This window comes from Halomonas citrativorans, from assembly GCF_900163645.1.
GTDB lineage: Bacteria > Pseudomonadota > Gammaproteobacteria > Pseudomonadales > Halomonadaceae > Vreelandella > Vreelandella citrativorans.
The window spans coordinates 229,803-287,473 of record NZ_FUKM01000048.1; the positions used below are offsets into that span (position 1 = coordinate 229,803).

Here is a 57,671-nt window from a genome sequence, read left to right on the forward strand (position 1 = left end):
GCGAGCAGCGGCGGTGTCCCCTTCATCAAGCAGGAACTCGGCGTAATAGTAGTTGACGTCGATACCTTCAGGACGAATCTCAACGGCACGCTGGAACATTTGCCGAGCTTTTTCACTGCTTCCAAAGCTAATTGGGCGCCCAGGCACGTTGTCGTAAAGTGCGCCCAGTGTGACGTAGGCAGAACCGTTTCCTCCTTGCGGATCAAGTGCAATGGCCTGCTCAAGCGCGTCACGCGCATCACCAGCGATACCCAGCGCGCCGAAACCGCCACGTTCACGCGCATAAGAAGCCAAAATTATGCCCTGCCAAACCAGCAGTTCAGGCTGATCCGAATTTTCGCTTACCAGCGTTGTCGCTTCGTCGGACAAAACCTTTAACGTGCCCTCACGCTGGTTAGCAGGTAAGCCACTCATCGTATGTTCCCAGCGGTTCTTCAAAGAAAACAACTCACTTTCATACGCCGTGGCCGTTAAGGGTAAGAGCGCTAGCATACTGCTGAGCCCGGCGGTTATTAATAAGCGAGAAAAAGGTAGTGCGTGCATTATAATCTCCTGCGTTATTTTTATATCGGCGTATAGGCTCGCATTACCAGGCGCGAAATAGCCCACCCCCACAATGTAACGAACGTTTGAATGATTCGCTAGTGAGCTCGGTAATTCAACGCGCTTTTACCTAAGATGCTTTTTTTCACGTAGAGTAAGTGTCTTAAAAGTGCCGCCCTTAACGAAATGAGAGCACGCGAATGAAAGGCCGTAATATGACCCGCTGGCGCGATCCGGCAAAAGATCCACGCCAGGCACCCAAAAGCAATTTGATTACCGCCGAGGGCGCCGCGCGTTTACGCGGCATTCTGGATCACTTATCCAGAGTCAAACGCCCCGAACTCTCAACAAAAGTAGGCGAAGCCGCTGCGCTTGGCGACCGTAGTGAAAACGCTGATTACACTTACAACAAGAAAGAGCTAAACCGTGTGATTGCGCGGATTCGTTATTTGACCCTACGCCTGGATGAGCTGCAGGTGGTCGACCGGCTACCAGCGAATCTCGATAAAATCTTCTTCGGCGCCTTTGTCGATTTGGAAGATGAAGAGGGAGAAGCGCTTCAACTACGCATTGTAGGTCACGACGAAATCAATACACAAAAGCGCTGGATCAGTATCGACGCGCCAATGGCCAAGGCACTTCTCAGCAAAGGGGTCGATGACGATATAGAAGTGCTTACCCCGAATGGGAAGGTGTTCTACACCGTTACTGCGATCCGCTATGCCTCGCTTTAGTGCATGACGCTTCCTAGTCTTTTAAGGCATAGTCGATGGTCGTAACCACCCGGACACGCTTGATGTGCGGGGTATAGCTGTCCAAATCATCAATCGAGAAATAGCCTTGGGTTGCCTGGCGGATCTGCCCTACCTGACTCCCGGAGTCTTCTGCAAACTGCTGGGCGGCATTACGCGCGTCAGCCGTCGCCTCGGCAATCATCTCAGGCTTGATCGCCTCCAAGCCGGTAAATAGAAACTCGGTTTGGTACTCGTAACTTGGCGAGAGCAAAATCCCCTGACGTACCAGCGATGAAGTACCTGGGATCGCCTGCATCACACCCTCTACATCCGGCGAACGCAGCAGTAACGTGGCCTCAGCGCGGTAACGCTCATCAGGACGCTGCCCGCCATAGAGGTTGCTGAACTGATCGGTAATCCTGGGGGGCGTGGTGCTGATATGCTCGGATTCAAATCCCTGAGTCTCCAGAAAACGACGAATCGCCTGATCATTATTGGAAAGCTGCTGCTCCAGGTCGCTTAAGCTATTAGCGCTCACGCTGTAGTTAAACGGCCATAAGACCAGGTCGGCCGCCACCTCTCGCTCAGCCAAACCGCGCACTGTGACATTGCGTGAAGACTGCTGCCACACTTCAGCCGCCTGTTTGATGTAACTGCCACCCCCGACCAACCCCAGCGCCAGCAATCCACCCAACACAACCGCACTGCTTAACATCACGATATTTCTGCTGTTTCTAACCATCATTGCCACCCCGTGCAACTTACATTCAATTGGCCACTGCTTATCAGCATAATAGCCGTGAAACGAGGATGCGTCGGTAGTTGAATATGGCAAATGTGAGGAAATAGTGTCAGCTACGCTGGCTACGGTAGACCCGAAACCGCCGATTATCAGCAAGCGTTTCAAAGCTGCCAAAAGCCTCGGTGAGAAGGTCCGGATAAGGCAAGAACACATTGGCGACCATGATGAGACGCCCACGGTTAGCAAGATGCTTGGGCGCTTGGCGAATCAAGCGTTGGCTGGGCCCATAGCTAATGTCACGCTCTTGATGAAACGGCGGGTTACTAATAATAAAATCGTAGGTTTCGCTTTCCAATGCGCTATACACATCGCTTTGCAAAGCGTGCCCATTAACCTGATTAGCCTCTAGCGTGCGGCGCGTTGCCTCTACGGCAAAAGCGCTGACATCCACGGCGGTTACCGCATGGCCCCGTTTGGCAAGCCAGGCACTAATAATGCCATCGCCACAGCCCATATCGAGAATACGTTGAGGCGCTTTAGGCAGCTCTTTTTCCAGGCTGTCCAATAGTAGCAGCGTGCCTTCATCTACCTTGCCATGACCAAAAACGCCGGGATGGCTAACCAGCGTCAAGCCCAAAGCATCAAAGCGCTGCCAAACGTCTTCCAGAGTGTTCTCAAGCGCGATGGTGCGTGTGGCAAAGAGTGAACAGCGCCGCGCGTTATCGCGCTTGTCACAAATCATCCCCCGATCTGAGAGTACGTTAGGCACGCGTTTCACGCCGCCACTGTGCTCACCAATAATTTCAATGGCCGTGCCCGTGGGTAGCACGCTGCATAGCCACTCAAGCCACCAAATGCCTAGCTGATGCGCTTTAGGCCAGAACAACACTATCTCGCCGTGGGTAACGGCATTTTCAGGCAACGCGAAGGGGCTATAGACCTGTTTGCCTACCGCTTGCCACTCGTTTAGCACACCAAGATCACCGCTGATAACGCCTGCGGATTGCGCAATTAACCAGGCATCAACCGGTGGCGCTACGACCATAAGTGCCGTGTAGTTATCCTGCTGGCGTTCCAGCAGTTGGCAGGCAGGTGATTGGGCACTCATTGGGAAGTCTCCGGTTTAATCAACGTGTAGAGTAAATAACGACCCAGCCGCCAGTGCGGGTCTTGTTGGCAGTACTTCTTTTCGAGCGCCAGCAGCGCCCCACGCTCTTCATCGCTGCTGGGTGGCTGGCGCAGGTAGTCCTGAAATACGCGGATACCCGCAACGCTTGCCACTTCAAGACTGTTTTCCGCCCCCCATGCCACCATCTCAGCGTGGGTGACCGGCGAAATAGGCGTTAAGCGCTGCCGCTTGCCCTTGCCTTCCAAACGATCACTTAGCGCCTTTTCCAAATTGCCTTTCACCGCATTGGAAAAACGCAGCGCATCGCGGTTAAACACCATCAGGCTCAACTGCCCGCCGGGCGCGAGTAGGCTTGCCAGGCTGGCCATCGCTGAGCGCGGGTCGCCCAACCACTCAAGCACCGCATGGCAGGTAATCAGTGGCCAAGGGCCCGGTGCTTGCTGGCGTAAATCCTGAAGCGGGGCATGCACGTAGGTCATCGCCTCGCCAGGCAGCCGTTTGGCTTCAAGGTGCCAATGTTTGGCATACGTAAGCATGTCCAGAGAGGGCTCAGCCATGGTGACCGGGTGCTGGCGTTCGGCAAACCACGCCGCCTGCTGGCCTAACCCGCCGCCGACATCCAACACGGGCTGCTGGGTTAGTTCAAGCATTTGCGGCAGCAAGTAATCCAGCATCGCCAAGCGCAGCTCGCCGCGAGGCGCCTGGTAAAGCGAGCGTGAAAACTTGTCGACCAGACCGTCGAAGTAGCGGTCTCCAGCGTCGGTTAATTCATAGGTTGGATACATGCATAAGGCCAAGCGGCATAGTAAAGCCGCGTAGTTTACCCTGCCTAAGAGCGGAACGCTTGCAGCGGCAAGCGGTGCTGCCAGGCATCGTGCCGTTCAAATGCCGCAGCTAGCTGTAAGAGCTGTTTATCTTCACCAAACCGCCCGACTATTTGCACACCCACCGGCAGGCCGTTGGCGGCAACATGCAAAGGCACTGACATGGCAGGCTGGCCGGTCAGATTGGCTAATTGGGTGAACGGCGTGCGGCCAAGGGCATCCACCGCCAGCCTCTTTAATAAGCCAGCCTTTAGCGCCAGCGATGATGCCCCGGGAATGGCCAACACAGACATTAAGCGTTCGCGTGCCGCTGTTGGATAGAGCTCGCCAATTTCAGGCGCGGTATCTGCGCTTACCGGCATCACCAACGCATCAAAGCGTTGATGAAAACGGCTCATTTGTTCAGCGACCACGTGCCAATGGCGTTTCGCCAGCTCGTAATCCTGCGCTAATAGTTTGCTTCCTAATCGGCCGATGGCACGTGTAGAGGGCTCAATCGCCAAGCGATGAGTGGGCACGCCGGTTTGCTGGCTAATCCAGCGAAGGTCCGCTGCCAAGTGGCCAAGATAAAGCGTCAGGTAGCTATCTGCCAGGGCTTCACCATCCACCGGCGGATCGCACCACTCCACCTCATGGCCCATTTCCGTTAGCGCAACGGCGGCTTTATTAACCGCTGTTTTTACTTCCGAGTTTAACTGCGTGCCCAAGCCACGGCTTAAAGGCTCGCCCAGCGATATAGCAATGCGTAATCGCTTAGGCGAGGACGCTAATGCCGTTACGAAGCCCGTTTCAGCGCGTACCGGGTACGGGCCGGAAGGCGCCATACCGTTTACCTGTTCCAACAGCGCCGCACTATCTCGCACACTGCGCGTCAACGCGTGCTCAATGACCGCCCCCTGCCACACTTCCCCATGGCTTGAGTCAAGCGGCATCCGCCCACGCGTAGGTTTAAAGCCAAAAAGCCCACAGTAGCTGGCAGGAATACGGATGGAGCCACCACCGTCCCCGGCCAACGCCAACGGCACAATTCCGCTAGCTACTGCCACGGCCGCACCGCCGCTGGAACCACCAGGTGAATACCCTTCCCGCCATGGGTTAACAGGATGCGGAAAGGCTTTAGGCTCGGTAATCCCCATCAACCCCAACTCAGGCGTGGCCGTTTGCCCAATAATGACCAAGCCCGCGGCTTTCGAGCGCTGGATAATCGGCGAATCCTCTTTAGGGCGCCACTGAGTTAACGCAGCACATCCCGAGGCCAAGGGTTCACCGGCCAACCCCATCAACAGATCTTTACTCAAGGTGGGCACTCCACCAAAGAGCGCGCCATCGGCGATCTCCTCGCTCTCATGCCGGGCTTTCTCAAACCGCGTTCTGACGATCGCATGCAGGGCAGGATTTATCGCTTCAATCGCCTTGAAAGCAGTTTCCAGAACGTCTGCGCGACTCACCTCACGGCGGCAGATCAGTTCGGCAAGGCCGGTGGCATCATATTGCTGGTACTCATGGGGCTGCATTGCGTTCGCCTATAATGCTTTTCTCTACAGCCTAGCAGAGGCCGTCAGCTTAATTTTTCTTAACCATGTCTTTTCGCCTACCCTTCCACTGGGCCTTAAGGCGTATTGCCTTTAAACCCAAAATTCACTATGTTGGAGCCTATTGGGAACGTTCCCATTTTACTGTTTAATGGATAGCCAACATGCCCCCTGCCTCTGTGCGCGCCACACTTATTGAAGTCGCTAAACTGGCGGGCACGTCTAAAACCAGCGTATCGCGCTTTTTCGGCCCAGAGCGCGAACGGCTAACGCCCAGCCTTCAAGCGCGCATTGCCAACGCCGCCACGACGCTGGGCTACCAGCCTAATTTAATGGCACGCGGTCTCAAGGGAGGCGGCTCGCGCCTACTGGGCGTACTGGTGGCCGATATCCGCAATCCGTTCTCAGTGGCGGTTGTCCACGGCATAGAGCAAGCGGCTCGGGCTCACGGTTATTCATTAATCGTCTGTAATACCGATAACGATCCTGAACGAGAACAACAGCACCTGAGCCTGCTGAAGTCTTATCAGGTAGAAGGCTTGATTATTAATGCTGCCGGGCAGCCTGAAGCGCAGTTACAGGCACTCATGCATAGCGGCGTCCCCCTCGTGCTACTTGACCGCGAGGTTCACCAACTTGACGTTGATGTGATCGGGCTTGATAACGCGCTAGCGATTGATATGGCACTGGATCATCTCGTGCAACAGGGGTATCGCTCCCTTCTCTATGTCAGTGAGTCGCCTGCACATGCCAGTACCCGCCAGGAACGGCTACAGCGCTTTAATCAGCAAGCAGAGAGCTTAGGCATAAAAAGTCAGACGCTGATACTGGGCAATTCAGCGCCTCACTTTGAAGCGTTAACTGTCTTTACCCAGCACTCTGCATCATCTCCAGGCGCTGTTTTATGCGCTAACGGCAACGTCACGCTCGCCATGACACGCAGCTTTCAACAGCTGGGCATCCCTTTGGGCCCTACCGGTTTAATGGGAATTGACGAACTGGATTGGTGTGAGCTGATAACGCCAGGCATCACCACCCTGGCCCAGCCTACCGATGATATCGGTCACGCTGCCGTCAGTTGCCTGCTCAACCAGCTTAACGGCTCAGCGCCAACATCGCCCGTGCGCTACCGCCACGCCCCGCGCTTACAAGTGCGCGGCAGTACAACGCTTAAGCCAAATCTTTAACACACTTAAAAAGAGAATATCCTGATGGCAAATACAACGTCCTCCTCCCCTCGGATACTGACTTTTGGCGAAGCCATGGCCATGCTGGTGGCTAATACACCGGGTGATCTAGCAGAAGTCGAAAGCTTTCATCGTCGTTTAGCAGGCGCCGACAATAATGTCGCCATCGGCCTCTCGCGCCTGGGTTTTCACGTTGGCTGGTTGAGCCGAGTGGGCACCGACAGCCAGGGCCGGTTTATTCAGCAGTCTTTAAAAGCTGAAGGGGTTGACGACCGATATATTCAGCTTGATGCGCAACACCCCACCGGGCTGATGTTCAAAGAGCGCGCAGAAAACGGTGCCGACCCACGGGTTGAGTACTTCAGGCGCGGCAGTGCCGCCAGCCACTTAAGCATTGAAGATGCCGCTTCCATCGATTTTCAGTCGCTCACTCATCTGCATGCTACCGGCATTACCCCCGCGCTTTCTAAAAGCGCCCTGGAATTAACCCGCCACTTGATGCAGCAGGCACGCCAAAGCGGCGCCAGCATTTCCTTCGACCCCAATTTACGCCCATCACTTTGGCCCAGCGAAGCTGTCATGCGTGATACCTTAAATGAGCTGGCTAGTCTTGCTGACTGGGTGCTACCGGGACTTTCCGAAGGGCGGCTTTTGACCGGCTGCGAATCGCCCGAAGCGATTGCCGACTTCTACCTTGAGCGCGGTGCCAAGGCCGTTATCATCAAGCTAGGCCCTGAAGGCAGCTTTTATCGCGGCACGCTGGGAGGCTCTTTGGAAAGCATCAACGTACCCGGCCAGCCGGTCGCCAACGTTGTTGATACCGTGGGGGCTGGCGATGGCTTCGCAGTCGGTGCGATCAGCGCACTACTAGATGGCCTACCTGCTCGTGATGCGCTTAAACGTGGCAATCTGGTAGGCGCCCAGGCCGTACAAGTCGTCGGTGATATGGAAGGTTTGCCCACCAGGGACAAGCTGGAACAACTTGAGCACTAAGGTCACATGTAACGATCACAACACGAGGAGCTAGCATGAAAAAAAGTATCATTGTGACAGGACGACTTGGCGATCCACTAAAAGAAATGCTAGCGCAACACTTTGAGCTTATTGAGCACTCAGGGCCACTAGATCCCACTCAGCAAGACGTGCTCGACATGCTATCGAAGGCGCACGGCATTATCGGCTCAGGGCTGCCCATCACGCCTGAGTTACTTGATGCGGCGCCTGCGCTTGAAGTTATTTCGACAATCTCGGTGGGTTACGACAGCATCCCCGTGGATGAGCTAACCAAGCGTGGCATTATGCTGTGCAATACACCTGATGTGCTCACTGAAACGACCGCTGATACCGGTTTTGCGCTGGTGATGGCCTCAGCACGCCGGGTAACAGAGCTTGCCGAATGGGTGAAGGCGGGCAACTGGAAAGCCAGCCTTGGCCCTGATCACTTTGGTAACGACGTACACGGAAAAACGCTGGGCATGATAGGTTTTGGACGCATCGGCCAAGCGGTTTCCCGGCGCGGTGCGCTCGGTTTTGGTATGTCGATACTCTACTCCAATGCATCTCCCAAACCTGAACGCGAAGCAGAGCTAGGTGCCAAGCGCTGTGAGCTTAACGAACTTCTGGCCGAGGCAGATTTTGTCTGTGTGACCGTGCCTCTAACCGCAGAGACCGAACATCTAATCGGTGCCGACGAGTTTGCACGAATGAAGCCCTCAGGCATTTTCATCAACATTGCCCGCGGTAAAGTCGTCGATGAATCAGCGCTAATTGACGCACTTGAGAAAGGCACCATTAAAGCAGCGGGTTTGGATGTCTTCGAGCAGGAACCGCTGCCAGCCACCTCCCCTCTACTTAACATGACCAACGTCGTTGCCCTGCCCCATATTGGGTCCGCAACACATGAGACTCGCCAGGCAATGGCTCAGCGCGCCGTGGATAATATTCGCTTGGCCCTACAGGGCAAGCCTCCCATTAACCTGGTTAACGAGGACGTACACCAATGAGTCCTGCTATGCCCAGCGCAACGACCGCCGCTTACTGCCTACTGTTTGACTGTGATGGCACGCTGGTAGACAGCGAAGTACTCCTTGCAGAGGTAATGGGCGACATTCTTCCGGAGTTCGGCCTACCGTTCTCTGCGCGTCAGTATATGGAAGAGTTTCGCGGGGTACGCTTTCAAACGATAGTCAATACGTTAGAAGCGCGTTTTCAGCCCCTCACAGAAGACCAAGCGGCGACGCTTGAAGCCGGTATGCGAACACGCATGGAAGCCCGCATGCGCGCAGAGCTTGAACCCATCGCTGGCATTCCAGATGCGCTTGAACAATTAAGCAGCTACGCCAAAGCCGTGGTATCTAACGGCCCCGAGCGAAAAATCCGCTGTGCCATGGAAAGCACCGGTTTAGGCCACCATTTTAAAGGGAATTTATTCAGTGCTTATACCCTGAATATCTGGAAACCCGACCCCGAGCTTTACCGCAAGGCGGCGGCGGCAATGGGCTACGCGCCCGAGCAATGTATTGTGATCGACGATGCGGCCGTAGGTGTAGAAGCCGGGTTGGCTGCAGGTATGCACGTTATCCATATTAACCACTTTCCTGATGAAGAGAGCACGCCCGAAGGCGCCGTTGGCATTCAGCATGCCAATGAGCTACCAGCAGCTATCGCGCGCTTAAATCTTTAATGGAAGTAGCATAGCCCCCCCCCCCTCCTTTCCCATCATTCATGCTACCGCTAGGCATATTTACTCCGCCTAGCGGCGCGATTATCTGTCTACTTACTTAACCTTCTTTTTTATATCAAGACCATGGTCGCATAGCTCAAACATTGACCTGTGCAGGAATGGCGCTAAGCTTGGTCATAACTCAAATATAAAAATACATTTTATACTTGAGTTATGACGACTATGGCATAAAAAAAACATCAAAATAAAACGGAGAGCCTTCCATGCGCCTAACCCACCTGATGATGGCCAGCCTTGCTATCGGCTTCACGACATCTCTGCAAGCTGCTGACTTCACATTCAAATACGCTCATTCTCAAACCGATGATGCCCCGCGATCTGAGTCCATGCGTTACTTCAAAGAAGCACTTGAAGAGCGCAGTGATGGGCGTATCGCGGTAGAACTCTATTTCAATGGCACGCTAGGGAAAGAGGAAGACGTACTTCAACAAGTCCAGATGGGGCTTATTCAAGGCTATCGCGGTGGCTTGTTTGCTCAAGCTAACCCCGCCTACCTGATCTATACCATGCCGTTTCTGTTCACCACGCCGGAACAGGCCATTGACGTTATGGAAGGCGAGCTGGGCCAAGCCATTAATGAAGGCGCACATGCAAATCAGCTGCATATACCGGTGACCGGAGTTGCAGGCGGCATGCGCCAGTTAACCAACAACGTTCGCGCCGTTAATCAAGTTGATGACCTCCGTGGTTTGAAAATTCGCACCCCGCCGCTGGCTCCCACGTTGCTGGCATTTGAAGCGTTAGGAGCTTCCCCACAGCAAGTGCCTTATACCGAAACCTATATGGCAATGCGCACAGGCGTAGTCGATGGTCAGGAAAATCCGCCCTCCAATATCGCTGATATGAAATTCCATGAAGCTCAGGAGTACATGTCATTACTGAACTGGCAAATCCATCCTGACCCCTTCTTTATCAGCGCTCAGTGGTACGACCAGTTACCTGAAGATCTGCAGTCAATCGTTGACGACGTGGCTCAGGAGACGATGACGCGCTCCAACGAAATTTGGCTAGCCTCCGAAGCCAACTACCTCGACACACTTGGCGAGCACATGAGCATTAATGATATCGCCGACGAACACCGCCAAGGTTTTGTGGATGCCGTCGTTCCTGTTTGGGAGCACTTTGTTGAACGTGGTGACTTTAGCCAGGAGCAGTTAGAGCAAGTACTCACGCTGACCGATCAAGCCGAGGTATTGGAGTAATGAACCCTCCTCCACTGGCGCAACCGATGGCGGAAGATACCGTTTTGATGCGGGTAATGCGCCGCTTCGCTAGCCTATTGGAAAATCTTATTGCCGCATTAATTGCGGCGGTTTTCCTGCTCTGCTTGACACTGGTGATATTACGCTACGTATTCAGCATTGGCTTTGCCGGTGCTGAAGAGGTGATGCGCTTTCTATTTGTGTATTCCACCGCAATGGGGGCATCGGTCGCCATTTTGCGCGGCGAGCATATCCGTATCAGCGTGCTTGTGGATGCGCTGCCTACGTCAATAGCCGTCTGGCTCAACCGCTTACGCCATATACTCGTGATGGTATTCAATGGCTATTTGGCATGGCTCAGCATTAGCTGGATTGGGCAAGTGGGTCGCTTCCGCTCCGCCGTACTGGATGTGCCCAATTGGGTAGTGCAAATCAGCGTCCCTATTGGCGCGCTACTGGTCATCCTATTTTCCTTGGCGGTGCTAATGGGTGGAGAACGGCCCTCCGTTCAACGAGAAGACGCGCAGGAGAGCCAAGCATGATCTTACTGCTAGTTAGCCTAATAGTGCTTCTACTGATAGGAGTGCCCATCGCCTATTCGCTGGGGCTTTCGGGGTTGGTCTATTTTTTGATCATGCAACCAGGCTTGATTGGCGTGCTGCCCCAGCGGGTGCTGTCCGGAATGGATTTGTACACCATGATTGCCCTGCCGTTGTTTATTTTGATGGGATTGGTAATGAACGCTTCAGGCATTACCTCTCGCTTAATCGACTTCTGTTTGATGTTGGTAGGTCGTTTCCCTGGTGGTTTGGGGCACGTCAATATCTCAACATCGATGATTTTTGGGGGCATATCAGGCTCTTCTGTGTCTGATACGGCCTCGGTGGGTTCCTCCATGATTCCGGAGATGGCACGTAAAGGATACAGCGTCGAAACCGCCAGCGGTATTACCGTGGCCTCCTCCACCATGGGAATGATCATTCCACCCAGTGTACCCATGGTAATTTTCGCCGTTACCGCTCAGCAGTCTATCGGCACCATGTTTATGGCGAGCCTTGTACCTGGTTTACTGATTGGCTTGCTGATGATGGGCATTATTGCGCTAATGGCCGGTCGCCAAGGCTACCCTCGTGCCCACGCAGGATTAACCTCTCAACAGCGCCGTCAGGTAATTCAACGTGCGGTACTCGCCCTATTAATTCCCCTGTTTGTCGTGGGTGCGGTGGTCGGTGGTGTCGCGACAGCCACTGAATCTGCCGCGTTAGGCGTGGGCTATGCGCTTTTTCTAGCATTGGTAGTCTTTAAAAGCCTCAAGCTGCGTGAACTACCTGCACTATTTCGCTCTGCCGTCATGACCAGCGCCACAGTGATGATCATTATCGCCATGAGCCAGCTATACGTGTGGATTCTCTCGATGGAGCAGATCCCCCAACTATTGGCAGGCTTTTTAGGCGGGCTGGATCTTACCCCGATGCTGCTCCTGCTGGTCATTGCTGCTGCCGTGCTACTGATCGGCACCTTTATTGATGTAACCCCCGCGATTTTGCTGATTACCCCAGTGGTGCTGCCGGTACTTGCCCTGGCCAATATTTCCCCCGTGCAGTTTGGCGTATTGCTGATTAGTGGCTTGGCTATTGGCTTGGTCACGCCACCGGTAGGCATGTGTCTGAACGTATGTTCATCCATTACCGGCCTCTCGATTGGACGTATTTTCCGTGGCGCTTTGCCGTTTCTCCTCGCAAACCTTCTGGTGATGCTGCTGGTAATAGCTTTTCCGCTCATCACCCTTTGGCCGCTCACGCTGTTCTCGTGAGCCCATTTACTTTCATCATTTAAGGAAACTCATATGGATATTCGCCAAGCGCTTCATAGCGATCATTTTAAAACCCTCGATACTCAGGGCTTGCGTGACAAAATGCTGGTTACCGAGATTATGGTACCTGGCCAAATGTCACTAACCTATAGCCATGTTGACCGCATTATTGTTGGTGGCGCAGTACCCACTGATTCGCCGCTTACCCTGAGCGGTGGCAAAGAACTTGGCGTTGACTATTTTCTAGAGCGGCGGGAAATGGGCGTTATTAACATTGGCGCGCCCGGACGCATTACTGTCGACGGTGAAACGGTCGAGCTCGGCCCCCACCACGGCCTGTATATTCCCAAAGAGAGCCGTGAAGTCAGCTTTGAGAGCCTTGATGCGAGCAAGCCTGCGCGCTTTTATATCAACTCAACGCCTGCCCATGTACGTTACCAGCTACGCCATATCCGCCCGGAAGATGCCTCACCCACCACCCTTGGTGACCCTGAAACCGGCAATGTGCGTACCATCAATAAGTACCTGCATACCGATGTACTGGATACCTGCCAGCTATCCATGGGGCTAACCCAGTTAGAGCCCGGCAGTATGTGGAACACCATGCCCTGCCATACTCACGAACGACGCATGGAAGTGTACTTCTACTTTGACTTGAGTGAAGACGATGTGGTGTTCCACCTATGTGGCGAACCTCAAGAAACTCGTCATATCGTAGTTGCCAACGAACAAGCCGTGATTCACCCAAGTTGGTCGATTCACTGCGGGTTCGGTACCCGCCGTTACACCTTTATTTGGGGTATGTGCGGTGAAAACCTGACCTACGATGATATGGATTTTATCGCTTCTAAAGAGCTGCGCTAAACCACTACTCAGGGAGAGTGACCAATGACGCTATTTTCACTGAATGGCCAAGTTGCAATGGTAACCGGGTGCAATAAGGGACTCGGACAAGGGATTGCCATTGCGCTGGCACAGGCGGGAGCCGATATAGTCGGAGTCAACCGAAGCCCTGCTGGCAATACCCGCCAGCAGGTAGAGGCATTAGGACGTCAGTTTTACGACATTACCGCTGAGCTGGGCAGTCAAGCACCTAGTGAGATCGTCTCACAAGCGATCATGCAAGCGGGCAAGGTAGATATCCTGGTCAACAATGCGGGAATTATTTGCCGGGCGGCAGCCGTTGAGTTTTCAGAGCAAGACTGGGATGCGGTCATTGATGTTAATTTGAAAGCCGCTTTTTTTCTCGCGCAGCAGGTGGCCAAACATCTTATCGAGCGTGAAGCGCCGGGCAAGATCGTCAATATCGCTTCATTACTGTCGTTTCAGGGCGGCATTCGTGTGCCCTCCTACACCGCCAGCAAAAGCGGTATTCTCGGTCTAACACGTCTACTCGCTAATGAGTGGGCGGGTCATGACATCAACGTGAATGCCATCGCCCCTGGCTATATGGCTACCGATAACACCCAAGCATTGCGCGACGACCCCCAGCGCCACGCTGAAATTCTTGGCCGAATCCCCGCTGGACGCTGGGGCACGCCCGAAGACTTAGCCGGTGCTGTGATATTCTTATGCTCCGATGCCGCCCGCTATGTACATGGGCATACCCTGGCAGTAGACGGCGGCTGGCTGGCACGCTAACCAAGCATTTTGGTTAATTAACATTACCATCAACGAGCGATTGGCAATTACGTAAGGAAGCTTGAATGAAGGAGAAGGCTGAAACGCAGTACCACGCCCCTGCCTTAGAGAAAGGGTTGGATATTTTGGAGCTGCTTGCTCAGTCTTCCCAGCCGTTAAGCACCCAAGCGATCGCCGAGCAGATCGGCCGTAAAACCAATGAGATGTACCGCATGCTGATGGTGCTGCGGGATCGCGGCTACGTCAGCATGGATGATAGCGGTAGCCGCTATCAGCTAACCCTAAAGATATTCGAAATGGCCCACCGCTTCCCTCCCACCAAGCGGTTAGTGCAGGCTGCGCTGCCACGCATGGAGGAGCTGTGCCATGAAATTTCCCAGTCATGTCATCTTAGTGTTGCGCGCCCTGGCCATCTATTGGTTGTGGCTCAGTATGAAAATCCCGACAAGATGGGTTTTGGTCTCCGTTTAGGAGCCAAAATAGATATTTGCGGCTCCGGTTCGGGGGCCGTTATGCTAGCCTTTTTGGATGAGCCACGGCGGGCACGGGTACTGGCTGCCAGCGATGCCACGGTAGAGGAAGTGGTTAGAACACGTGCTCTATTTGACCCGATCCGTCAGCAGGGTTACCACATTGGCCCCAGCCCTCAGGTTCAAGGGCTAACCAACATCAGCTTTCCTGTCTTTGGTGTTCATGAGGTGATTGAAGCCGTTATCACCATCCCTTACCTCACGCTGATTCCAGAAGCGATGCACCGGGAAGTTCCCAGCATCGACCGCTGCCGTGAACAGTTAGGAGAACTAGCAAACGCCCTGACAATGGCTATTGGCGGGCGCCTACCAAAAGATACAACGAGCTAGAAGCAGGTAGTCAAATGCTCTTTAACGTTTAAGTCATTATCGACTAGCACATGCCGCCAGGGTTGGGGCTACTACTATTAGTAGCGGGCCTTTCCGCCACCATGTCGAGCGCCAGCTCCGATGCGATCGCCGGTGTCTCCACGCTCATTCGGGATTTGTATGTGCTGGCGACAGGGCGTACACCCTCGGCCCGTAATGTGGTGCGCTTTTCACGTATTGCCTTAGTGGTAACCATTGGTTTGGCACTGCTTTTCGCACTCGCCTCGGACAACGTGATCACTTACATCACTCGCATGATCTCGACTATCCTGTCAGGGCTATTCGTTAGCGCCATACTGGGCCGTTTCTGGCCACGCTATAATTGGCAGGGTGCCATTGCCACACTGATTTGTGCCTCGGCAACGTCTTTAATAATTATCGCGAATAGCTAGCATTACAAAAAAGCCCCGCTGACCCATTAAGTCAGCGGGGCTTTTTTGTCCTTATAACGATTTTGTGCTGATGGCGATGGCTTATCCGGCAGTTAGCTGGCGCACGGCGAGCTCCACGCCACGCAACTCGGCAAGCCCTCTCATGCGGCCATAAAGCGGGTAGCCCGGCGCAGTTTTACGCTGTTGATCGTCGAGAATATGATGGCCATGGTCGGGGCGTAATGGCAAACGCGCCCCGCCCTCTTTTTCACGGCGACGCTCTTCTTCGACCAGCGCCTGGATAACGCCGACCATATCAACGTTACCTTCCAGGTGCGGTGCTTCATGGAACGAGCGCGGGTCCGCTTCGCGCTGTGTGGCACGCAGGTGGATAAAATGAATATGCGAGGCAAAGTGGCGGGCCATGGCAACCAGGTCGTTGTCTTCACGAACACCATAAGAGCCGGTGCAAAACGTTAGGCCATTGGCCGGGCTGGGCATATGATCCACAATCCACTGCGCATCCTGATGCGTTGAAACTACCCGAGGCAAGCCGAGAAGCGGCCGGGGCGGATCATCAGGATGGATCGCCATACGAATGCCGACTTCTTCTGCTGCTGGAATAATCGCTTGTAAAAAGTAGCCAAGATTTTCGCGCAGCTTTTCAGCATCAATCTCCGCATACTCCGCCAGCACATTGCGAAACTGTTCCAGCGTATAGTGCTCTTCAGCCCCAGGCAGCCCGGCGATCAGTGTCGTCACCAGCTTATCGCGTGCGGTCTGATCAAGCGTATCAAGGTAGCGTTGGGCCATACGCTTATCCGTTTCGCTATACTCATCCTCGGCCCCTGGCCGCTTAAGAATATAGAGATCAAAAGCAGCAAACGCGGTGTGATCAAAGCGCAATGCCAGCGCACCATCCGGCAGTACATGAACGAGATCTGTTCGCGTCCAGTCGAGCACCGGCATAAAGTTGTAACAAACGGTGTCGATACCGCAAGCAGCCAAATTACGTAGCGTTTGGCAGTATGTGGCAATCAATGCATCGCGCTCGGGCAGACCCTGCTTTATCGCTTCATGGACCGGCACACTTTCAACCACCGACCAGCGAAGCCCGGCGGTCTCAATCATGTTCTTGCGCGCTTGAATAGCCTCGACCGGCCACACTTGGTGATTAGGTATTTCATGCAGTGCCGTCACAATGCCGGTCGCACCGGCCTGGCGAATTTCTTCAAGACGTATCGCATCGTTAGGGCCAAACCAGCGCCAGGTATGCTCCATAAATAACTCCCTATCCTTCGAGGCCTAGCGCTGCTAACGCGGCGTTTAACCCATCTTGCGTTAAGGCGCGATAGGCCGTTACTACGTCGTCGACAAACGGCTGATTTGTTGCCAACGCGGGTGGTACCACTTCGTCAATGGCTAAAAATGCGTTTACCAACGCGACCGTCTGGCCACCGTGAGTCTGATGTAGCTCAGCAAACTGTTTTGCCATGGGATCATCAACGGAATAAAGCTTGCCGTTTAGCTCCTGGCCGTCGGTATAACGAATCCACCCAGCTATTCCTAATGCAGTGCAAGGCGATGCCTGACCCGCTTGAATACGCTCAAGAGCGCCGCTCAGCCAGCGCTGGGGCAGCTTCTGGCTGCCGTCCATGGCGATCTGCTGCAAACGGTGGCGCAAGCTGTCATTGGTAAAGCGTGAAAGTAGCGAATCAGCGTACGCCGCAAGGTCAGTGCCTTCGGGCATATCAAGCGTCGGTGCGGCTTCTTCCAACATGTAGCGGCGCAGCAGCGCGCGCAGTGCCGGTTGGTTGATGCCGTCATACACCGTTTCAATGCCTTCCAAGGCACCCAAATAGGCCAGCAGAGAATGGCTACCGTTCAGCATTCGCAGCTTCATGGTTTCAAACGGGGCAACATCGGCGACCATTTCTACGCCGTCGGCCTCCCAACTTGGCCGTCCGGTGGGGAAGTTATCCTCTACCACCCACTGCGAGAATGCCTCGCCCACCACGGCATTAGGATCAACAACACCTAAGGCAGCCAAGCACTCAAAGTCAGCGTCGGTCATCGCAGGCACAATGCGGTCGACCATGGAGCTTGGAAACGCCACTTCGGCATCAATCCACTCGGCAAGTTCGGCGCTGCGCTGCTGGGCAAGCTTAACCACGGCTTTACGAGTACGCTGACCGTTGTGCGGCATGTTATCGCACGAAAGCACGGTAAACGGCGCCACGCCCGCGGCATGCCGCCGAGCCAGCGCTTCAACCAACAAGCCAGGAGCGGTCCGCGGCTCGCTGGGTGAGGCGATATCGCCTGCAACCATCGGGTCATCCAGGCGCAGCTCACCGCTGGCCGGGTTCAGAAAATACCCTTTTTCCGTCACGGTCAGCGTAACGATATGCGTACTTGGCGCCGCCAGCCGGTCAAGCAGCGCGTCTCTATCCCGCCCCCAGTTGCCCGACGCATCGCAGCCGGAAAACAGCGCTTCTTCAATCACGCCTATCTCGCGCAGCGTCAGTGTCTGGCTGTCGGCATATTCCGCCACCTGATAGCGGTAACCCGCCTTGCGCAGGTTATCCACCAGATCAACACTCGAGCGTAAATTGGCGCTACACACGCCCCACTCACTATCGCTAGTGCGCTGGCGATAGCGCTCAAGATAAACCGCTTGGTGAGCACGGTGAAACGCGCCCAAGCCAAGATGAACAATGCTGATATGGCCGCTGGCTTGACTAGCTTCGATGGTTTGCATATTCAATGCAGTATTCTCCTTGGCAAGTTATTACACGTCGACATCGAAATAGCGCCGTGCATTATAGAAGCTGATATTGCTAACCAACTCGCCCAGCCAACGCTCATCGTTGGGAAGCTGTCCATCTTCCACCCAACGCCCTAACATACGGCACAAAAGACGCCTAAAGTATTCGTGGCGGGTAAAGGAGAGGAAACTTCGTGAATCCGTCAACATGCCCACAAAGTGGCTTAAAAGCCCAAGCTGGGAAAGCTGAGTCATTTGCCGTTCCATACCATCCAGTTGGTCGTTGAACCACCACCCGGAACCGAACTGAACTTTACCGGGGATGCCACTGCCCTGAAAATTGCCAGCGGTAGTAGCCAACACTTCATTAAACAAGGGGTTTACGCAGTAAAGAATCGTTTTGGGCAATTGATCATTGCGATCCAAGGCATCCAAAAGCTGATTGAGCGGCGCGGCTATGGGCCTGTCATCCATGGAGTCGAAGCCAGCATCCGCGCCTATCTCACGCCAACCGCGAGTACTGTTATTGCGTAACGGGCCCATGTGGTACTGCTGTACCCAATCACGCCGATGGTATTCGCGGCCCAGAAAGATCAGTACTGCCGTCATGAATTGCGCCTGCTCGTGCTCATCAGGCAGCGTGCCATCCAGGCGGCGCTTAAGTATGCCATTTAATTCCGCATCGGTAGCCAAGGCAAACTGGACACGCTCCAAACCATGGTCGGCAATTTTGCACCCATGCGTGGTGAAGTGGTCCATCCGCTTTTCTAAAGCGCTATAGAGCGAGTTGATATCACTTATTTCTATACCCGCTGCCTTGCCTAATTTCTCAAGATAGGCGGGATAATCAACCGCAGCCGGCTTAAATGCACGGTCAGGCCTGAAGCTTGGCAGCACTTTGACACTAAAACTTGTATCAGAGGCTATTTGCGCGTGATGGCTAAGGTCGTCAGCAGGGTCGTCCGTGGTACCCACCATGCGGACATTCATCTGCTGAAGGATACCGCGAGCGGAGAACTCAGGCTTGGACAGTAGTGAATTGCCCCGCTCCCAAATGGCGTCGGCAGTGGTAGGGGACAGAAGCTGATCGGTTATTCCAAAGGGGCGTCTAAGCTCAAGGTGCGTCCAGTGGTAAAGCGGATTACCCAAGGTATTAGGAACGGTAGCGGCCCATGCTTGAAATTTTTCGTAGTCACTGGCATCGCCGGTGCAAAAACGCTCGTCCACACCGTTCCAGCGCATGGCGCGCCACTTGTAATGGTCACCTTTTAGCCAGATTTCGGTCAGGTTCTCGAAGCGACGGTCTAGCGCGATATCTCGGGGAGACAAGTGGCAGTGGTAGTCAAAAATGGGTTGTATGCTTGCATAGCCGTGGTATAGGCGCTTTGACATCTCGCTATCGAGAAGAAAATTCTCTCCAAGGAATGCTGCCATTAAACCCTCCATTGCGATCGTTACGTCTTAGGGCAGAAAGGAACTGAGCTAGCCGCCCTTGTAAATTGGTTAGGCCAAAGAGTCCACTTGGATGCTTTCATTGTCAACCTTTCGCCCACCAACTACGACCAAAGCCTCATTTAACAAAAGGATTGGTTAGTCCAATTTAGCGACCTGTTCAAACTTGGCCCAATGACTACAACGTGCAGGCACTATTTTATTGTAGGTAGGCTTTTCAGGAGATGGGACAACATGCATAAAGGCATAATTTCAGTCTTATCGGGCGCTCTGTTCGCGCTTTCGGGCTGCTCAATGCCCTCAGAGGTGTCTTCGGGCGTTACTCAAATGAGGCTCGCTCACAACATGAGCGAGAGCCACCCTGTTCACAAATCCTTGGCATATTTTACCGAACGGGTCCGTGAAAAAAGCGGCGGAGAACTATCGTTTCAAATTTACGCCAACGGGCAGCTTGGCTCTGAACGTGAAGTTATTGAGTTAGTTCAAACCGGTGCCGTGGATGTTACAAAAGTGAGCGCCACCGCGCTTGAGAGCTTTTCTAACATCTACTCTCTGTTCAGCATTCCTTACCTCTTTGCCAACCCTGAGCACTACTATCGCGTGATGGATAGCGATATCGCTACCGATATTTACCAGCAAACCGCCGACAATGGCTTTTTTGGTCTGACCTATTACGACTCTGGCATTCGTAATGTTTACACCATTGATACGCCCGTACGGACCCCAGCCGACATGCGTGGTTTGAAGCTGCGCGTTCAGCCCAGCCAAACTGCGCTGGAAATGACCCGGTTAATGGGCGGCGCACCAACGCCCATGGCATACGGAGAAGTATATACAGCGTTACAGCAAGGGGTGATTGACGGCACTGAGAATAACGAAACAGCATTGACGTCATCCAACCATGGAGAGGTAGCCAAGGAGTACTCCTATACCGCTCATGCCATCGTGCCCGATCTGTTGATTTTCAGCCAACATCGCTGGGAGAGCTTCACGCCACAGCAACAAACATGGCTTAGAGAAGCGGCAATTGAATCCACCGCGTTTCATAAGGAACTCTGGGCAAAAGAGATCGAACAAGCGGTCACAAAAGCGCAGGAAATGGGCGTTAACTTCCATCACGACGTGGATGTGGAAGCCTTTCGTGAATCGGTTGCTCCCATGCACGAAAGGGTAATGGAAAATCCGGTCTTGGCACCTCTTTACAAGCGCATACAAGAACTAACGGAGTCTTGAAGCCATGGTAAACACGATTAATCGCTGGCTAAGCAAAGTCATCACGGTGCTTACATCAGCAATGCTAGTTATCATGGTGCTGGTTGCACTATGGCAGGTGGTGAGCCGCTATTTGCTTAATGATCCCAGCACGTTTTCGCAGGAGTTCCTGCGCTATTCGCTTATCTGGATCACGATGATCGGCGGCGCGCTCGCCTTTCACACTAAAAAGCACATTGCGGTAGAAATGGTGACTAACCGGTTTTCTCCTGGCCTGCAGAAAACCGCTCACTTTGCCGTACTCGCCTTCCTGATCCTCTTTTCTATTATCGTCATGATTTATGGGGGCGTCTGGCTGGTCTCTTTAACCATGTCCCAGCAGACCGTCTCCCTTGGCATACCGATGGGTTATATCTACCTCTCCCTACCCACCTCAGGCGTTCTAATCCTTTGGTTTTGCATTTCAGAACTTATCAATGCCAGTGCCGGAACCCCTCACGATTTCGATCAAACCTTAGACGTTTAATACACAATTAAGGCATTTGAGCCATGACAATTATTGCAGGTTTCAGTCTACTCATTTCTTTCTTTATCCTTCTACTTATCGGGGTACCAATCGCCATCAGTATGGCGGGTGCCTCCATCGTAACAATGCTACTGATTGCTCCGTTTGATGTTGCGGTATTTACCTCAGCACAAAAGATGGTGACCGGTATTGATAGCTTCACGCTACTCGCCGTTCCTTTCTTTTTGCTTACCGGCATCATTATGAACCAGGGTGGTATCGCGCTACGCTTGGTCAATGTGGCAAAACTCTTTACGGGGCGCTTACCCGGCTCGCTTGCACACACTAATATTGTCGGCAATATGTTGTTTGGCTCGCTTGCAGGCTCTTCTGTGGCCTCTGCGGCGGCGATCGGTAAGGTCATGCAACCACTGCAAGAGAAGGAAGGTTATGACCGTAAGTTCTCTGCCGCGGTTAATATTGCCTCAGCCCCCACGGGGTTAATTATCCCACCGACCGGGCTTTTCATTATTTACTCCCTGGTTAGCGGTGGCACCTCGGTGGCTGCGCTATTTTTAGCAGGCTACATCCCAGGCATACTCTGGGGAATGGCGACCATGGCGGTGGCGTACATCATTGCCAAGCAAAGAGGCTATACCACGCCGCATAAAGTTCCTTTGCGCGCTGCCATGAAAGTATTGTGGGACGCCGTACCCAGCTTGTTTTTAATCATCATTATTATCGGCGGTATTACAGGTGGCATATTTACCGCTACCGAGGCATCGGCGGTGGCCGTGTTGTATGCGTTACTGCTCTCTTTCGCCTATCGCAGCTTATCGATTAAGCAACTGCCCGGCATACTCAAGGAAACAGCAGAGCTTACCGTTGTCATCATGTTCCTTATCGGCACATCCGCCATGCTGGCGCTAGTGATGGCTTTCACGGGGATTCCAGCAGCCATTAGCGAAGGTATTTTATCGCTGACCGATAATCCCATTCTGATTCTCATATTGATCAATATTATTTTGCTATTGATTGGCACGTTTATGGACGTCACGCCGGCCATATTGATCTTTACTCCTATCTTTTTACCCGTGGTGTCGGAATTTGGCATGAGCCCTGTGCACTTTGGTGTCGTGCTCATCGTAAACTTGTGTATCGGCAACATCACGCCTCCCGGCGGCAGCGCGCTGTACGTTGGCAGCAAGGTAGGCAAAGTAAAAATGGAAGAAGTGATCAGGCCTCTTTTACCGTTTTATGCGGCGGTCATCGCGGTCCTCATGCTGATAACGCTACTGCCGATTCTCAGCGAATGGCTTCCGCGCCTAGCCGGCCTCATGTGATTTTCAAGGATTGACCTCGATGAATATTCAAGAGCGCTATTGCTTTCACTTAGCCAAGACTCAGCAAAACCACCTCATCTTTGCATCAAGGGATGAAGACGTGAAGGCCCACTTCTTTATCCTTGAGGAGGGCATATTTCGCGTACTTTTTGAAAAACAAACAGGACTTGAGGTTGGTAAGACCTGGAGTATTGCGCCAGGCCAAGACGATCTTCCTCATCGTGGCCGAGACAGGTTCAGTACCGAGCACTTTAGTTTGCCGGGCTACACGCTATCTGAGGATGAACAGAGCTTTGCAATCCAAACTCGCCAGCTAAAAGCTGTCATTCAAAAGGAAGGTTTTCGAATTGACTGGTATCACACCACTCACGGTCAGTGGCAGCTGTTCGCTCAGGATAGACAGACCCAAGCGTATAATTTCAATGGCGAATTAGGCCAGGAGCTCAAGCACTACCTGAAAAGAGATATTCAGGAGCAGTATTACGGTTTGGGTGAGCGAACCGGGCACCTAAACCATCATCACCGCCGCTATCGTAATATTACAATCGATGCGATGGGTTATGATGCCGAACATTCGGATCCACTGTATAAACACATTCCTTTTTATATTACCCGCAAGCCGGAACAAGCGTTCTCCTACGGTCTTTTCTATGACAACTTAGCGCCTGGCTACTTTGATATGGGCCGTGAGCTTGATAACTATCATGGCCTTTATCGCTACTTTGAAGCTGAATCCGGTGACCTGGATTACTACATGATCGCCGGTCCTCATATGCGCGATGTAGTAACCACTTATACCTGGATGACAGGTAATACGGCCCTGCCACCCAAATGGAGCATCGGTTACTCAGGCTCAACCATGAGCTACACCGATGCCCCCAATGCACAAGAGCAGGTGTGGGAGTTTATTGAGCAGTGTGAAAAGCACGACATTCTCTGCGATTCATTTCAGCTCTCGTCGGGTTATACCTCCATCGATGGCAAACGCTACGTCTTCAACTGGAATACGCAGAAATTTCCCGATGCCAAAAAGCTCTCGGCAGACTTCAAGCGCAAAGGTATCCGCCTTGCCGCCAATATAAAACCGGCGCTTCTCACGGACCATCCGCAGTACGCAAAACTGGAGTCGCTTGGCTATTTTCTAAAAGATGAAAGCGGTAATACAGAGCTTGCTCAGTTCTGGGATGGCGGGGCCGCACATGTCGACTTCACCAATGAGGGCGCCTATAACTGGTGGAAAGAGGAAGTAACCCGGCAGTTGCTTGAGTATGGTATCGAGACGACCTGGAACGACAACAACGAGTATGAGATTTGGAGTAAAGGCACTCAAGCAGACGGCTTTGGCGCTCGCCTTCCCTTTACACGCATTCGTGCGCTCTTCCCACTATTAATGATGAAGGCCTCTTTCGAAGCACAAACAACCTACGCTTCTGAAAAACGTCCTTTCCTCATTTCGCGCTCGGGCGCACCAGGCATGCATCGTTACGTGCAAACCTGGACCGGTGACAATCGCACCGAATGGAAAACCATCAAGTTTAATAACAAGACAGGTATTGGCTTGAGCCTTTCGGGCGTTTATAACTTCGGCCACGATGTAGGAGGCTTTGCTGGCCCTAAACCGGATTCAGAGCTTTTTATCCGCTGGGTGCAAAATGGCATCTTCCACCCTCGTTTTACCATTCACTCCTGGAACGAAGACGCAACGGTCAACGAGCCGTGGATGTATGACGAGGCCGTCGCCCCTATTCGTGAGCTGATAAAGCTACGCTCACGACTAACGCCCTATTGGTATAGCGCGTTTTACAAGGCCCATGTACATCACGAGCCAATCCTCAAACCCACCTTCTTCGATTTTGAAGAGGACACGTGCACGTGGCTTGAGAACGACGACTTCTTAGTGGGCGAATCGTTGCTCGTTGCAAGCGTTGTTGAGCCCGGCGTCTCGACTCGTGATGTCTACGCGCCTGAACACCCAGGTGGCTGGTTCGATTTTTATACGGGCAGGTTCATCGCAGGCGGCACACAAGCCACGCTCGACGCACCTCATCATCAAACTCCTCTTCTCGTTAAAGCGGGCGCCATTATCCCCACCAACGAGGCTTCACGTACATTTGCCAATAAAGATGCGGACCAGCGCGGCTTTTTACTTTTCCCGCCACGGGGGGCAAATGGCATATCTCGGTACACCCATTATGAGGATGACGGCGAAACGAGCCATTGGCGCACCGCTCATGCCTTGGTAGAGCTTCACATGCATACTAGCGAAGATGCGATCCATGTAACGACAGACGTCATTTCTAATGGCTATCGCCTACCCTACGAATCAGCGATCTTCATACTGGCTACCGGCGACACCCGCACGCTGTACATAAACGGTGAAGAGAAGCCGAAGAGCAACGAGGTCACTGCCTCCCTATAGCAGGAGTTAAACGCTGGGATAAGAAGCAGGCTCCAAGAGAGTAAGCGCTCTTGAAAAGTGAAGCGAGGAAAGTACCCTCGCTTCACTCACCGCGTTTAAGGAAAACCTGTGGGTACAAACGCTTGTTACCGTTTGAATGGCCTTCTGGTTCAGCACTTTATTCAGCCTTGGAACACAAAAATGCAACTGCCTACCCCCCAACGCCTCTATCAAAAGACCGGGTTACAACTGAAAGAGCGCATCTTGTCTGGCCTTTACGGCGAGGGCAACCGGCTTCCCGCCGAGCGTGATATCGCAGAAGAGCTGGGCGTTAGCCGCACAGTGGTTCGTGAAGCGCTGATCATGCTGGAACTCCAAGGGCTAGTGGAGGTACGCAAGGGGTCAGGCATTTATGTGCTGTCGCCTCCCAAGGAGCCTATACCCAGTAAAACCGAAGACGAGGATAACGCGCTCAGCGCTGGCCCTTTCGAAATGCTCCAGGCACGCCAGCTTATCGAAAGTCAGATTGCAGCGCTTGCGGCCACCCTAATTACCAAAAGCGATATACTGGAACTGATGGAGATCAGCAAACAAGCACGCGATGAAGATCGCTATCAAGACTCAGAATGGGACAAACGCTTTCATTTGCAGATAGCCAAGTCGAGCCAAAATGCTGTTTTAGTCTACCTGGTCGAAAAGCTTTGGTATCAACGCGATAAAAACTTATTGTGGCAAAAACTCCATGATCGAATTGATAATCGCCAATCGTTGGATAGTTGGTGCGACGATCATGATGTTATTTTAAAAGCCCTAATTCGACGCGATGCGAGCGCCGCTCACCAAGCCATGTGGCAACATCTCGAAAATACGAAAGAGATGCTTTTTAAAGCCAGTACATTAGAGGAAGAAGACGAACTCGACTACTACCTCTTTGCCGACAAAGTGGTGTTAAAAGAGTAGCGCCGAGTTATTACCCGGCGCTCGCCAACCCATCGTGTCTTGGCACTTTTACAACGCTAGCTCTTAAAAGTCGCTTCAGCCGAGCAATAGATTAGGCAAAAATAAAACAATATTGGGGAAGAATATAATACAGGAGACGACTACGAAAACAGCTAATACATAAGGCAGTAGCTCTCTGCTGTAGTCATAAAAAGAGCAGCGTAAAATACCGCAAACCGTATACATCGAGATGCCTACAGGGGGCGTCATCCCCCCAAATGTCACAAGCGTCATCATCAAAAGCCCGAAATGAACGGGGTCCACGCCAGCAGCTTTGATAACAGGCACAAGAATAGGCGTCAGCAACATCACTACAACGGTTGCTTCAAGTAGCATCCCCATACAAATCAGCAAGAATGCAAGTACAAACAACAAAGCAGTTTGGTTAGTAAAAACGCCCAAGGTAAGTTCCGCTATTGTTTGAGGCACTCGCTCGAAAGACACCACATAACCGATAATGCCGGCAAACATAATAATCAGCATGACCATCCCAATGTCTCTTACGCTGGCACGCATGGCATTGAGCAACTCTTTAACACCCATTTCTCGATGAATTACGCAGCCGATGAAGAGCGCATAAGCAACCGCAAAAGCGCCCGCCTCGGAAGGCGTAAATAACCCATAGCGAATACCCACCAATAGCCAGACCGGAAACAGTATGGCCCAAATACTTTCTCGCAGCGCTTTTAGAAGCTCCTTGCCCTTCGGTAGATGAGACCTTACAGGCTGGTAGCCGCGATGCTTCGCCATGATATAAGTGGTGACCATAAACGCGACCATCAATAAAAAGCCAGGAACCAGTCCAGCGATAAATAGACGCCCGATGGAGACCTCTCCTAGATATCCATACAAGATCAAACCAATACTAGGCGGAATCGTCGCGGTAATGAGACCGCCTATAGAAAGCACGGCACCCGAAAAGCCAGCAGAGTACCCCCCTTTAATCATACTTTTACCCAAGACGCGCGACTGCATAGCGGCATCGGCTACCGCGGATCCAGACACACCGCCCATCAAGGTGCTCAATACGATGCTCGCCTGGGCCAAACCGCCACTCATCCACCCTGCCAAGAGTGTCGAAAGGTGGACCAGCCGAGGGGTTATACCGCTGGCATTCATCAAGTGCCCGATAAAAATAAACAGCGGTACGGCTAATAGCGGAAACGACTGAGTGGACGAAACAACACGCTGTACAGCGATACTGGTTGGCAGGAATGTCTCCGGCAGTAAAAAATATGAAAATCCAGCAATGCCGATCGCAAAAGCCACCGGCATGCCTATCGCCATAAGCAACAACCCAAACCCCAACAATAAAGCGGCCGTCATAGTGTTTCCTCCACCGCGTTATCGTCGTCTGCGACCAAGCTTGCGATAATCCCTATCGCTGTTATACGACGCAGCAGCGTTATTATCATTAAGACAGCACCAATCGGCAGCGCCAACGTGATATAGCCATAACTTAACCCGGCGACGCCCATAGGCCTTTGCCAGTTTGAAGTAGCTAAAATAAAACCATACCAGGCAAGCAGCACGAGAAATAGCAACATCATACCCAAGCACAAACTGGTAATAATTAACTGTAATTTGGCGGGAAGACGAATAACCAACGCATCTATTCTCACCTGCCCCCCATGGCGCAACGTGATATCCGCACCCAATACAGCAGTCCAAATGAACAAAAACTGCGCAAGTTCAGCGCCACCAGCGAAAGGCTGGCCTACAGCTCTAGCCGTTGAGCTAACTAACATCGAAAGAGAGGTGCCCCCTAAAAGCGATATAGCCAGCCACTCTTCGCCTTTGTCGTACCAGCGCCACATATTGAATCCTTTCCACTAAGGGTATACAGACAAACTAAATTCAGCGGTAAAGAGAAAAAGCGCCCTTACCTTAGCGGTAAGGGCTTTTACGCTACTCTTGACTGAATAGTTGATCGCGATACTGGTCGTAGCCCAGCTCTTCGTACACACCGCCCACTCTTTCACGAAACAGTTCCGAGTCGACCTCTGTAAAAGTAACGCCCTCAGACTCCATACGCTCTTGTACGGCGGCCTGAGCTTCGGCTATGGCGATACTTGCCTCATTCCCTGCGCTTAAAAGCTCTTCATCGAGGATAATGCGCAACTCTTCCGGTAGGGATTGAAACCACTGCTCAGACGTTGCGATGCCGGTCATTAAATGAATGTGGTTCGTAAGTGCTACATGGGTTATTACCTCATGCAAATTTTGCCCCTCTGCCGCAGTTAGCTGCGCCTCTGCCCCATCAATAGAGCCTAACTGTAGGGCTGAATAAACTTCTGACCAAGGCAGCGGTGTTGCCGTTGCTCCCATCGCTTCGATGGTTTTGACCCATACGGGAGAGTTGATTGTGCGTATGCGTACACCGCTCAGATCTTCTGGCGCGTTGATCTCGTTCTGGGTCAACATTTGGCGAGATCCTTGAAACCAGTTGTAGTTAAGCAGGCGAAGACCACTTTGATCCGCCAGGCTTTCTACCCAATCGCTATAAAGCGCAGAGGAGGTGATTTGATCATAATCTCTATGGTCTTCGACGAGATAAGGGGCACTCAAAATACCCAGCTCAGGCTGATATTCGGACAAGCGGCCTGCATCAATCAAGATAGCGATATTGGCGCCGCTGCGAATCTGCTCAACAACATCTTCGTCTGACCCTAGCTGACTATTAGGAAAAATCTGGATAGCCAACTCACCATTAGAGCGCTCTTCTATTTTCTCTTTTGCCGCATCCAGTGCTTGGGCAATAGGGTCTTGCGGGCTTAGCGCAATTGATAAGTTTAGCTGGTAGTTGGCATATGCAGAGCTACTGGCTAGTACCAACGCTATGGGAAGTAATGTTTTAAGCTTCATTTTCATCTCCTTAATCTATCGTTTGTTATTGATGTTGTATTACTGAGTTGTAGAAATTAGCTCTACGCCCCGCTTGACTCCATAACGTATGTTTTAACCAACATGGCGCGTTATGGGAGTAGCTGTTTCTTCAAACATGTCGTGAAACCGGTGTTCAAGTTCTGGTAAAGATTGGAGTATTTCACGTTGGTGAAGGCTCATCGCCTTTGCTGCACCAGGCGCGTCTGCTTCAGCAATGGCGTTTACGATTGATTGATGTTGATCAGCGAGTTTTGCGATAGGCGTGGAATCAGGAATGCTTAGGTAGCGCACTCTATCTAACTGCGCTTTAGCATTTTCGATAACGCTCCACGCCATGGCTTGTCCGGTAGAAAACGCAAGTCTTCGATGAAACATTTCGTCCAAAATAAAGAAGCGATCATGATCTTGTCTTTCGATACAACTTTTTTGGCGCAAGACAAGTTCATTCAATTCCATTATGTCAGCGGCGGGAAGTTGTGCTTTTGCAGCTTCTAGAACAATTGCCACTTCTACTGCTTCACGTATAAAGCGCGCTTCCAGCACTGCGCGTCGGGAGATCTTGACCACATAGGTGCCTCGCTGCGGTCTGACCTCGACAAGTCCCGCTTCCGAAAGACGAATAAACGTTTCGCGCACCGGTTGACGACTGATTGAAAAAGTACTCGCTACTTCTTTTTCAGACAGCGCTTTGCCCGGTGCCAATACCATTTTGATAATGGACTGGCGAAGGACATGATAAAGACGATAACGAATCGATTCCGTCTCCGGTATATCCTGCCATAGCGCTTGTAGCGTGGTACTCATATCGCTCATTTAAAAAGACGCCTGAGGTGAGTCGTTAAAAACATCAACTGATACAACTAGTATGGCAGCATGGCAAAAAACGTAAGCCCTGCATTCTATACTTTGGTAGCGCCTTCCAAATCGACCTTAAACTAAACGTTGTACTTACAATACAAGCAACTGAATAATATATGTTTTTTTATTTATCCAAATTTTAGCTCGGCATTTAAAAACCACCGTTTCAACACTGATTTCGAGACTATAATGGCAATAATGAATCGTGCTATTTACTGGAGCCATGAAGAGAACGTACTTTTTTGCGATTTTCCAAGCGTCTAGCGGCCTGCTTAAACAGCTCAGCGCGCTATGAGCAATAATTAAAATCACAGCTCATCAGAAAATCATCCCCTTCTCTCACACGCCACAGCAGCGTAGCGCCGATGCAATGATGGTGGTGTTCAACATAAAAAAGCCTGCCGGGTGCTGAAAAGCGCCCGGCAGGCTTGTACACAACATGAGACGGGTTGTCGCTTTAACACATTAAACAGTTAAAGCTAGTTACTCCCCATCAGCAGATTAGGCAGCCAGAGTGAAATAGCCGGTACGTAGGTCACCAACATCAGTACTGCCAGGTTGCATAGCAGGAAAGGGACAATCGCACGCGCCACTGAGAGCATGGGCAGCTTACCGATGCCAGCGACGACAAACAGACACACCCCGACCGGTGGCGTGGTCAGGCCTATCATCAGGTTGAGCACGGCAATGACGGCAAAGTGCACTGGGTCCACACCCACACCGGTGGCCACGCCTACGAGGGCCGGGAATAGAATGATCAGCGCGGCGATGGTTTCCATGAAGGCGCCGACAAACAGCAGAATCAGGTTCAGAATCAGCAGTACGATCAGCGGATTTTCACTGATGGAGAGGATCAGCGCAGCGATCATCTGAGGGATCTGCTCACTGGTCAGAATCCAACCGAACAGGTTGGCCAGGCCCACCATCAACAAAAGCGCTGACGAGGTCAAAACGGTATCGACCAGAATACCCGGCAGTTTGCGCCAGGTAAGCCCTTTGTAGACATACATGCCTACCACCAAGGCATAAAGACTGGCCACAATCGAGGCTTCGGTGGGCGTAAAGAAGCCGCCGATGATGCCGTAGAGAATAATCACGGTCATCAATAGCGCCCAAAACGCCGTCTTGGCTTCGCGCAGAAGCTGCAGGACCGGCACGCGCTTCTCTTTGGGGTAGCCTCGACGAACGGCCAGAATGTACACCGTCAACATCATGGCCAAGCCCATTAAAAGACCGGGCACCGCACCTGCCAGGAACATCCGCCCCACAGAAATACCGCTTAACGAACCGGCAATGATCATCGGCACGCTGGGCGGAATGATCGGCCCGACGGTAGACGAGGCGGCAGTAACGGCGGCGGCAAATGGTTTGTCATAGCCCGAGCGCGCCATGCCCGGAATCATGACCGAGCCGATACTCGCGGAGTCCGCCACAGCGGTGCCCGAAATACCGCCAAAAATCATTGAGCCGCCCACGTTGGCAAGGCCTAGCCCGCCGCGAATATGGCCAAGCAGCGCGTTGGAGAAACGCACGATATGTTCGGTGATATTGCCCACGTTCATCAGGTTACCGGCCAGCACAAAGCCTGGAATACACAGTAGAACGAAGGTGTCGATGCCCGCGTACATACGCTGGGGTACGATGGTGAGCGAAATGCCCTCCAGCAATAGATACGATACAGAGGCGATACCCAGAGCAAACGCGATGGGCATGCCCACCACGAGAAGTATCAGAAAAACACTAAACAGAATAATAACTTCCATGCTTACGACTCCTGTTCACGGGTGGCAGAGGGACGACACATTGCGATAATTCCCTCAAGACACCCCAGCACGCTATAAGCCAGGAGTAGCGCAAAGGTGACTACCGTTGAGAAAAAGATATACAGCATGGGGATTCGCAGCGTTGGCGAGGTCTGCCAAGTACCGTTCTGTGCATACTGCCAGGCATAGGGCAGCACCAGAAAAGCAAATACACCAATCATCAAGCAGATCAGCGCCTGAAACGCGGCTTTCACGCGAGGGCCAAGCATATGATGGAACAGCTCGACACTGATATTGCGATGCTGGCGCATCACCACACCGACCGAGAGCGCCACCATGTAAATAAACAGATAGCGCGAGAGCTCTTCTGTCCAGGCAATGGAGAACGGCAGAAATAGCCGAGAACTCACCTGCAACAACACCGTGCCCGCAATAGCGACCAGTGCAAGCACAGCCAGGGTTAGAAAACAGGTATCCACCCAGCCAATCAAACGTCCAATAGGACCTTGCAGCCTGGGTACCACCGACATCGAATCCAAACTCTCCAACGCTTCTTGCTCAAGCGCTTTTTGATCCGAGCTCATAAACGTATCCTCATGGGATAAACCACTCTTGCAGATAGACGATGGGCTGGCGCACGGCCAGCCCATCCTCATTACTTACCGACTTACAGGCCTTGGATGGCGTCGAAGATCTCACGCTGTTCAGGCGTCAATGCTTCGAGTACCGCTGGACGGGCCGCTTCAGCGAAGGCATCGACATCCACCTCAACGAACTCCATGCCGCGCTCCTGCAGCGTCTGTTCAAGACGCATTTGGTCTTCGACAAACAGCTCTGACTCATACGCCTGCATGGTCTCAGCAGCATCACGTACCACCTGCTGAAGATCTTCAGGCATATTTTCCAACTGGTTACGACCAATCACAACGTAGATCCAGCTGCGCACATGACCGGTCATGTTGACGTAGTCCTGCACCTCGTTGAAGCTGGCACTTTCGATCAGGCTAAGCGGGTTTTCCTGACCTTCCAGCGTGTTCTGCTGAAGTGCGGTGAACACTTCACTGAACGCCATGGGCGTTGGGCGTGCACCCATCGCCTGCCAGGTATCTACGAAAAGCGGCACGTTAGGCACGCGCAGGCGTAGGTCGTCCAACTCTTCTGGCGTGCGGATCGGACGGTCGGCGGTCAGCTCGCGAGGGCCACGCTCAAACCAGGTCAAGGGCACCAGATTGGTACGCTCTGTGATCTGCTCTTCAATCTCGGTGCCGATCTCACCGTTAACGGCTGCGTGCAGATGCTCGGAGTCGCGGAAGGCATAGGGTACGGCCATCATGGCCGCCTTGGGCGCCCAGTTTTGCAGGCTCTCGCCGGTAATCGTCATGTCCGCCGTGCCCAGCTGAATGCTGTTGATCACATCCATTTCATTACCCAACTGCTCGCTGGGGTAAAGGCGAACTTCAATACGGCCGTCAGAGTTGGCTTCTACTTCTTCCTTGAACTTCTCAGCCGCCTGGTGCCAGATGTTCTGCTCGTTGGCCAAATGGCCAAAGCGTAGCGTGTAGTCGGCGGCAAGCGCAGATTGCGCACTGAAAAGAACCGTTCCAAGTACCGCACTGGTTAATAGCTTCTTGATCATTTTTATCGCTCCTGCACTTTGCATTGTTGATTGTTAGTGCGCGTGGTTAATGTGAATGATTGATATGAGTGGGTGTGGTCGTTAAGCATTGACTTGAATCAGTACTTTACGGGCTTCTTCAGGACGGTGATCAAGCATATCGATAGCACCAGGCATATCGCTCAGCGGTAACCGATGGCTAACCAGCGCCAACGGGTCCAGCTTGCCACTTGCCATTAGCGCCAGCACCTCCGGAAACTTACGATTATTAAGCCGTGAACCGACCAGTGTCAGCTCTTTTTTGATCACTTCAAGCTGCACCAGATCACTTGGCTGAACGCTGAACCCGAGCAGGCCAATACGGCCCGCGGGCGATGCCAGCCGCAACATCTGAGGAAGCAGCGCCGGCACACATGCGGCGTCGGCAATCAGTGGTACGCCTTCACCTTGGGTTAGGGCCAGTACCTCTTTCTCGACGTCCTGCTCACGGCTGTTGAGAACGTGCGTGGCGCCAAGCGCTTTAGCAGCCTCCAAGCGTTCATTGATAACGTCGGTAACGATGATCTCTTCAATGCCCAATGCCCGGGCCATCTGCAGAATCGTCATGCCGATCACGCCTGCGCCCAATATCAGAAGCCGATCACCGGGGTGCGGCTGCATGCGGTCCAGCACGTTGGCGGCAATGGTGTAGGGCTCTACCAGGGCAGCTGCGTCCAGGCTGATATGATCCGGCAGCTTGTGAACATTTGCTGCGGGCACCGCCACGAACTCTTCAAAACCGCCGTTACGGTGTACGCCAATTACCTCAAGGGCGCCGCACACGTTGGGGCGGCCAATGCGGCACGGGTAGCAGGTGCCGCAACTAATCACTGGGTCAACGCAGACGCGATCACCCACGGCTACATCCGCTACGCCTTCGCCTACCGCGTCAATAACGCCCGCAAATTCGTGGCCCGTGATACGCGGAAAGCGCACAAAGGCGTTGTCGCCGTGGATAATATGCATATCCGAACCGCAGATACCGGCAAACGCTACGCGTACCCGTACTTCGCCTGCAGCGGCGGTGGGTACTTCAACATCGGCGACCTGGTAGTCATGGGGCGCCTTGACCTGAAATGCTTTCATGGATGCAAAACTCCTTATCCGTTCTTTAGGTCACCAATGCCAAAGAGTGCCATCTTCCAACCGGTTAACCGGCAGGCTGGCACGCTTATAGGGGTATTGCTTGGCAAGCTCTTCGTCGATATCCACGCCATGCCCAGGCGTTTCGCCAACGATAAAGTGGCCATCCTCAAACCGATAATCGTGAGGAAACACCTCGTCAGTCGCGCTGGTATGCGGCATGTACTCCTGAATACCAAAATTAGGCACCCAAGTATCAAAGTGAATAGCTGACCCCAGGCACACCGGAGAAAGATCGGTCGGCCCGTGGAAACCGGTACGCACGTGGTAAAGACCCGCTAAATCAGCAATACGGCGCACGTGAGTGATGCCACCAGCGTGAGTCAGCGTGGCACGAATATAGTCAATCCACTGGTTTTCGATCAGCGCTTTGGCGTCATGAATACTATTGAATACCTCACCTACCGCTAGCGGTGTGGTGGTGTGTTGACGTATAAGGCCAAACGCTTCCTGGTTTTCAGCCGGTACGCAGTCCTCAAGCCAGAAAAGATGGTAAGGCTCAACGTCCTTGCCCAAGCGGGCTGCTTCAATGGGTGTTAGGCGGTGGTGAACATCGTGCAAAATATGCAGATCATCACCAAAGCGCTCACGTACAGCGGCAAACAGTTTAGGCACGTGATTCAAATATTTGCTGGTACTCCAGACGTGCTCGGCGGGTAAATCGGCATCCGCAGGCTCGTAGGGCTCGCCCTCTTTTTTAGCAACACCATAAATACTCGCGATACCCGGCACACCAGCCTGCACGCGCACGGCTTTATAACCTTCATCTACATGGCGGGCGACTTCTTCAAGGCACGAATCGATATCGCGCCCTGTGGCGTGGCCATACACCATCACACGGTCGCGGCTCTTGCCGCCCAACAGTTGGTAAAGCGGCATACCCGCGAGTTTCGCTTTGATATCCCAAAGGGCCATGTCGACAGCGGCAATCGCGCTCATGGTTACCGGGCCACGGCGCCAATAAGCACCACGATACAAGTAATGCCAAATGTCTTCGATGCGCTGAGGATCACGGCCAATCAAGGCGGGAATTACGTGCTCATCCAAATAGGCGACCACGGCCATTTCCCGACCGTTTAGCGTGGCATCTCCGATACCGTAGGTACCCTGGTCGGTAACGATTTTTAAGGTAACGAAATTGCGCCCCGGCGAGGTGACGATGGTATAGGCGTGTTCGATTTTCATGGGGTTGCCTCCTCAATGAGGGATACCGTTTCCTGAGTATCGAACATCTCGGGAAACCGCTGTACTAGATCGGGAAGTGAAACAAAAATTTCACGCAAATGGCGCCGAATGGATTGCTCGGCATGCGCTACGTCGCGGGCTTCAATAGCCGCCATAATATCGGCGTGCTGTTCAATCAAACGGGCAATCGGTGTGGTGTCAGGAACGCTTAAGTAGCGCACACGATCCAGTTGTGCCCTCACCTCTTCGATAACCTTCCAGGCGGCCTGTTGTCCAACGCCCAGTGACAGCGTTTTGTGAAAACGCTCATCAAGACGGTAGAAACGAATGGTGTCGTGCGGCTCAATACAGCGGCGCTGGCGCTCCAGCAAGTCGTGTAACTCGGTGAGCACTTCGTCGGGAAGCCCTTTGACCGTTGCCTGACGCACTACGGCCACCTCAACCGCCTCACGTACAAAGCGCGCTTCAAGCACTGCACGCTGAGATATTTTGACCACATAAGTGCCACGCTGTGGCCGGACTTCGATCAGTCCTGCTTCAGAAAGACGGATAAAAGCCTCGCGCACCGGCTGACGGCTGACCGAAAAAGCGTCCGCCACTTCTTTTTCAGACAGCGCTCGGCCAGGTTCCAACACCATTTGAATAATCGACTGGCGCAGTACCTGGTAAAGACGCTGACGAACCGATTCGGTCTCCGACGTCTCCTGCCATAGCGCTTGTAGCGTGGTGTTTGTATCACTCATCTGCCGCCGCCTGGGTGAAGGGGCATGACGCCCTTATCTGATACGACTAGTATGGTAGTATGGCGAGATAAACAAAAGCCTAAACACCCTATACTTTGGTTGAAGGTAACGCACCATGAAACGCCAGCTTTACACGGGTTCAAATTATAAAAAATCAATAAATATCAATGATCTTGAGCGCATCGCAAGAAAAAGACTGCCGAACTTCGTGTTTGAATATGTTCATGGCGGAAGCGATGATGAACATACGCTGCATCATAATCGCACTGTGTTCGATCAATATCTGTTTGAACCCAGAACAATGACAAAGGTGGGTACGCGGGATTTAAGCACAACACTGTTTGACCGTTCTTACCAAATGCCAGTAGCGATTGGTCCAACAGGATTTAACGGCATGCTGACGCGTGATGGCGACCGAAAACTTGCCTATGCCGCCCGCGATGCGAATATCCCGTTTGTACTGAGCAATGTCTCTACCACTGCCATGGAGGATATTCAGGCCATTGAAGGATTGACGGCATGGATGCAGCTCTACTTCTATCGTGACCGAGCCTTCGTAAAATCGCTTATCAAGCGCTGCCGGGACGCCCGTTTTGAAACCATTGTGATCACTACGGATAGCGCCATTTACGGCAACCGTGAGTGGGACGTGCGCAATTTCCGGCGGCCCATGAAACCCACCTTCGCCAACCTGGCACACATGATGACCAAGCCTCGCTGGATGCTGGATGTGTTGCTGCCCGGTCTGCCCACCTTTAAAAACCTGGATGAGCTTCTGCCACCGGAAAAGCGTGGCGCACAAGGCGCATCGCAAATTATCGGCGCGCAGTTGGACCCGTCGCTTAACTGGGAAGACATTGCCTGGTTACGTGAGACGTGGCCGGGCAAGATAATTCTCAAAGGGATCCTGGCGCCGGAAGAAGCCGAACAGGCCGTAAAACTTGGCGTTGACGGTATCGTGCTTTCCAACCACGGTGGAAGGCAGCTCAATCACTCGCTCTCGCCCATGGATACCTTGGCCGACGTAAAAGCCTGCGTAGGGGAACGCTGCCATGTGTTTGTGGATAGCGGGTTTCGGCGCGGCACCGATATTATAAAAGCACTGGCGTTAGGCGCAGACGCCGTTTGGCTTGGAAGAGCGACGCTTTACGGGCTAGCGGCGGGTGGCCAAGCGGGCGCGGCACATGCGCTGAGCCTGCTGAGAGGAGAAGTAGACAGAACGTTAGGCTTGTTGGGTCACACCAATATTGAGGATTTAACCTCAGCGTGCCTGGTCAAACGACCACGTTGAATTACTTATGAAACCTCTGATTACCTATAACGCAATTGCGTATGCTCAGCGCTTGCAATTGCGTTTAAAAAACCAGGTTACTGACACAACAACGTTAACGATCCATACATAAAAATCCGTTCTATTACGCTATTGCCTATCTTCTTTCATGCTGCATAAACCAAGCCAGAAACGTTAAAAGGAAAAGAGCAACCTGTGCCACAGGGTTTAAAAAATATTAAAGATCTTCTTATCCTACGCAAAACACCCGCTTAGATCCTATTATCAAATAATGGCTAGCATCATCAACTACTTATTAAGCGCAAATGCTTTTTCCGGCTATTCTTCAACCTAATTTAGTGTAAAGACGCATATTCATAAAGGAGGTACTAACGTGAGCATACCGAAGTTTAAAGAGTGTATCGAAGCCTGCAATATATGTGCGATCTATTGCGATAACTGCGCGGCCTCCTGCCTTCAAGAATCCAACATTGAACACATGGCTGAATGTATTCGGTTAGATATTCAGTGTGCACAAATTTGCCGGTTGGCCGTCTCCTTTATGGCCCAGAATAGCGAATATGCTCAGGATGTCTGCCAGCTGTGTGCGGATATCTGTCAAAAGTGCGGTGATGAATGCGACCAACATGACGCAGAACATTGCCAAGAGTGCGCCCAGGCATGTCATCTGTGTGCCAGCCTATGTGCATCAATGGTGGCATAAAAAGGCAGCGCTGCTCAACCCAGCCATTAATTTGGAAAATAGCTGATTACGCCTAATGTATAAAGTGAGCAAGGCTTGAGCGATCCTATGCTCACTTTTTTTGTAAGCCTGATTAACGAGCGGTTATACGATGCAAAGCAAGGACAGCTTTATATCATGCGTCTTTCGGACCAACATGCTGCTCATTTGTGCAGTTTTCGCTTTGGCAGGTTGCCGTTATCCGGTCAATATTGAACGCCCCATGACGGAGATGCAGGGCGGGGAGCTGAACGTTGGCCTTTCCGAGAACCCGCCTTGGGTCATACATACTGACCAAGGTCCGGCAGGGCTGGAAGTCGACATCATTCGCGCGCTTGCGGAAAATATGGATGCCACCGTTAACTGGCACTGGGATAGCGAAGGAAACCTGTTAGCGGCGCTCTCCCAATACCAGCTTGACCTGGTGGCCGGTGGACTTACTCAGGATTCAAATGTGAGTGCCCTCGCCACCCCCACCAAGGCCTACTATGAGAGCCGCTATTCAGTCGGGGTACCCAGAAACACTTCCTTACCCAGCCATCTTGAAGGTGTGGAGGTAGCCATTCCTGTCGTTAACCATATCGCCCATGCGCTTAAAAAAGAGGGCGCGATTCCCCACCCCACCCCCGACCTTGATGCACTAAACCAAGCGGTTGCCAACCCCTCCTGGTGGCTTCATGCGCATAACTATCAGGTTGGAGATTGGGAAATCGCGACCGACCAGCATGTTATGGCGCTACCCAAAGGAGAAAATGCCTGGATGCTGGCCGTACAGCGCCATTTAAATAGCTACCCCGGTATTGAACAACGCCTTCAACACCTGGAGGCTGAACAATGAAAATACGCAAGCTTTATCACCTGCCTCCGGAGAAGCAGCAAGATCTCGACTATCTGATCCGCCTTGAGTGGTGGAATTTAGCGTTTCGTCTTTCCATTGTAGCGATACTGGGTACGGTATTGGGTAACAGCCAGGCAATGAAAGTCGCATGGCTGGAAGACATGCTTTCGCTCATTCCGCCTATCGCTTTCTTGCTGGCCGTCCGGTTTCGCAATCGCCCGCCTAATAAGACCTATCCTTATGGGTATCAACGCGCCACTATCATTGCCTTTTTATGCACCGCCACTGCACTAAGCGCGATGGGCCTGTTTTTACTAGGAGACTCGTTGCTAAAGCTTGCCCACCAGGAGCATCCCAGTATCGGCGCCATCACGCTGTTTGGTGAGACGATATGGATGGGCTGGGTGATGGTTGGCGTGCTTATCTACAGTGTCATTCCGCCGGTTATTATCGGGCGTTTACAGACCAAAGCCGCCGCCAAAGTGCATGAGAAAACCGTCTTTGCGGATGGTAAAATGAGCAAAGCTGACTGGATGACCGGGATGGCTGCCATTGTAGGCGTGCTGGGCGTAGGGGCCGGTTTTTGGTGGGCAGACGCAGTTGCTGCGGCCATTATTGCCCTGGATGTTACCAAGGATGGCATTACCAATTTAAAGGAAGCCATAGGCGACCTGCTTGATCGCCGCCCTCACTTTACGTCTCGCGAAAAGCCGGAGCACATGGAAGAAGCACTTGAAGCCGAGCTTTGCGCCATGCCTTGGGTAGCCGCCGCCTCGGTACGCTTACGTGAAGAAGGCCCAATCTTCAGCGGCGAGGCCTTTGTCACCCCGCATAGTAATGATGATTTGGCACAGCATCTGAAAGAAGCCTCTCAACACCTTAATAATTACGACTGGCGCATTTATGAAGTTGTCGTTACCGCATGGCCCAATGAAGAGCACACACCTTCCCCCGTCAATGCCACTCCTTCATAACTTTTTTTCATAACTCCTTTTTCATGATCCCTTTTTCCAGAACCGCTTTGGCATAGCTGATTAACGATGTTCTAAACCCAAGGCCGCCTCTTTCGCATTCACCCACGGCGAAGGAGGCGGTTCGGTTCGATACTATTCGACTAAGCGATGTCTAACGCCTTCGCCGGGCCGAAGTGTTCGAAGTGGCGATGTGTCTCGGGCACGCCCAAGCGAGTCAGGCTTTCATCCACCGCACTCATAAAGCCATGAGGCCCGACAAAGTAACACCGCTCGCCGGATACGATATGTTTCGCCAAAAGCTCATCACTGATACGCCCCTGGTAGTCACCGCTGTCGTCCTGCTCAAATACGGTGACGACGCTTAACTGCTGGGGATAAGCGTGCGCCAATTCCTGTAGCGTGGTCGCAAAGGCACGGTGCTCAGCATCTATCGCGGCATGCAGATAAGCAACCTTACGGCCTTGCTGCAACGCCTCTTGAGCAATCGGCAGTAAGGGCGTTTGACCGATGCCGCCGCTGACCAACAAAAGAGGCTCATCGCCCGGCACGAGTGTCATCTCACCCGCTGGCGGCAGCAACTCAATCGTATCGCCTACGTTTAGATGGTCGTGAAAATAGCGGCTGGCAAGCCCGTGAGGTTCACGCTTGATAGACAGGCGGTAAGAACGCCCATCCGGCATACCTGACAAGCTGTAATGGCGGTGTACCGGCTCGCCATCAATCATAAGCTTCACGCCGATATACTGGCCGGGCGTATAGTTTGCGACCGGGCCGCCATCTTCAGGCACCAGGATGAACGAGCGAATAACGCTACTCTCCTGCTGTATTTTTTCAATACGAAAGCGCCGCGTGCTGCGCCAGCCGCCAAGGCGCTGCTCGAACTCCTGATAGCGCTGCTCTTCAAGCTCGATCAACAAAGCGGCAAGCTCTTGGTACAACGCCCCCCAGGCATCCGCAACTTCAGGCGTCACCGCATCGCCCAGAACCTCACCGATAGCCTCCATCAGGCATTCCCCAACAATCGGGTACTGATGCGGCTGAATATCCAGCGAGATATGCTTGTTAACCACAGTTTCCATAATGTGGCGCGCCGTTTCAGGATTTTGGCGAACCTGCACATACGCCAGAATGGAACCTGCCAGCGCTCGTGGCTGCCCGCCATTTTGCTGATGCGTTTGGTTGAAAAGTGACTTCACCTCAGGATAGCGCTCAAACATTAACGGATAAAAGCGCTGGGTAATCGTATCGAGATGCTCAGCCACAACGGGGGCTGTAGCAGCAATGATCTGTTCTTGTGCCGGTGTGAGCATGGCGGCCTCTTCCCTATAGCTTAAAGATTCATTTTAAATGCACCTTTAAAATATCAGGTTTCAGCAGGCCATGGCATGAGCTGCGTCAATAAATCGCTTCTCACGGGGAAGAGTAAAGCATCTGTTTGTCGATATCGGTATAGGGTAACCAGGCTAACATAAGCCTTTTACGTCACATATTGGGCACAGAATTAGGCAATGCCCAGCGCCTTCCCCGTTCCAAACAGGATAGCGGTTTATAAAAGTGCGATCTTCATGACTATTAGTTCATGGCTATTAACAGGGCTACTTTTTATCAGCGTATGCCCGGCGTTAGATCGCCGTAATGCACAGCGGTAACCGCATTTTTTGGCGAGCCATCCACCAGCTTGGTGCTATAGGTCAGATACACAAAGGTTTGTGTTTCAGTATCATGCATGCGCACTACGCGCATATTCTTAAAGAGCACCGAGCGGCGCTGGGTGAACACCACCTCTTGCGGAGCTATCTCATCGGGGTTAAAGACAATCTCGCCCGTTTTCCGACAGGCCACGCTTGCTTCGCTGGCTTCTTCAGCAAGCCCAATCGCGCCTGAAATTCCACCAATTTGGGAGTAGGAAATATAACAGGAGATACCCTGCACTTTCGGGTCATCGAACCGCTCGACTTCAATGGTATTGTTTGGCCCCAGCATTCTAAACTCGGTGCGCACGCTACCAATATGCGCCTCCTGAGCTAATAACGTGGCAGGAAGTAGAGCAAGTAAACCCGCCAACGATGCACTGGCGATACGGTTAGGCGACAACATGGGCAGTGTCCTTGAAAAAGCGACGAGGTAATAAGTAGGTGACGAGCATACCTGAGTGCACCTATTCAGGGGAGCCGCATTAACCCTAATGCCAAAATGGGCCAGCACAGAGAACGCCCACCCTGTGTATCAGTCGTTTCTCAACCCTTCGGTTCGATACAGCATATTCACTTCAACGACACGGCCTTCAACTAAATGGCAGTAGTCACGTTGAGTACCGCCAGATTCACGACTGCGCACTTCCCCACCCTCACGTTCGCAGTATTCAACGGCATAGCGGTGTGCTTCTTGTGCACCATCCGCCGTACCTTGCGCTGAACACCCAGCCAGTGCAATTGCTATCAAAACCAACAGGCCATAACGAGCCATTCGCGCCTCCCTTTGCGTCAATGTGTTGAACAGCGTTCATTGGCGTCGGCGTCCAAGAACGCCTGCGCCTGGTTCACTATAGTCAATATTCTGGCTTTCCTGGGCCAAGGGAGAACAGCCAAGCCGTTACATCCCCGCTGCCATCAAGGCGCTGCCCGCGCGTGACCGGTTAGGGGCATTGATCGCTTGCGTAATCCAATCCCCCGTTCTTGCTAGCGCGTTTAAATTGATGCCTGACGCAATACCCAAACCTTCAAGCATATACACCACATCTTCGCTGGCCACATTGCCAGAAGCCCCTTTGGCATAGGGGCAACCACCCAAACCGGCGACAGAACTATCAATAACGCTTACGCCCTCTTCCAGCACCGCATAGAGATTAGCAAGCGCCTGGCCGTAAGTATCATGAAAGTGGGCGGCCAGATTATCCACCGGGACTTGGGCGGCAACAGCCCCCAGCATACGCTTGGCTTTGGATGGCGTACCGGTGCCAACCGTGTCGCCCAGCGATACCTCATAGCAGCCCATCTGGTATAGCGCCTTGGCCACCCGCGCCACCTGTAAAGGCTCGATCTCTCCCTCATAAGGGCAGCCAAGCACGCAGGAAACATACCCCCGTACGCGCAGCCCGGCCTGACGCGCACGGTCGACCACCGGCTCAAAGCGTTCGAGCGACTCGGCGATAGAGCAGTTTATGTTCTTGTGCGAGAAGGCTTCGCTTGCCGCGCCAAATACGGCGACCTCTTCAGCCCCACACTCAATCGCCGCTTCCAGGCCTTTCAGGTTAGGCGTCAAGGCTGAATAGACCACGCCGGGGCGCCGCTCAACACCCTGCATTACTTCCCGGTGATCAGCCATTTGCGGCACCCAGCGAGGCGACACGAAGCTCGTCGCTTCGATATTGGCACAGCCCGCTTCCACCAAGCGCTTGATAAACGCAAGTTTCAGATGAGTCGGCACGCGCGCCTGTTCATTTTGCAAACCGTCGCGCGGGCCGACCTCGACCAGACGCACAGAGGATGGCAGGGTCATGTCTTCTCCTTATCCGTTACGCAACTGTTCAAGAAGCTGTTGGGCGATATCCACACGCACCTTACCGCCATCCACAAGCAGCGCCGCGATCCGGTCAACTTCCTCATTTTCGGCCCCGGCCATCACTGCGATATTCTTGGCGTGCAGCGCCATATGGCCTTTCTGAATACCTGTGGTTGCCAGCGCCTTCATGGCGGCAAAATTTTGCGCCAACCCTACTGCGACGATAATACGCCCCAGTCGATCCGCTGTTTTTACACCCAGAATATCCAGGCAATGCCGAGCACTGGGGTGCGAGCGAGTAGCACCGCCCACCAAGCCTACCGGCATGGGCATTTCCAGCGTACCGGTCAGGTTCCCTTCGCTATCAGCCTCCCAATGTGTCAAAGAACGGTAGCGCCCGGTACGCGCGGCGTAGGCATGCGCGCCCGCTTCCACCGCACGAGTATCGTTACCGGTTGCCAGCACGACAGCACTCACCCCGTTCATGATGCCTTTATTGTGGGTGGCTGCCCGGTAAGGGTCCTGGTCCGCAAAGCGATACGCATTAAGCATGCTGTCACGTACCGACTCCCCGCCAAGATCTTCGAGCTTCCAGGTAGCACGCGCACGCGCAATGCGCCGATCTGCAAGGTTGGAAAGAATACGCAGGCAACTGCGGCCACCGCTCCACTGTGCCAGAGAAGGCGCGACGGCTTCCGCCATCGAATTGACGGCATTAGCGCCCATGGCGTCACGCACATCCACCAGCAGATGCACGATCAGCATGTTGTCGAGCACGCGCACTTCCAGCTCGCGAAAACCGCCCCCGTGCTGCAGCAACACCGGGTCGGTTGCATCGCAAATGCTTTTTACCTGCTCAAACTCGGAAAGCAGCCGGAGGCGCGCAAACTCAGGATTGGGCACATCCAGCAGTTGCACCTGCGCAATCATGATGGGTTCTGACGTATCGGTATAAAACCCGCCCGAGGCGCGACACTGCCTAGCCGCATTACAGACGGCGGCGACCACGGAGGACTCCTCGGTCGCCATGGGCACCAGCTGTTCCTCGCCATCAATGACCAGATTGGTAGCAACCCCGATGGGCAGGTTCAGCGTACCGATGACGTTCTCGATCATGGCATCGGCAGTGGCTGACGAAATATTGCCCGTATCGGAAAAATGTGTGCGAACCTCGCTGCCAAGCCCGGCTATTTCAATGACTTTATCAAGCCGCTCGCTGGGGGGAAGCTGATAAAAACCGGGAATGCGTGATGTGCTGTGTGCCATTGATAATGCCTCTGATCAATTGAGGTTGAATAAGTAAATGTGCCTGAAGCAGGCGGTTTACCAAGACGCTGCATATGCTTCAGGCATGGACCACGCGTATTAAGCAAGCAGCCCTAAAATCCAGGGCGCGGCATATAGCGTCATGAACTGCACACCGTAGTTGACGCCCCACCGGTTGAGCAGGCCCGCCATCAGTGCCAGCACCATCACGCCCAAAATACCCATTACGCCAGCATCCATATAGGCGAGCAGCATGACCAGCGAGAAGAACATCGCCAGAAACGCTTCGTGGGGAATGTGCTTGAAGACAAAGATGCAGATACGCCGCGCGTACCGAACCGCAATCGGGTAGGTAATCAGCAAAGCGACACCGGCGCCCAAAATGCTGGCGATGGTAATTTCAGAAAAACTCATCAAGTGGTGAGCGTTCTGCTCAAGCGTCAGCACCGGCGGTGCGTTGAAGAAGGCATTGCCCGGACCAATCGCCATGGGACTCATCGGAATGCCCAGCGCCGCTAGGGGAATCAAGATGCCCGCAATGTAAGAAGCATTGGTGACCGCATCCATTGAAGAGAGCGCTCGGCTGGCCTTATTGACCGTGCCCTTCACCCAACTCGACATTACTTCGCCCAGAAAGATCGTGATGCCCACTGGGCTCATGAAGAACGTAACCGAGCCCAGCACCGAGCTTGCCGCCGCCGAGGCGGTTTCCTGGCGCGTCAGGATACGGAACGGATTGGGTAGCTGCCCTTTGTCATCGTCACCGTAGATATGGATCTGCTTGGGCTCAGACTCCGCCATTTTATGGCGCTCACTGTTGACCGTAAGCTGCGCCAGATTAAACATCATCGGGCCAATGGTGATGCCCAAAAAGAACGAAATGAATACCGTCTGCCCTTCTGGAATGACGCCCATCCCCCAATACAGGTGCCGTAACCCCTGAATCAGAGCCGCCAACAGCACAATACTGATCAGACTGATGACTTTCTCCTTGCTCATCAGCGCCAGAAATACGGCACCACCAAAGAAAATCTGGCTAGCGTACTGGCCAAGCACATCGGCTAGCGGCGTTAACAGAAAGGCGAGGAACAGGCTGATGGGTATCGCGACGAGCGTACCGATGACCGAACCGGACGCCATTTTACGAATCGCCAGGGTGGCATGCCCTTCCCGCTTTAGAATCAGGGCGTGTTCGACCATAGGGGCCGACATCACCCCGCCCGGTATACCGGCTACCGAAACGGGGATGGAGTCGGTCAGCTTCTTGGCAACGATTGCCGCCATAAAGAAAGCCAGCACCACGGGAAGCGGTATACCTGTGACCACCAGCGCCAAGGTTACCGGGGCCAGTACGGCGGTTTCATCAGTACCCGGCGCAACGCCGATAGCGGTATAAACGATGACGGCAATGATCGCAGCCGCCAGCATTTGAAGTAATAAGACGGGATCCATTACGACTTCTCCTCACCGGTTTGCAGCTGCCGCTTAGGGCGAAACAGCAGCGCATTGATGAAGAACCCCAGAATAGCGCCGCTTAGCCCCAGAATAAGTGGAAGCGGAGGCTGCGCCGGGGCAAGCAGATAGCCGCCTAGTGTTAACGGCGTAGAAATACACAGTGACAGCAGGAGGTCTCTCCCACTCACCGTATCATCCCACACATTGAGAAACCGGTTCTTTCGATCAGCCATAGCGTGTCTCCTTGAATTTATTATGGATGTTTCTTTTTTAATGCCGCTCATGATGGGTAAACTTGCTGATTACTGACAGGTACAGTTAGCGAGATTGTACGAGGTACTGTACCTATCAAAAGAGAGGTACACTGATTTCACCGGGTTGGGTTTAGCCCGCTTTCGGGAGACACCTACCATGTCGAAATCCAGGCACGTGGCTGACACCATCCTCAAGGCTATCGAAGAAGGCCGCCTGGCACCGGGTGCCAGGCTCGCCTCTATACGCGAAGCCGCCCGCCAGCATGGGGTTTCGAAAAACACGATTGTTGATGCCTATGATCAGCTGATTGCACTGGGCAGATTGCGCGCCCGGCAAGGAGCCGGCTTTTTTGTTACGCAGCCACCCGCGCTTGAAGCGCTGGAAAAGACCCACGAGCTAAATGAAGCCGTTGATAGCGTCTCGCTTCTGAGAGAGCAGTTGGTAGGCAACTTTCAGGTGCGGGTAGGCGACGGCCGAGCGCCCGCCAGCTGGATGGGCGGCGCGGCGCTTGCACGTCAGGCCAAGCGATTAACATCCATCGGCAATGATGATATCGAGTATGGCGCTCCTCAAGGGTACCTCCCACTACGTGAAACGATTGCCAGGGTATTGGCCGGACGCTCCATTCACGCCTCCCATGAACAAGTACTGCTGACCTTCGGCGCTAATCACGCTTTCGATCTTATTATTCGCCACCTGATCGCCCCGGGCGACCGAGTTCTGGTGGAAACACCCGGCTATTACCCGTTGTTCGGCAAGCTGCGCCTGGCCAAGGCGAAGCTGATTGGCGTTTCGCGCAGCCACGAAGGGTTGGACCTTGATGACCTTGAGCGAAAAATTATTCAATATCGTCCCAATGTTTTCTTTCTACAGCCCAATGCCCATAACCCGACGGGCTCTACCCTTTCACTCAACCAGCTGTACCGGCTACTGACTCTCGCGGAGCGCTACAACCTGATACTGGTAGAAGACGACGCCTTTGCCGACCTGCTCCACCGAGGAAGCGCCCACCTGGCGGCACTGGATGACCTGAGTCGCGTGATTTACGTAGGCACGTTTTCCAAGACCCTTTCCACTGGCATTCGCTCGGGCTATTTAGCGGCAAACCCTGCGCTGGTTAATGCGCTTACCGATATCAAAATGGTCACCGTCGTTAACAGCTCCACCTTCAGCGAACGCTTGATTCACGACATGATTACCCACGGGCGTTACCGCCGCCACTTGGTACAGCTTCGCGAACGCATTACCAAAGCCAGCGCCAGTACCATTACCGCATTGAAAGAGGTGGGGCTTGAGAATATAGAAGGGCCTGGAGAGGGTTACTACTTATGGGCGCGCCTGCCGAACAACATTGACGCAATGCAGCTAGCCAAAAAAGCCTCGGACGAAGGTATTTTCATTGCGCCAGGCAGCATCTTTTCACTACGCCCCAATGGGCCGGATGCATCGTCCATGCGTATGCATATTGCCTACGCTAATGATCATCGGTTTTTGGGGTTTCTTGAGCGTTGCTTGGGGTAGGGTTTGGCGTCCCTGGCAGGAGTCGAACCTGCGACCTGCCGCTTAGGAGGCGGCTGCTCTATCCTACTGAGCTACAGGGACTTTGCTTGCAGAAGGGGCGCACAGTATAACGTGTTACAGATAACACTCCAACCCGCCTCTGTCCTTCTTACACCCATCCCAACAGACGCAGCGCAAAAACGCCCAGTGTTACCGAAATACTGGCCATTAACGTGGTGATCGCAATGATGTTGGCGGCCAGGCCTGCGTTGCCGCCCATGGCTTTTACCATGACAAAGCTGGCAGCGGCGGTGGGGCTGGCAAAAAAGAGGAACAGCAAGCCCAACTGCTCGCCTTCAAAGCCTAACAACCAGGCAGCTACGGTAGAGAGCACAGGCAAGATGGCCATCTTCATAATGCTGGAGCTCACCGCAATGTCGCTTTTATCTCGAATGCTGGACATCGAGAGCGTAGCGCCAATACAGATCAACGCCAACGGTAGCGTGAGCGACGCAAAATAATCCCCAGAGGTCATCACCCAGCTGGGGAGCGAAATGGAAAAAGCGGTAAACGGCAAGGCCACGATCACTGAAATAATCAGTGGGTTCGTCGCAATATGTTTGAGAATGCTGCGCCAGTTAGCAGCTTGCTCCGTCTGATAAGCGGTCAGTACCACCACTGATAGCGCGTTATACATAATAATGACCACACCGACCAGCAGGCTGCCGGTTGAGAGCCCATAGTTGCCGTACATGCCCGCTGCCAGCGCCAGCCCAACGACACCACAGTTACCGCGAAAGGCTCCTTGAACATAAATCCCGCGTTCGGCATAGGGAATGCGAAAGTGTGCCCATAGCCAACTCAACACAAACTGCCCAAGTGTGGCGATGGCAAAAAACACCATTAACGAAATATCCAGCGCAACACTAATATCGGCTTTAATCAAACTTAAAAAGATCAAGGTGGGCAGCGTGGCTTTAAATACCAACGCAGACGCGGTGGTGACAAAGGTGCGATCAATCCATCCCAGACGCTTTAGGCCAATCCCCAGAAAAACCATGGCAAACACGGGTAAGGTGATATCAAGCGTTTGAGTAAACAATTCAAGTAGGTTCACAGTGTTGCCTCAGCCAATTCAGCGTGCCCTTTCAGTTTGCGGTGGCGGGTAGTTTATCGAATGCATATCAAGAAAGGCAGACGCCGGGCAGCGTAGCGTCGTGACCTAATAACGTAATCAAAGAGTTCCTGAAGGGTCTGGTCAGTCGCTGCGTTAACCTCCACGCTGTTGCGCCCTTTGCCTGAGAGGACAACCGACACCTCACTGACGGCCTGGCACAGTGCCTCCGCAATGGGTTTGCGCTTGCCCCAGTGTACAGCTTGGCAGTAACACGCCAAATTCATCGCCCCCTTGGCGGGCAACGTGGTCGCTACGCCGTACTTCCCACGCCACTATAGGTAAATAACGTCCAATTACCCAATTGGCAAGCCAAACTTGAGCATACGTCTGGAGTATACTGTACGGCCCTAACACCTTGTTTCTATTACACCACCCTATCAAAACAGCAGATTTTCTCGCGCCGCATTAAATTAAATTTAAACGATCATTCAGCTTCGTGACTATAAACACAAATTTCTGTAATCCCGTAAGCACTTGCTGTGACTAATTGATAAGCGGGCTTGTTTCACGTATGTTCGCTCGCCTAACTTTTTGTTCCGTTACGAATGACAATACCCATGGCAAATAAAACGGCAGGTTTTACCTCATCAGGTATCGGAAAAATTAGCGCACTTCCTGCCTTGCTGCCTGAATTTAGCCACTTTTCTTACTTACGACCACTGAAAAAAAAACCTGATGTCGTTATTGGCTGGGGATTAAAGCCATCAAGCTTTCAGGCAAGGCGGTATGCCAAGCGCCACCAGCTGCCCTATATTGCCTTGGAAGACGGCTTTTTGCGCTCGCTTGGGCTGGGAGTAGAGGGCTATCAAGGGCATAGCCTGGTCGTTGATCACACCGGTATTTATTACGATGCTTCACGACCTTCCGACTTAGAAAACTGGCTTAACAACGCTACTTTTACTACCGACGAAATCAACCAGGCAGAGCGGTGTGTTAAGCAGCTTGCTCGCTATCGTCTATCAAAGTACAACCACGCGCCAGATCCTGCTTCAAGCGGCTCGCCCCAAGAGAGAGTGCTAGTTGTTGATCAAACCGCAGGCGATGCCTCTATTGAGTTTGGGGGAGCGAATGCGGATAGTTTCGAGCAGATGCTGGCCGCAGCGCTTACCGACCATCCCAATGCTGAGATTCTGGTCAAGATTCACCCGGATGTTATCGCAGGCAAAAAACAGGGCCACCTGCTCAGCGCGCAAAACCACCCCCGCTGCCGCGTGATCAGTAAAGACATTAACCCTTGGGCATTATTTGATCAGGTTGAAACCGTGTATGTCGTGACCAGCCAGCTCGGTTTTGAAGCGTTGCTGGCTGGCAAGCGCGTTCACTGCTTTGGCCTACCCTTTTATGCAGGCTGGGGGCTCACCAAAGACCGACTAGCCTGCTCGCGACGACATACAAAACGCACGCTCTATGAAGTATTCGCGGCGGCTTATCTGCGTTATACGCGTTATGCCAATCCGTATACGCTAAAACCTGCCACGCTAGAAGAGACCATTGCGCTGATTGCCGACCAAAAGCGCCAGCAGGAACGGCTACGCGGCAAGTGGGTAGCCTGTGGCTTCTCCTCTTGGAAGCGACGCTTTATTCATGACTTTTTAGGCGGTGCCGCACAGCTCAGGTACCAGAAAACGCTGCCTGAGGCGCCACCTTCGCAAAAGCTTTTAGTGTGGTCTAGCCGTATTGATCAAACCTTCGAGCAGCAGCACGCCGTGCTGATGCCTCATGTGTGGCGGATTGAAGATGGTTTTATCCGCTCTGTAGGCCTGGGGGTTGATCTTACTCAACCGCTTTCACTGGTCATTGATGCTCAAGGGATTTATTACGATCCGAGCCGCCCCAGTGACCTGGAGTCGCTGCTTGAGCATGCCGATTTTAGTGATGATCTACTAGAGCGTGCCGGCCAACTACGAGAGCGTTTAGTGGCATTAAAGCTCTCCAAATATAACGTGCGCGGGCACGATACTCTTGAGCTGCCCAATAATCGACTGATAATACTCGTACCTGGCCAAGTTGAGAGTGATGCGTCCATTGCCACTGGCTCGCCGCATATTCGTACCAACAGCGCGCTTTTACGTGAGGTGCGCCGTACTCACCCCCATGCGTTTATTATTTATAAGGCACATCCAGACGTGGTCAGCGGTGCTCGCATCGGAGCACTCGAACCCGATACTAAACACCTGTATGATCTGGATGCCAGCCATGTGGAAATCACCACACTACTTGAGCGCGTCGATGCGGTTCACACCATGAGTTCGCTGACAGGCTTTGAGGCGCTATTACGTCACCGCAAAGTACATACTTACGGCATGCCGTTTTACGCAGGCTGGGGATTAACACAGGATGCTATGCGCTGCCCGCGCCGCTCTCGCACCTTAACGCTGGAAGCATTGGTGGCGGGCACGCTAATTCTGTATCCATGCTACGTAGCTCCCTTGAGCCGTCAGCTTTGCAATGCGGAAACCGCCATTAGCCTTTTAGAGCAAGCACGCACACAGCAACCGACGCTGACATGGAAGCAGCGCCTCTACCGGCTTTACCGTAATTTATTGATTGGAAGACACTGAGTTGAAGTCAAAGCGCGCATTCTTATTCTTACAAGGGGTCTGCTCGCCCTTTTATCAACGTTTAGCACGTCGATTGACAGAGGACGGGCACCGCGTCGTAAAGGTTAACTTCAACGCTGGCGATATTGCTTACTGGCAACGTACCCACAGTGAAAGCTACCTGTTTCGTGAATCACTAAGTGAACTGCCTGACTACATAGCATCGCTCTGGCAGCGCCATGCGATTACCGACCAGGTCATGTTCGGCGACCGCCGCCCTATCCATCGGCCTGCGATAGAAAATGCCCTGGCGGCAGGGGTGCGTACCCACGTGTTTGAAGAGGGCTACTTTCGCCCATTTTGGGTAACGCTTGAGCGCGACGGGGTAAATGGTCACTCGCTCTTACCCCGCGACCCCACCTGGTTTTATGAAACGGGTAAGGCGCTACCCCAATTACCCCCACCGGTGCGTTTTAGATCATCATTCAAGATCCGCGCCATGCACGATGTCAGTTATCACTTGGCTGGGTTAGCCAACCCCTTGGTGGCACCGCACTACCGAAACCATGCACCGATTACTGCGCCGGTTGAATACGCGGGCTATATCAAACGCTTTGCGCTATTAAAGCTGTGGAAAAAGCAGGATGCCCAACGCATAAAAACGTTGATTGAAAGCGCCAAGCCCTACTTTATGTTGCCGCTTCAGCTCAATACCGATGCCCAAATCCGTGATCACTCACCTTATGCCAATATGCAGGAAGTGATGGATCATGTGATGGGATCGTTTGCCGAGCATGCACCAAGCGATGCCCTTCTCTGTATCAAGAATCACCCGCTGGATATGGGGCTGGTCAATTACGCCAGAGTTATTGAACAGCTTGCCCAGTTTTACGGTTTGCAGGGGCGTATCGTCTACTTGGAGTCCGGTAACCTGGAGTTGCTGATTAAACATGCAGTGGGCACTGTGACGGTTAACAGTACTGTCGGCTTTGTTTCTTTGGAAAACCAGTGCCCTACGTTTGCGCTAAGCGACCCAATTTACAATCTTGCCGGGCTTACCTATGAAGGTAGCCTCGACGAGTTTTGGAATCGGCCGCCTCCACCAAGCCAAGCGCTTTTCACCTATTTTCGTAATACGGTGATGCATAGCGTCCAAGTGAACGGCGGTTTTTACTGCCAGCCAAGCATTGACCTTGCCGTTAACAATGCAGCGCACATACTGGAAGCCTGCCCATCGCCGTTGGAGAAACTACTTTGAGTGCCGCCCCAGACCTCACCACATCTGAGCGCTGCGTGCTGATTACGGGAGCAACCGGTGCCATAGGTGGTGCCTTGGCACGCGCCTATGCCGCTCCACGCACTCACCTGGTGCTCCACGGCAGGCAGCAAGACGTACTATCCAACCTGGCGGATACTTGCCGGGCGCTAGGCGCTCAGGTGACAACCAGCTCGGTTAACCTGGTCGATGAAGAAGCACTCAAGCAGTGGCTTCATACACTGCGTAAAGAACACCTGCCTGATATTGTGATCGCCACCGCTGGCAAGAACACCCATCCCCAAACAAACGGGGCATTAGAGCCTTGGGATGATGTTCAAGCGCTTCTGGATATCAATCTGAAAACCCCCATCGCCATGGCCCAGTATTTGGTACCCGCCATGCAAAAACGAGGTAGCGGGCAGCTAGTGTTGATTAGCTCGCTCGCCGCTTGGCACGGTCTGCCTACCACGCCCACGTACAGCGCCAGCAAAGCAGGGATTAAGGCTTATGGGGAGGGGTTACGGGGGCTACTGGCGCCTCATGGTGTGGGGGTAACGGTCGTAATGCCGGGCTATGTAACCTCGCCTATGTGCAATGCCATGCCAGGCCCCAAGCCTTTTGAATGGCCACCAGAGCGGGCTGCCAACGTGATTAAGCGGGGCATTGATGCGAACCGGGCTCGTATCAGCTTTCCGTTCCCACTCAATTTTGGTACCTGGTGGCTGGCTGTACTTCCGGCCGCTATTTCACAATGGCTCATCAAACGCCTGGGCTTTAATCATACTGACCATTCGGGGAGCGATTGATATGACGACTTCGCTGCCCTTTCCGCTTTTTTGGCCATTGCTGGTTGGAGGAATGGGGACGATCATCTTCGAAGCCCTCCTTAACCCACGTCCTAAGCCATTTTGGCGGCGCGGCCTGGCGGTCAACAGCGTGCATTTAGGCAGCTGGCTATTGCTGTTTGGCGCGTTTATTCTGGTGCTTCAGCGGCCCTGGTTTACGGTGGTGTTTATTCTGGCGCTTCAGCTGGTGCTCGTTCAATCCAGTAATACAAAATCTCGCACACTATGTGAGCCGTTCATCTGCCACGATTTTGAGTACTTTTGGGATGCCATCCTCCACCCCCGTCTTTACGTGCCCTTTTTTGGGACCGGCCTTGCCATAGCCGCCATTGGCGCGGGAGCGGCAGCCATCGGAGCATTTTTATACTGGGAACCTTCGCTCGTATCTCAGTGGGGTGGGCAACGCTTTATCACCCTCTGCGGATTACTCATCGCAATAGGTGCGCCGCTTATCGCATTGGGCTGGCGGGCACTCGCTCCCATCACATTGAACCCGGTAGATGACATAAATCGTTTGGGATTATTTGCAAGCCTATGGGCCTATGGCATCGCCCTTATGCGCTCATCTCCTCCCGCGCCTGAACAATCCCCGTTTTACCTGTTAACCAAAAAGATTGAAGCCAGTCGCCTCACGGCAACATCTAACGTACGTCCTAATGTCGTACTGGTGCAAAGCGAATCATTTTTCGACCCACGCCCCTGGCACCCTGACATTAGTGACAGCTTATTAAAGAATTTTGATGCTACGCGCTTACAAGCGCAGCTGCATGGCGAGCTGAATGTGCCCGCATGGGGTGCTAATACCGTACGTACCGAATGTGCAGTGCTCACAGGACTTTCACCGGCCGCATGGGGCCCGCGCCAATTTAACCCCTACCGCACGCTGTCGCGCCACCCACTGCCAAGCCTGGCCAGTGCGTTTAAGGCAGCGGGGTACCGTACGGTATGCGTTCACCCCTACCCTGCCAGTTTTTATATGCGCCATAAAGTGATCCCTCCGTTAGGGTTCGACCAGTTTATCGATCTCACTGGTTTTGAAAGTAGCGAAAAGCAAGGCCAGTACATCGGTGACCTTGCCGTTGCACGAAAGGTTGGACGCCTGCTTGAAGATAGCGATAATGGGCCTCTTTTTATATTTGTGATTACCATGGAGAATCATGGGCCGTTGCACCTGGAAGCACCTCACCAGGAAAGCCTCGCGGCTGCACTGCCCACAGCGCCTTGGCCACTACCTGCACATTTACACGATTTAGCCGTGTACTTGCGCCATCTAGGCGAGGCCGACAAAATGTTGGCTAGCGTTAAAAGCACGCTGGATGAACATAAGCGGCCAGGATTGCTGGGCTGGTATGGTGATCATGTACCTATATTGCCCGAAGCGTATGAGCACCTCTCGTTACCGGCTGGCACTACGCCGTACATGATATGGTCGACGCAGGCTAAAGAGTGGTCGAACGACTTTATGCCCAAACAGCATGACACGTGCGCGTTAACCGCCAGCGAACTTGGCGTCCAGCTATTTAAACAAGCGTTTGGACACGATATAAGTAGCGATGTGATCAAGGCAGAACCAGAACCTCAGGAGCAAGAATGACTAGACGCGTTGCCATTATCGGCGCCGCCCATCGTTTCCCCGGCACCACCCCTGAAACGTTCTGGCAGGACCTGCAAGCCGAAAAAGATCTGGTCACCCAAGTGGCCTCTGACCGCTGGAGCCATGAGGCTTTCTTGCACCCCGACAAGCGCCACCCCGGCACCAGCGTTACCTTTGCGGCAGGTAGCCTTGGTGACATCAGCGGGTTTGATGCCGAGTTTTTTGGTATTTCGCCCCGCGAAGCGGCCAATATGGACCCACAGCAGCGCATGCTGCTGGAACTCGCCTGGGAAGCCATCGAAAGCGCCGGCATCGTCCCTGGCAGTTTACGCGGCAGCCAGTGCGGCGTGTTCCTGGGGGTTGCCAGCCTTGACTACTCGTATCGCCTGGCGGATGACATGGCGGCTATTGATGCGTCAACCGCGACGGGCAACACGTCAAGCATTGCTTCCAACCGTCTCTCTTACGTGTTTGACCTGCATGGCCCAAGCATGTCGCTGGATACCGCCTGTTCGTCATCCATGGTGGCGTTTCACCAAGCCTGCCAATCCATTCGCAGCGGTGAAACGACCATGGCGCTGACGGGGGGTATCAGCCTTCATCTGCACCCTTATGGGTTCATTATATTCTCCAAGGCGAGCATGCTCTCGCCAACGGGCCGCTGCCAGGTGTTTGATGACTCAGGCGATGGCTACGTGCGCTCTGAAGGCGCGGGGCTTTTCCTGCTCAAGGATTACGACCAGGCGATCGCTGACGGCGACAATATTCTCGCGGTGGTCGCTGGCTCGGCGGTGAATACCGATGGCCATAAATCAGGCATTACGGTACCTAACCCCAGCGCACAGATTGACCTAATGCGCCGCGCCTACGAACAGGCAGGCATCAGCCCCGACGAGATCGACTACCTGGAAGCCCACGGCACGGGCACCGCCGTTGGTGACCCAATAGAAACCCGCGCCATTGGTGAAGCCTTGGGCAAGTATCGCCAGTCCCCCCTGCCGATTGGCTCTATAAAAAGTAACGTAGGCCACCTGGAAACGGCGTCCGGGGTTGCGGGGCTTGCCAAGGCGCTTTATAGCCTGCAGCACCGTGAAGTACCTGCCACCATCGGCATTCGCAAGCTTAATTCACGCATCAAATTTGATGAATGGAACCTGCATGTCGTTACCAAAGCGCAGCCTCTTAAAAAAGAGGGCCGCTTGGTCATCGGGATTAACTCGTTTGGCTTTGGCGGCGCCAATGCCCACGTTATTTTAGAAAGCGCCCCCGAAAAGCCGGCAGCACCTGGCCACACATCCGCTCATGCACTGCCCATCCGGCTAAGTGCTAAAAGCCAGGACGCACTTACTGATAGCGCTCACTTATTAGCAGAGCATCTCATAGAAGGCAGTGACGCCTTCTACAATGTTGCCCATACACTGTTTAACTACCGCGAACAGCACGCCTTTGGCGCACTTTGCTTTGCGCAAACGCCAGAAGAAGCCGCAGCGGCGCTGAGCCAATTTGCCAAGGGTGAAGACACCCAGCATGTGATCACGCTGGAGCGACTGCCCAATGCTCGTGGCCCGGTATTTGTTTATGACGGCAATGGCTGCCAGTGGGAAACCATGGGCCGTGAGCTGCTCAATACAGCCCCCGTTTTTGCCGACGCTATTGACCGCGTGGACAGCCTATTTCAGCAGCACGGCGATTTCTCGCTACGAGCTGAGCTTGAGGGGCAGAACGGAGAGAACCGCTTCGAGCTTACCGAAATCGCTCAGCCAGCCCTGTTTGCTCTACAGGTCGCGCTAACAGAATGGCTAAAAGCGCAAGGCATCATGCCTACCGCTGTGTTTGGGCATAGTGTCGGGGAAGTCGCTGCCGCCTGGGCTGCAGGCGCACTCAGTCTTGAAGACGCCGTCAAGGTCATTTATTTCCGCAGTTTTTATCAAGGCCAAACCCGTGGCAAGGGTGCAATGAGCGCCGTCGCCATGAGCGCCGAAGACATAGCACCATGGCTTGCCAAGCCAGAATTTGATCAGGTTTGCCTAGCGGGTGTTAACAGCCCTAAAGGCATCACGCTGGCAGGTAACCGTGATCAACTGGCCGCGCTTGAAGCCGCGTTAAGTGAACAAGGCACTTTCGCCAAACGCCTACCGCTAGACTACGCCTTCCATAGCCCCGCCATGGATAGCATTCAGCAGGGGGTTAT

53 protein-coding genes, 1 tRNA gene and 1 pseudogene (2 of these 55 cut by a window edge) are annotated in these 57,671 nt (G+C 53.2%); 27 read left to right on the plus strand and 28 right to left on the minus strand.

The window, feature by feature from the left end; translation table 11 throughout:
- Window positions 1-543, minus strand: the 5' portion of a protein-coding gene (locus tag CZ787_RS12260; protein ID WP_087109569.1) for a tetratricopeptide repeat protein. Its footprint begins 102 nt before the window's first position; the window shows 543 of its 645 coding nt (coding positions 1-543); the start codon lies at window positions 541-543; its stop codon lies beyond the left edge, outside the window.
- A 200-nt stretch (window positions 544-743) separates the two neighbouring features.
- On the opposite strand from CZ787_RS12260, the gene greB reads away from it, so the two are divergent.
- Window positions 744-1,277, plus strand: a complete 534-nt coding sequence (greB, locus tag CZ787_RS12265; RefSeq protein ID WP_087109571.1) for a transcription elongation factor GreB — start codon at window positions 744-746, stop codon at window positions 1,275-1,277.
- Between the two features lie 13 nt (window positions 1,278-1,290).
- Here the strand turns inward: greB and CZ787_RS12270 are convergent, their stop codons facing one another.
- From CZ787_RS12270 to CZ787_RS12285, 4 genes are all read right to left on the minus strand, one after another.
- The gene (locus tag CZ787_RS12270) at window positions 1,291-2,028 is read right to left on the minus strand and encodes an SIMPL domain-containing protein (protein WP_087109695.1); all 738 of its coding nucleotides are present in this window, start codon (window positions 2,026-2,028) and stop codon (window positions 1,291-1,293) included.
- Window positions 2,029-2,128: 100 nt separating this feature from the next.
- Window positions 2,129-3,127: a methyltransferase gene (locus CZ787_RS12275; RefSeq protein WP_087109573.1), complete on the minus strand. Its 999-nt coding sequence runs from the start codon at window positions 3,125-3,127 to the stop codon at window positions 2,129-2,131.
- Window positions 3,124-3,933: a methyltransferase domain-containing protein gene (locus CZ787_RS12280; protein WP_087109575.1), complete on the minus strand. Its 810-nt coding sequence runs from the start codon at window positions 3,931-3,933 to the stop codon at window positions 3,124-3,126. The genes CZ787_RS12275 and CZ787_RS12280 overlap by 4 nt, the downstream gene beginning before the upstream one ends.
- A 44-nt stretch (window positions 3,934-3,977) precedes the next feature.
- A complete protein-coding gene (locus CZ787_RS12285) occupies window positions 3,978-5,486 on the minus strand; it encodes an amidase (RefSeq protein ID WP_087109577.1) in 1,509 nt (502 codons plus the stop codon).
- Window positions 5,487-5,668: 182 nt separating this feature from the next.
- On the opposite strand from CZ787_RS12285, the gene CZ787_RS12290 reads away from it, so the two are divergent.
- The 11 genes from CZ787_RS12290 to CZ787_RS12340 all read left to right on the plus strand — a co-directional run bounded on the left by CZ787_RS12290 (window position 5,669) and on the right by CZ787_RS12340 (window position 15,381).
- Window positions 5,669-6,691 (plus strand): substrate-binding domain-containing protein, encoded by a 1,023-nt coding sequence (locus tag CZ787_RS12290; RefSeq protein WP_087109579.1) that lies wholly within the window; start codon window positions 5,669-5,671, stop codon window positions 6,689-6,691.
- A 24-nt stretch (window positions 6,692-6,715) separates the two neighbouring features.
- Window positions 6,716-7,684: a sugar kinase gene (locus CZ787_RS12295; RefSeq protein WP_087109581.1), complete on the plus strand. Its 969-nt coding sequence runs from the start codon at window positions 6,716-6,718 to the stop codon at window positions 7,682-7,684.
- Between the two features lie 35 nt (window positions 7,685-7,719).
- Complete coding sequence (locus tag CZ787_RS12300) at window positions 7,720-8,694, plus strand: 2-hydroxyacid dehydrogenase (RefSeq protein ID WP_087109583.1); 975 nt, start codon at window positions 7,720-7,722, stop codon at window positions 8,692-8,694.
- Window positions 8,695-8,702: 8 nt separating this feature from the next.
- A complete protein-coding gene (locus CZ787_RS12305) occupies window positions 8,703-9,374 on the plus strand; it encodes an HAD family hydrolase (RefSeq protein ID WP_254908617.1) in 672 nt (223 codons plus the stop codon).
- Between the two features lie 263 nt (window positions 9,375-9,637).
- Complete coding sequence (locus CZ787_RS12310; RefSeq protein ID WP_087109587.1) at window positions 9,638-10,636, plus strand: TRAP transporter substrate-binding protein; 999 nt, start codon at window positions 9,638-9,640, stop codon at window positions 10,634-10,636.
- Window positions 10,636-11,178 (plus strand): TRAP transporter small permease, encoded by a 543-nt coding sequence (locus tag CZ787_RS12315; protein ID WP_087109589.1) that lies wholly within the window; start codon window positions 10,636-10,638, stop codon window positions 11,176-11,178. The genes CZ787_RS12310 and CZ787_RS12315 overlap by 1 nt, the downstream gene beginning before the upstream one ends.
- The gene (locus CZ787_RS12320; RefSeq protein WP_087109591.1) at window positions 11,175-12,449 is read left to right on the plus strand and encodes a TRAP transporter large permease; all 1,275 of its coding nucleotides are present in this window, start codon (window positions 11,175-11,177) and stop codon (window positions 12,447-12,449) included. Before CZ787_RS12315 ends, CZ787_RS12320 begins: the two co-directional genes overlap by 4 nt.
- Window positions 12,450-12,482: 33 nt before the next feature.
- The gene (gene kduI, locus CZ787_RS12325) at window positions 12,483-13,313 is read left to right on the plus strand and encodes a 5-dehydro-4-deoxy-D-glucuronate isomerase (RefSeq protein ID WP_087109593.1); all 831 of its coding nucleotides are present in this window, start codon (window positions 12,483-12,485) and stop codon (window positions 13,311-13,313) included.
- A gap of 24 nt (window positions 13,314-13,337) precedes the next feature.
- The gene (gene kduD, locus CZ787_RS12330) at window positions 13,338-14,090 is read left to right on the plus strand and encodes a 2-dehydro-3-deoxy-D-gluconate 5-dehydrogenase KduD (RefSeq protein ID WP_087109595.1); all 753 of its coding nucleotides are present in this window, start codon (window positions 13,338-13,340) and stop codon (window positions 14,088-14,090) included.
- A 65-nt stretch (window positions 14,091-14,155) separates the two neighbouring features.
- Window positions 14,156-14,950 carry an IclR family transcriptional regulator gene (locus CZ787_RS12335; protein ID WP_087109597.1) on the plus strand — a complete coding sequence of 265 codons (795 nt, stop codon included), beginning with the start codon at window positions 14,156-14,158 and terminating at the stop codon, window positions 14,948-14,950.
- A gap of 50 nt (window positions 14,951-15,000) precedes the next feature.
- Entirely contained in the window at window positions 15,001-15,381 is a 381-nt protein-coding gene (locus CZ787_RS12340; protein ID WP_254908618.1) for a sodium:solute symporter family transporter, read from the plus strand.
- An 81-nt stretch (window positions 15,382-15,462) separates the two neighbouring features.
- On the opposite strand, the gene uxuA is transcribed toward CZ787_RS12340, so the two are convergent.
- The 3 genes from uxuA to uxaC are packed head-to-tail and all read right to left on the minus strand — an operon-like array spanning window position 15,463 to window position 19,558.
- Window positions 15,463-16,641, minus strand: a complete 1,179-nt coding sequence (gene uxuA / locus CZ787_RS12345) for a mannonate dehydratase (protein ID WP_087109599.1) — start codon at window positions 16,639-16,641, stop codon at window positions 15,463-15,465.
- 10 nt (window positions 16,642-16,651) lie between these two features.
- On the minus strand, window positions 16,652-18,118 hold the full coding sequence (locus CZ787_RS12350; RefSeq protein ID WP_087109601.1) for a mannitol dehydrogenase family protein: 1,467 nt from the start codon (window positions 18,116-18,118) through the stop codon (window positions 16,652-16,654).
- Window positions 18,119-18,148: 30 nt separating this feature from the next.
- Window positions 18,149-19,558, minus strand: a complete 1,410-nt coding sequence (gene uxaC / locus CZ787_RS12355) for a glucuronate isomerase (RefSeq protein ID WP_087109603.1) — start codon at window positions 19,556-19,558, stop codon at window positions 18,149-18,151.
- Between the two features lie 252 nt (window positions 19,559-19,810).
- Between uxaC and CZ787_RS12360 the strand changes: the two genes are divergently transcribed.
- The 5 genes from CZ787_RS12360 (at window position 19,811) to CZ787_RS12380 (ending at window position 25,994) form a co-directional block, all read left to right on the plus strand.
- On the plus strand, window positions 19,811-20,809 hold the full coding sequence (locus CZ787_RS12360; protein ID WP_087109605.1) for a TRAP transporter substrate-binding protein: 999 nt from the start codon (window positions 19,811-19,813) through the stop codon (window positions 20,807-20,809).
- 4 nt (window positions 20,810-20,813) lie between these two features.
- A complete protein-coding gene (locus CZ787_RS12365) occupies window positions 20,814-21,314 on the plus strand; it encodes a TRAP transporter small permease (RefSeq protein WP_087109607.1) in 501 nt (166 codons plus the stop codon).
- Window positions 21,315-21,337: 23 nt separating this feature from the next.
- Window positions 21,338-22,636 (plus strand): TRAP transporter large permease, encoded by a 1,299-nt coding sequence (locus CZ787_RS12370; protein WP_087109609.1) that lies wholly within the window; start codon window positions 21,338-21,340, stop codon window positions 22,634-22,636.
- A gap of 19 nt (window positions 22,637-22,655) precedes the next feature.
- Window positions 22,656-25,055, plus strand: a complete 2,400-nt coding sequence (locus CZ787_RS12375) for a TIM-barrel domain-containing protein (protein WP_087109611.1) — start codon at window positions 22,656-22,658, stop codon at window positions 25,053-25,055.
- Between the two features lie 180 nt (window positions 25,056-25,235).
- Window positions 25,236-25,994 carry an FCD domain-containing protein gene (locus tag CZ787_RS12380; protein WP_087109697.1) on the plus strand — a complete coding sequence of 253 codons (759 nt, stop codon included), beginning with the start codon at window positions 25,236-25,238 and terminating at the stop codon, window positions 25,992-25,994.
- 75 nt (window positions 25,995-26,069) lie between these two features.
- Here the strand turns inward: CZ787_RS12380 and CZ787_RS12385 are convergent, their stop codons facing one another.
- The 10 genes from CZ787_RS12385 to CZ787_RS12430 all read right to left on the minus strand — a co-directional run bounded on the left by CZ787_RS12385 (window position 26,070) and on the right by CZ787_RS12430 (window position 36,265).
- The gene (locus tag CZ787_RS12385; RefSeq protein WP_087109613.1) at window positions 26,070-27,359 is read right to left on the minus strand and encodes a TRAP transporter large permease; all 1,290 of its coding nucleotides are present in this window, start codon (window positions 27,357-27,359) and stop codon (window positions 26,070-26,072) included.
- Complete coding sequence (locus CZ787_RS12390) at window positions 27,356-27,850, minus strand: TRAP transporter small permease (RefSeq protein WP_087109615.1); 495 nt, start codon at window positions 27,848-27,850, stop codon at window positions 27,356-27,358. Before CZ787_RS12390 ends, CZ787_RS12385 begins: the two co-directional genes overlap by 4 nt.
- A 91-nt stretch (window positions 27,851-27,941) precedes the next feature.
- Window positions 27,942-28,898 carry a C4-dicarboxylate TRAP transporter substrate-binding protein gene (locus tag CZ787_RS12395; protein ID WP_087109617.1) on the minus strand — a complete coding sequence of 319 codons (957 nt, stop codon included), beginning with the start codon at window positions 28,896-28,898 and terminating at the stop codon, window positions 27,942-27,944.
- Window positions 28,899-28,991: 93 nt separating this feature from the next.
- Window positions 28,992-29,723, minus strand: coding sequence for a GntR family transcriptional regulator (locus CZ787_RS12400; protein ID WP_087109700.1), 732 nt, complete (start codon window positions 29,721-29,723; stop codon window positions 28,992-28,994).
- 533 nt (window positions 29,724-30,256) lie between these two features.
- On the minus strand, window positions 30,257-31,540 hold the full coding sequence (locus tag CZ787_RS12405) for a TRAP transporter large permease (protein ID WP_087109620.1): 1,284 nt from the start codon (window positions 31,538-31,540) through the stop codon (window positions 30,257-30,259).
- Window positions 31,541-31,542: 2 nt separating this feature from the next.
- Complete coding sequence (locus tag CZ787_RS12410) at window positions 31,543-32,124, minus strand: TRAP transporter small permease (RefSeq protein WP_087109622.1); 582 nt, start codon at window positions 32,122-32,124, stop codon at window positions 31,543-31,545.
- A gap of 83 nt (window positions 32,125-32,207) precedes the next feature.
- Window positions 32,208-33,176, minus strand: coding sequence for a TRAP transporter substrate-binding protein (locus CZ787_RS12415; protein ID WP_087109624.1), 969 nt, complete (start codon window positions 33,174-33,176; stop codon window positions 32,208-32,210).
- A gap of 81 nt (window positions 33,177-33,257) precedes the next feature.
- On the minus strand, window positions 33,258-34,280 hold the full coding sequence (locus tag CZ787_RS12420; RefSeq protein WP_087109626.1) for a Zn-dependent oxidoreductase: 1,023 nt from the start codon (window positions 34,278-34,280) through the stop codon (window positions 33,258-33,260).
- A 30-nt stretch (window positions 34,281-34,310) separates the two neighbouring features.
- Entirely contained in the window at window positions 34,311-35,522 is a 1,212-nt protein-coding gene (gene manD / locus CZ787_RS12425; protein ID WP_087109628.1) for a D-mannonate dehydratase ManD, read from the minus strand.
- Window positions 35,519-36,265: a GntR family transcriptional regulator gene (locus CZ787_RS12430; RefSeq protein WP_087109631.1), complete on the minus strand. Its 747-nt coding sequence runs from the start codon at window positions 36,263-36,265 to the stop codon at window positions 35,519-35,521. The genes manD and CZ787_RS12430 overlap by 4 nt, the downstream gene beginning before the upstream one ends.
- A 115-nt stretch (window positions 36,266-36,380) precedes the next feature.
- Here CZ787_RS12430 and CZ787_RS12435 point away from each other — a divergent pair, with 115 nt between their 5' ends.
- The 4 genes from CZ787_RS12435 to CZ787_RS12450 all read left to right on the plus strand — a co-directional run bounded on the left by CZ787_RS12435 (window position 36,381) and on the right by CZ787_RS12450 (window position 40,089).
- Window positions 36,381-37,556 (plus strand): alpha-hydroxy acid oxidase, encoded by a 1,176-nt coding sequence (locus CZ787_RS12435; RefSeq protein ID WP_087109633.1) that lies wholly within the window; start codon window positions 36,381-36,383, stop codon window positions 37,554-37,556.
- A 541-nt stretch (window positions 37,557-38,097) separates the two neighbouring features.
- Entirely contained in the window at window positions 38,098-38,259 is a 162-nt protein-coding gene (locus tag CZ787_RS19230) for a four-helix bundle copper-binding protein (RefSeq protein ID WP_328514786.1), read from the plus strand.
- A gap of 241 nt (window positions 38,260-38,500) precedes the next feature.
- A complete protein-coding gene (locus tag CZ787_RS12445; RefSeq protein ID WP_254908619.1) occupies window positions 38,501-39,115 on the plus strand; it encodes a transporter substrate-binding domain-containing protein in 615 nt (204 codons plus the stop codon).
- Entirely contained in the window at window positions 39,112-40,089 is a 978-nt protein-coding gene (locus tag CZ787_RS12450) for a cation diffusion facilitator family transporter (protein WP_087109638.1), read from the plus strand. The genes CZ787_RS12445 and CZ787_RS12450 overlap by 4 nt, the downstream gene beginning before the upstream one ends.
- Window positions 40,090-40,229: 140 nt before the next feature.
- Here the strand turns inward: CZ787_RS12450 and hmpA are convergent, their stop codons facing one another.
- From hmpA to CZ787_RS12485, 7 genes are all read right to left on the minus strand, one after another.
- Window positions 40,230-41,399 carry an NO-inducible flavohemoprotein gene (gene hmpA, locus CZ787_RS12455; RefSeq protein WP_087109640.1) on the minus strand — a complete coding sequence of 390 codons (1,170 nt, stop codon included), beginning with the start codon at window positions 41,397-41,399 and terminating at the stop codon, window positions 40,230-40,232.
- Window positions 41,400-41,694: 295 nt separating this feature from the next.
- Window positions 41,695-42,186 carry a CreA family protein gene (locus CZ787_RS12460; protein WP_087109642.1) on the minus strand — a complete coding sequence of 164 codons (492 nt, stop codon included), beginning with the start codon at window positions 42,184-42,186 and terminating at the stop codon, window positions 41,695-41,697.
- Between the two features lie 129 nt (window positions 42,187-42,315).
- Window positions 42,316-42,555 (minus strand): DUF333 domain-containing protein, encoded by a 240-nt coding sequence (locus tag CZ787_RS12465; RefSeq protein WP_087109644.1) that lies wholly within the window; start codon window positions 42,553-42,555, stop codon window positions 42,316-42,318.
- Window positions 42,556-42,681: 126 nt separating this feature from the next.
- The gene (locus CZ787_RS12470) at window positions 42,682-43,587 is read right to left on the minus strand and encodes a hydroxymethylglutaryl-CoA lyase (RefSeq protein ID WP_087109646.1); all 906 of its coding nucleotides are present in this window, start codon (window positions 43,585-43,587) and stop codon (window positions 42,682-42,684) included.
- 9 nt (window positions 43,588-43,596) lie between these two features.
- On the minus strand, window positions 43,597-44,856 hold the full coding sequence (locus CZ787_RS12475; RefSeq protein WP_087109648.1) for a hydroxymethylglutaryl-CoA reductase, degradative: 1,260 nt from the start codon (window positions 44,854-44,856) through the stop codon (window positions 43,597-43,599).
- Window positions 44,857-44,955: 99 nt separating this feature from the next.
- Complete coding sequence (locus CZ787_RS12480) at window positions 44,956-46,308, minus strand: tripartite tricarboxylate transporter permease (RefSeq protein WP_087109650.1); 1,353 nt, start codon at window positions 46,306-46,308, stop codon at window positions 44,956-44,958.
- Window positions 46,308-46,544, minus strand: coding sequence for a hypothetical protein (locus tag CZ787_RS12485; RefSeq protein ID WP_087109653.1), 237 nt, complete (start codon window positions 46,542-46,544; stop codon window positions 46,308-46,310). The genes CZ787_RS12480 and CZ787_RS12485 overlap by 1 nt, the downstream gene beginning before the upstream one ends.
- 178 nt (window positions 46,545-46,722) lie before the next feature.
- On the opposite strand from CZ787_RS12485, the gene CZ787_RS12490 reads away from it, so the two are divergent.
- Window positions 46,723-48,087, plus strand: coding sequence for a PLP-dependent aminotransferase family protein (locus tag CZ787_RS12490; protein WP_087109655.1), 1,365 nt, complete (start codon window positions 46,723-46,725; stop codon window positions 48,085-48,087).
- A 4-nt stretch (window positions 48,088-48,091) separates the two neighbouring features.
- Here CZ787_RS12490 and CZ787_RS12495 read toward each other — a convergent pair.
- The 3 genes and pseudogenes from CZ787_RS12495 to CZ787_RS19270 form a co-directional block, all read right to left on the minus strand.
- Window positions 48,092-48,168: transfer RNA gene (locus tag CZ787_RS12495), tRNA-Arg, on the minus strand.
- Window positions 48,169-48,235: 67 nt separating this feature from the next.
- Entirely contained in the window at window positions 48,236-49,183 is a 948-nt protein-coding gene (locus CZ787_RS12500; protein ID WP_087109657.1) for an AEC family transporter, read from the minus strand.
- A 176-nt stretch (window positions 49,184-49,359) separates the two neighbouring features.
- Window positions 49,360-49,522: pseudogene (locus CZ787_RS19270) on the minus strand (diguanylate cyclase domain-containing protein); the annotation flags it as partial.
- A 278-nt stretch (window positions 49,523-49,800) separates the two neighbouring features.
- On the opposite strand from CZ787_RS19270, the gene CZ787_RS12505 reads away from it, so the two are divergent.
- The 5 genes in view from CZ787_RS12505 to CZ787_RS12525 are tightly spaced (at most 1 nt apart) and all read left to right on the plus strand, a layout consistent with a single transcriptional unit that may run on beyond the window.
- Complete coding sequence (locus CZ787_RS12505; protein ID WP_087109659.1) at window positions 49,801-51,804, plus strand: capsular polysaccharide biosynthesis protein; 2,004 nt, start codon at window positions 49,801-49,803, stop codon at window positions 51,802-51,804.
- 1 nt (window position 51,805) lies between these two features.
- On the plus strand, window positions 51,806-53,041 hold the full coding sequence (locus CZ787_RS12510; protein WP_087109661.1) for a capsule biosynthesis protein: 1,236 nt from the start codon (window positions 51,806-51,808) through the stop codon (window positions 53,039-53,041).
- Window positions 53,038-53,847, plus strand: a complete 810-nt coding sequence (locus CZ787_RS12515; RefSeq protein ID WP_087109663.1) for an SDR family NAD(P)-dependent oxidoreductase — start codon at window positions 53,038-53,040, stop codon at window positions 53,845-53,847. The genes CZ787_RS12510 and CZ787_RS12515 overlap by 4 nt, the downstream gene beginning before the upstream one ends.
- A 1-nt stretch (window position 53,848) precedes the next feature.
- Window positions 53,849-55,480 (plus strand): LTA synthase family protein, encoded by a 1,632-nt coding sequence (locus CZ787_RS12520; RefSeq protein ID WP_087109665.1) that lies wholly within the window; start codon window positions 53,849-53,851, stop codon window positions 55,478-55,480.
- Window positions 55,477-57,671 carry the start of a type I polyketide synthase gene (locus CZ787_RS12525; RefSeq protein ID WP_087109667.1) on the plus strand. 5,164 nt of this gene lie beyond the right edge of the window, so 2,195 of the gene's 7,359 nt are visible here — the first part of the coding sequence; it begins with the start codon at window positions 55,477-55,479; its stop codon lies beyond the right edge, outside the window. The genes CZ787_RS12520 and CZ787_RS12525 overlap by 4 nt, the downstream gene beginning before the upstream one ends.

Bases quoted from the DNA above. Each gene is read 5' to 3' on its own strand.
- greB (WP_087109571.1), top strand. From the start codon at position 744: ATGAAAGGCCGTAATATGACCCGCTGGCGCGATCCGGCAAAAGATCCA.
- CZ787_RS12275 (WP_087109573.1), bottom strand. From the start codon at position 3,127: ATGAGTGCCCAATCACCTGCCTGCCAACTGCTGGAACGCCAGCAGGAT.
- CZ787_RS12280 (WP_087109575.1), bottom strand. From the start codon at position 3,933: ATGTATCCAACCTATGAATTAACCGACGCTGGAGACCGCTACTTCGAC.
- CZ787_RS12285 (WP_087109577.1), bottom strand. From the start codon at position 5,486: ATGCAGCCCCATGAGTACCAGCAATATGATGCCACCGGCCTTGCCGAA.
- CZ787_RS12290 (WP_087109579.1), top strand. From the start codon at position 5,669: ATGCCCCCTGCCTCTGTGCGCGCCACACTTATTGAAGTCGCTAAACTG.
- CZ787_RS12295 (WP_087109581.1), top strand. From the start codon at position 6,716: ATGGCAAATACAACGTCCTCCTCCCCTCGGATACTGACTTTTGGCGAA.
- CZ787_RS12300 (WP_087109583.1), top strand. From the start codon at position 7,720: ATGAAAAAAAGTATCATTGTGACAGGACGACTTGGCGATCCACTAAAA.
- CZ787_RS12305 (WP_254908617.1), top strand. From the start codon at position 8,703: ATGCCCAGCGCAACGACCGCCGCTTACTGCCTACTGTTTGACTGTGAT.
- CZ787_RS12310 (WP_087109587.1), top strand. From the start codon at position 9,638: ATGCGCCTAACCCACCTGATGATGGCCAGCCTTGCTATCGGCTTCACG.
- CZ787_RS12315 (WP_087109589.1), top strand. From the start codon at position 10,636: ATGAACCCTCCTCCACTGGCGCAACCGATGGCGGAAGATACCGTTTTG.
- CZ787_RS12320 (WP_087109591.1), top strand. From the start codon at position 11,175: ATGATCTTACTGCTAGTTAGCCTAATAGTGCTTCTACTGATAGGAGTG.
- kduI (WP_087109593.1), top strand. From the start codon at position 12,483: ATGGATATTCGCCAAGCGCTTCATAGCGATCATTTTAAAACCCTCGAT.
- kduD (WP_087109595.1), top strand. From the start codon at position 13,338: ATGACGCTATTTTCACTGAATGGCCAAGTTGCAATGGTAACCGGGTGC.
- CZ787_RS12335 (WP_087109597.1), top strand. From the start codon at position 14,156: ATGAAGGAGAAGGCTGAAACGCAGTACCACGCCCCTGCCTTAGAGAAA.
- CZ787_RS12340 (WP_254908618.1), top strand. From the start codon at position 15,001: ATGCCGCCAGGGTTGGGGCTACTACTATTAGTAGCGGGCCTTTCCGCC.
- uxuA (WP_087109599.1), bottom strand. From the start codon at position 16,641: ATGGAGCATACCTGGCGCTGGTTTGGCCCTAACGATGCGATACGTCTT.
- CZ787_RS12350 (WP_087109601.1), bottom strand. From the start codon at position 18,118: ATGCAAACCATCGAAGCTAGTCAAGCCAGCGGCCATATCAGCATTGTT.
- uxaC (WP_087109603.1), bottom strand. From the start codon at position 19,558: ATGGCAGCATTCCTTGGAGAGAATTTTCTTCTCGATAGCGAGATGTCA.
- CZ787_RS12360 (WP_087109605.1), top strand. From the start codon at position 19,811: ATGCATAAAGGCATAATTTCAGTCTTATCGGGCGCTCTGTTCGCGCTT.
- CZ787_RS12365 (WP_087109607.1), top strand. From the start codon at position 20,814: ATGGTAAACACGATTAATCGCTGGCTAAGCAAAGTCATCACGGTGCTT.
- CZ787_RS12370 (WP_087109609.1), top strand. From the start codon at position 21,338: ATGACAATTATTGCAGGTTTCAGTCTACTCATTTCTTTCTTTATCCTT.
- CZ787_RS12375 (WP_087109611.1), top strand. From the start codon at position 22,656: ATGAATATTCAAGAGCGCTATTGCTTTCACTTAGCCAAGACTCAGCAA.
- CZ787_RS12380 (WP_087109697.1), top strand. From the start codon at position 25,236: ATGCAACTGCCTACCCCCCAACGCCTCTATCAAAAGACCGGGTTACAA.
- CZ787_RS12385 (WP_087109613.1), bottom strand. From the start codon at position 27,359: ATGACGGCCGCTTTATTGTTGGGGTTTGGGTTGTTGCTTATGGCGATA.
- CZ787_RS12390 (WP_087109615.1), bottom strand. From the start codon at position 27,850: ATGTGGCGCTGGTACGACAAAGGCGAAGAGTGGCTGGCTATATCGCTT.
- CZ787_RS12395 (WP_087109617.1), bottom strand. From the start codon at position 28,898: ATGAAGCTTAAAACATTACTTCCCATAGCGTTGGTACTAGCCAGTAGC.
- CZ787_RS12400 (WP_087109700.1), bottom strand. From the start codon at position 29,723: ATGAGTACCACGCTACAAGCGCTATGGCAGGATATACCGGAGACGGAA.
- CZ787_RS12405 (WP_087109620.1), bottom strand. From the start codon at position 31,540: ATGGAAGTTATTATTCTGTTTAGTGTTTTTCTGATACTTCTCGTGGTG.
- CZ787_RS12410 (WP_087109622.1), bottom strand. From the start codon at position 32,124: ATGAGCTCGGATCAAAAAGCGCTTGAGCAAGAAGCGTTGGAGAGTTTG.
- CZ787_RS12415 (WP_087109624.1), bottom strand. From the start codon at position 33,176: ATGATCAAGAAGCTATTAACCAGTGCGGTACTTGGAACGGTTCTTTTC.
- CZ787_RS12420 (WP_087109626.1), bottom strand. From the start codon at position 34,280: ATGAAAGCATTTCAGGTCAAGGCGCCCCATGACTACCAGGTCGCCGAT.
- manD (WP_087109628.1), bottom strand. From the start codon at position 35,522: ATGAAAATCGAACACGCCTATACCATCGTCACCTCGCCGGGGCGCAAT.
- CZ787_RS12430 (WP_087109631.1), bottom strand. From the start codon at position 36,265: ATGAGTGATACAAACACCACGCTACAAGCGCTATGGCAGGAGACGTCG.
- CZ787_RS12435 (WP_087109633.1), top strand. From the start codon at position 36,381: ATGAAACGCCAGCTTTACACGGGTTCAAATTATAAAAAATCAATAAAT.
- CZ787_RS19230 (WP_328514786.1), top strand. From the start codon at position 38,098: ATGGCCCAGAATAGCGAATATGCTCAGGATGTCTGCCAGCTGTGTGCG.
- CZ787_RS12445 (WP_254908619.1), top strand. From the start codon at position 38,501: ATGACGGAGATGCAGGGCGGGGAGCTGAACGTTGGCCTTTCCGAGAAC.
- CZ787_RS12450 (WP_087109638.1), top strand. From the start codon at position 39,112: ATGAAAATACGCAAGCTTTATCACCTGCCTCCGGAGAAGCAGCAAGAT.
- hmpA (WP_087109640.1), bottom strand. From the start codon at position 41,399: ATGCTCACACCGGCACAAGAACAGATCATTGCTGCTACAGCCCCCGTT.
- CZ787_RS12460 (WP_087109642.1), bottom strand. From the start codon at position 42,186: ATGTTGTCGCCTAACCGTATCGCCAGTGCATCGTTGGCGGGTTTACTT.
- CZ787_RS12465 (WP_087109644.1), bottom strand. From the start codon at position 42,555: ATGGCTCGTTATGGCCTGTTGGTTTTGATAGCAATTGCACTGGCTGGG.
- CZ787_RS12470 (WP_087109646.1), bottom strand. From the start codon at position 43,587: ATGACCCTGCCATCCTCTGTGCGTCTGGTCGAGGTCGGCCCGCGCGAC.
- CZ787_RS12475 (WP_087109648.1), bottom strand. From the start codon at position 44,856: ATGGCACACAGCACATCACGCATTCCCGGTTTTTATCAGCTTCCCCCC.
- CZ787_RS12480 (WP_087109650.1), bottom strand. From the start codon at position 46,308: ATGGATCCCGTCTTATTACTTCAAATGCTGGCGGCTGCGATCATTGCC.
- CZ787_RS12485 (WP_087109653.1), bottom strand. From the start codon at position 46,544: ATGGCTGATCGAAAGAACCGGTTTCTCAATGTGTGGGATGATACGGTG.
- CZ787_RS12490 (WP_087109655.1), top strand. From the start codon at position 46,723: ATGTCGAAATCCAGGCACGTGGCTGACACCATCCTCAAGGCTATCGAA.
- CZ787_RS12505 (WP_087109659.1), top strand. From the start codon at position 49,801: ATGGCAAATAAAACGGCAGGTTTTACCTCATCAGGTATCGGAAAAATT.
- CZ787_RS12520 (WP_087109665.1), top strand. From the start codon at position 53,849: ATGACGACTTCGCTGCCCTTTCCGCTTTTTTGGCCATTGCTGGTTGGA.